The sequence below is a fragment of the Pseudomonas sp. PARCl1 genome (assembly GCF_947311875.1).
In the GTDB taxonomy this organism is placed as follows: domain Bacteria; phylum Pseudomonadota; class Gammaproteobacteria; order Pseudomonadales; family Pseudomonadaceae; genus Aquipseudomonas; species Aquipseudomonas juntendi.
On record NZ_CAMZMX010000014.1, the window covers coordinates 1 to 56773 of the forward strand.

General features: G+C 63.3%; 50 protein-coding genes and 2 tRNA genes (1 of these 52 cut by a window edge). 24 read left to right on the forward strand and 28 right to left on the reverse strand.

From position 1 onward, the window contains the following. Window positions 1-177: 177 nt before the first annotated feature. Window positions 178-438, reverse strand: coding sequence for a DUF2798 domain-containing protein (locus QME24_RS10105; protein ID WP_009686210.1), 261 nt, complete (start codon window positions 436-438; stop codon window positions 178-180). A gap of 114 nt (window positions 439-552) precedes the next feature. Here QME24_RS10105 and QME24_RS10110 point away from each other — a divergent pair, with 114 nt between their 5' ends. Next, window positions 553-1482 carry a LysR family transcriptional regulator gene (locus tag QME24_RS10110; protein ID WP_029888088.1) on the forward strand — a complete coding sequence of 310 codons (930 nt, stop codon included), beginning with the start codon at window positions 553-555 and terminating at the stop codon, window positions 1480-1482. A 220-nt stretch (window positions 1483-1702) separates the two neighbouring features. Here the strand turns inward: QME24_RS10110 and QME24_RS10115 are convergent, their stop codons facing one another. The 3 genes from QME24_RS10115 to QME24_RS10125 all read right to left on the reverse strand — a co-directional run bounded on the left by QME24_RS10115 (window position 1703) and on the right by QME24_RS10125 (window position 4073). Next, entirely contained in the window at window positions 1703-2968 is a 1266-nt protein-coding gene (locus tag QME24_RS10115) for an outer membrane protein transport protein (RefSeq protein ID WP_281690829.1), read from the reverse strand. Between the two features lie 147 nt (window positions 2969-3115). Then, window positions 3116-3598 (reverse strand): hypothetical protein, encoded by a 483-nt coding sequence (locus tag QME24_RS10120; RefSeq protein ID WP_029886692.1) that lies wholly within the window; start codon window positions 3596-3598, stop codon window positions 3116-3118. Between the two features lie 250 nt (window positions 3599-3848). After that, window positions 3849-4073, reverse strand: coding sequence for a hypothetical protein (locus QME24_RS10125; RefSeq protein WP_009686213.1), 225 nt, complete (start codon window positions 4071-4073; stop codon window positions 3849-3851). 946 nt (window positions 4074-5019) lie between these two features. Between QME24_RS10125 and QME24_RS10130 the strand changes: the two genes are divergently transcribed. Beyond that, window positions 5020-5439, forward strand: coding sequence for a sel1 repeat family protein (locus QME24_RS10130; protein WP_029886691.1), 420 nt, complete (start codon window positions 5020-5022; stop codon window positions 5437-5439). A 159-nt stretch (window positions 5440-5598) separates the two neighbouring features. Further along, on the forward strand, window positions 5599-6972 hold the full coding sequence (gene rmuC, locus QME24_RS10135; protein ID WP_161893205.1) for a DNA recombination protein RmuC: 1374 nt from the start codon (window positions 5599-5601) through the stop codon (window positions 6970-6972). Here rmuC and QME24_RS10140 read toward each other — a convergent pair. Then, window positions 6944-10420, reverse strand: coding sequence for a PAS domain-containing hybrid sensor histidine kinase/response regulator (locus tag QME24_RS10140; RefSeq protein WP_281690830.1), 3477 nt, complete (start codon window positions 10418-10420; stop codon window positions 6944-6946). The genes rmuC and QME24_RS10140 overlap by 29 nt on opposite strands. Before the next feature lie 260 nt (window positions 10421-10680). Between QME24_RS10140 and QME24_RS10145 the strand changes: the two genes are divergently transcribed. From QME24_RS10145 to QME24_RS10160, 4 genes are all read left to right on the forward strand, one after another. Next, window positions 10681-11412, forward strand: a complete 732-nt coding sequence (locus QME24_RS10145; protein WP_029886688.1) for a GntR family transcriptional regulator — start codon at window positions 10681-10683, stop codon at window positions 11410-11412. A 99-nt stretch (window positions 11413-11511) separates the two neighbouring features. Then, on the forward strand, window positions 11512-12786 hold the full coding sequence (locus QME24_RS10150; protein WP_029886687.1) for an MFS transporter: 1275 nt from the start codon (window positions 11512-11514) through the stop codon (window positions 12784-12786). Between the two features lie 23 nt (window positions 12787-12809). Further along, a complete protein-coding gene (locus QME24_RS10155) occupies window positions 12810-13643 on the forward strand; it encodes an amidohydrolase family protein (RefSeq protein WP_029886686.1) in 834 nt (277 codons plus the stop codon). Between the two features lie 139 nt (window positions 13644-13782). Further along, window positions 13783-15660 (forward strand): MFS transporter, encoded by a 1878-nt coding sequence (locus tag QME24_RS10160; RefSeq protein ID WP_281690831.1) that lies wholly within the window; start codon window positions 13783-13785, stop codon window positions 15658-15660. 9 nt (window positions 15661-15669) lie between these two features. Here the strand turns inward: QME24_RS10160 and sugE are convergent, their stop codons facing one another. Continuing rightward, on the reverse strand, window positions 15670-15987 hold the full coding sequence (sugE, locus tag QME24_RS10165; RefSeq protein ID WP_009686221.1) for a quaternary ammonium compound efflux SMR transporter SugE: 318 nt from the start codon (window positions 15985-15987) through the stop codon (window positions 15670-15672). A 256-nt stretch (window positions 15988-16243) separates the two neighbouring features. Then, window positions 16244-17164, reverse strand: a complete 921-nt coding sequence (gene rdgC, locus QME24_RS10170; RefSeq protein ID WP_009686222.1) for a recombination-associated protein RdgC — start codon at window positions 17162-17164, stop codon at window positions 16244-16246. 217 nt (window positions 17165-17381) lie between these two features. Here rdgC and QME24_RS10175 point away from each other — a divergent pair. Further along, window positions 17382-17457, forward strand: a tRNA-Val gene (locus QME24_RS10175). 13 nt (window positions 17458-17470) lie between these two features. Then, window positions 17471-17547 (forward strand) — tRNA-Asp (locus QME24_RS10180). 108 nt (window positions 17548-17655) lie between these two features. On the opposite strand, the gene map is transcribed toward QME24_RS10180, so the two are convergent. Then, a complete protein-coding gene (map, locus tag QME24_RS10185) occupies window positions 17656-18453 on the reverse strand; it encodes a type I methionyl aminopeptidase (protein ID WP_281690832.1) in 798 nt (265 codons plus the stop codon). A gap of 268 nt (window positions 18454-18721) precedes the next feature. Here map and QME24_RS10190 point away from each other — a divergent pair, with 268 nt between their 5' ends. From QME24_RS10190 to nirD, 3 genes are all read left to right on the forward strand, one after another. After that, window positions 18722-22747 carry a bifunctional nitrate reductase/sulfite reductase flavoprotein subunit alpha gene (locus tag QME24_RS10190; RefSeq protein ID WP_281690833.1) on the forward strand — a complete coding sequence of 1342 codons (4026 nt, stop codon included), beginning with the start codon at window positions 18722-18724 and terminating at the stop codon, window positions 22745-22747. Between the two features lie 295 nt (window positions 22748-23042). Further along, window positions 23043-25595, forward strand: coding sequence for a nitrite reductase large subunit NirB (nirB, locus tag QME24_RS10195; protein ID WP_281690834.1), 2553 nt, complete (start codon window positions 23043-23045; stop codon window positions 25593-25595). Beyond that, entirely contained in the window at window positions 25595-25957 is a 363-nt protein-coding gene (nirD, locus tag QME24_RS10200; protein WP_009686226.1) for a nitrite reductase small subunit NirD, read from the forward strand. The genes nirB and nirD overlap by 1 nt, the downstream gene beginning before the upstream one ends. Window positions 25958-26084: 127 nt before the next feature. Here nirD and QME24_RS10205 read toward each other — a convergent pair whose 3' ends face one another. The 4 genes from QME24_RS10205 to QME24_RS10220 all read right to left on the reverse strand — a co-directional run bounded on the left by QME24_RS10205 (window position 26085) and on the right by QME24_RS10220 (window position 30107). Continuing rightward, the gene (locus QME24_RS10205) at window positions 26085-27035 is read right to left on the reverse strand and encodes a 2-hydroxyacid dehydrogenase (RefSeq protein WP_154211812.1); all 951 of its coding nucleotides are present in this window, start codon (window positions 27033-27035) and stop codon (window positions 26085-26087) included. Window positions 27036-27075: 40 nt separating this feature from the next. Then, entirely contained in the window at window positions 27076-27834 is a 759-nt protein-coding gene (locus QME24_RS10210; protein ID WP_232892676.1) for an SDR family oxidoreductase, read from the reverse strand. 18 nt (window positions 27835-27852) lie between these two features. Further along, a complete protein-coding gene (locus tag QME24_RS10215; protein ID WP_154211813.1) occupies window positions 27853-28563 on the reverse strand; it encodes a fumarylacetoacetate hydrolase family protein in 711 nt (236 codons plus the stop codon). 203 nt (window positions 28564-28766) lie between these two features. Beyond that, window positions 28767-30107 (reverse strand): MFS transporter, encoded by a 1341-nt coding sequence (locus QME24_RS10220; protein ID WP_009686232.1) that lies wholly within the window; start codon window positions 30105-30107, stop codon window positions 28767-28769. A 414-nt stretch (window positions 30108-30521) separates the two neighbouring features. Here QME24_RS10220 and QME24_RS10225 point away from each other — a divergent pair, with 414 nt between their 5' ends. The 8 genes from QME24_RS10225 (at window position 30522) to QME24_RS10260 (ending at window position 35931) form a co-directional block, all read left to right on the forward strand. After that, window positions 30522-31451 (forward strand): AraC family transcriptional regulator, encoded by a 930-nt coding sequence (locus QME24_RS10225; RefSeq protein ID WP_173887859.1) that lies wholly within the window; start codon window positions 30522-30524, stop codon window positions 31449-31451. A gap of 10 nt (window positions 31452-31461) precedes the next feature. Beyond that, on the forward strand, window positions 31462-32394 hold the full coding sequence (gene pcaQ / locus QME24_RS10230) for a pca operon transcription factor PcaQ (RefSeq protein ID WP_009686234.1): 933 nt from the start codon (window positions 31462-31464) through the stop codon (window positions 32392-32394). Between the two features lie 193 nt (window positions 32395-32587). Next, window positions 32588-33352: an FKBP-type peptidyl-prolyl cis-trans isomerase gene (locus QME24_RS10235; RefSeq protein WP_009686235.1), complete on the forward strand. Its 765-nt coding sequence runs from the start codon at window positions 32588-32590 to the stop codon at window positions 33350-33352. Between the two features lie 289 nt (window positions 33353-33641). Next, window positions 33642-34082, forward strand: a complete 441-nt coding sequence (locus QME24_RS10240) for a YkvA family protein (RefSeq protein ID WP_029885873.1) — start codon at window positions 33642-33644, stop codon at window positions 34080-34082. A gap of 77 nt (window positions 34083-34159) precedes the next feature. Then, entirely contained in the window at window positions 34160-34330 is a 171-nt protein-coding gene (locus tag QME24_RS10245; protein ID WP_009686237.1) for a YhfG family protein, read from the forward strand. Beyond that, a complete protein-coding gene (locus QME24_RS10250; RefSeq protein ID WP_029885874.1) occupies window positions 34327-34944 on the forward strand; it encodes a Fic family protein in 618 nt (205 codons plus the stop codon). The genes QME24_RS10245 and QME24_RS10250 overlap by 4 nt, the downstream gene beginning before the upstream one ends. Window positions 34945-35227: 283 nt before the next feature. After that, window positions 35228-35566 (forward strand): helix-turn-helix transcriptional regulator, encoded by a 339-nt coding sequence (locus QME24_RS10255; protein WP_029885875.1) that lies wholly within the window; start codon window positions 35228-35230, stop codon window positions 35564-35566. Further along, window positions 35563-35931, forward strand: a complete 369-nt coding sequence (locus QME24_RS10260; RefSeq protein ID WP_009686241.1) for a hypothetical protein — start codon at window positions 35563-35565, stop codon at window positions 35929-35931. Before QME24_RS10255 ends, QME24_RS10260 begins: the two co-directional genes overlap by 4 nt. 96 nt (window positions 35932-36027) lie before the next feature. On the opposite strand, the gene QME24_RS10265 is transcribed toward QME24_RS10260, so the two are convergent. Then, window positions 36028-38109: a carboxy terminal-processing peptidase gene (locus QME24_RS10265; RefSeq protein WP_165944151.1), complete on the reverse strand. Its 2082-nt coding sequence runs from the start codon at window positions 38107-38109 to the stop codon at window positions 36028-36030. A gap of 143 nt (window positions 38110-38252) precedes the next feature. On the opposite strand from QME24_RS10265, the gene QME24_RS10270 reads away from it, so the two are divergent. Beyond that, window positions 38253-39215 (forward strand): NAD(P)H-quinone oxidoreductase, encoded by a 963-nt coding sequence (locus tag QME24_RS10270; protein ID WP_009686243.1) that lies wholly within the window; start codon window positions 38253-38255, stop codon window positions 39213-39215. A gap of 106 nt (window positions 39216-39321) precedes the next feature. Here QME24_RS10270 and QME24_RS10275 read toward each other — a convergent pair whose 3' ends face one another. The 6 genes from QME24_RS10275 to QME24_RS10300 all read right to left on the reverse strand — a co-directional run bounded on the left by QME24_RS10275 (window position 39322) and on the right by QME24_RS10300 (window position 44601). Continuing rightward, window positions 39322-39975, reverse strand: coding sequence for an HAD family hydrolase (locus QME24_RS10275; RefSeq protein ID WP_029885876.1), 654 nt, complete (start codon window positions 39973-39975; stop codon window positions 39322-39324). A 14-nt stretch (window positions 39976-39989) separates the two neighbouring features. After that, entirely contained in the window at window positions 39990-40979 is a 990-nt protein-coding gene (locus QME24_RS10280) for an ABC transporter ATP-binding protein (RefSeq protein WP_009686245.1), read from the reverse strand. A gap of 1 nt (window position 40980) precedes the next feature. Then, window positions 40981-41775 (reverse strand): ABC transporter permease, encoded by a 795-nt coding sequence (locus QME24_RS10285; protein ID WP_029885877.1) that lies wholly within the window; start codon window positions 41773-41775, stop codon window positions 40981-40983. After that, window positions 41765-42613, reverse strand: coding sequence for an ABC transporter permease subunit (locus tag QME24_RS10290; RefSeq protein WP_054881375.1), 849 nt, complete (start codon window positions 42611-42613; stop codon window positions 41765-41767). Before QME24_RS10290 ends, QME24_RS10285 begins: the two co-directional genes overlap by 11 nt. Then, window positions 42592-43398: an alkaline phosphatase family protein gene (locus tag QME24_RS10295; protein ID WP_009686249.1), complete on the reverse strand. Its 807-nt coding sequence runs from the start codon at window positions 43396-43398 to the stop codon at window positions 42592-42594. Before QME24_RS10295 ends, QME24_RS10290 begins: the two co-directional genes overlap by 22 nt. A 138-nt stretch (window positions 43399-43536) precedes the next feature. Beyond that, window positions 43537-44601 carry an extracellular solute-binding protein gene (locus QME24_RS10300; RefSeq protein WP_029885879.1) on the reverse strand — a complete coding sequence of 355 codons (1065 nt, stop codon included), beginning with the start codon at window positions 44599-44601 and terminating at the stop codon, window positions 43537-43539. Between the two features lie 318 nt (window positions 44602-44919). Between QME24_RS10300 and QME24_RS10305 the strand changes: the two genes are divergently transcribed. Further along, window positions 44920-45633, forward strand: a complete 714-nt coding sequence (locus QME24_RS10305) for a UTRA domain-containing protein (RefSeq protein WP_029885880.1) — start codon at window positions 44920-44922, stop codon at window positions 45631-45633. 100 nt (window positions 45634-45733) lie between these two features. Here QME24_RS10305 and QME24_RS10310 read toward each other — a convergent pair whose 3' ends face one another. From QME24_RS10310 to minC, 7 genes are all read right to left on the reverse strand, one after another. Next, complete coding sequence (locus QME24_RS10310; protein WP_029885881.1) at window positions 45734-47887, reverse strand: mechanosensitive ion channel domain-containing protein; 2154 nt, start codon at window positions 47885-47887, stop codon at window positions 45734-45736. Between the two features lie 44 nt (window positions 47888-47931). Next, complete coding sequence (locus QME24_RS10315; RefSeq protein WP_009686254.1) at window positions 47932-48099, reverse strand: hypothetical protein; 168 nt, start codon at window positions 48097-48099, stop codon at window positions 47932-47934. 183 nt (window positions 48100-48282) lie between these two features. Next, complete coding sequence (locus QME24_RS10320) at window positions 48283-49572, reverse strand: M18 family aminopeptidase (RefSeq protein ID WP_281690835.1); 1290 nt, start codon at window positions 49570-49572, stop codon at window positions 48283-48285. A 180-nt stretch (window positions 49573-49752) separates the two neighbouring features. Next, the gene (locus tag QME24_RS10325; protein ID WP_009682848.1) at window positions 49753-50388 is read right to left on the reverse strand and encodes an RluA family pseudouridine synthase; all 636 of its coding nucleotides are present in this window, start codon (window positions 50386-50388) and stop codon (window positions 49753-49755) included. A gap of 153 nt (window positions 50389-50541) precedes the next feature. Further along, on the reverse strand, window positions 50542-50796 hold the full coding sequence (gene minE / locus QME24_RS10330; protein ID WP_009682849.1) for a cell division topological specificity factor MinE: 255 nt from the start codon (window positions 50794-50796) through the stop codon (window positions 50542-50544). A gap of 3 nt (window positions 50797-50799) precedes the next feature. After that, entirely contained in the window at window positions 50800-51612 is an 813-nt protein-coding gene (gene minD / locus QME24_RS10335) for a septum site-determining protein MinD (RefSeq protein WP_003252574.1), read from the reverse strand. A 120-nt stretch (window positions 51613-51732) separates the two neighbouring features. Further along, window positions 51733-52494, reverse strand: coding sequence for a septum site-determining protein MinC (gene minC, locus QME24_RS10340; protein WP_009682850.1), 762 nt, complete (start codon window positions 52492-52494; stop codon window positions 51733-51735). A gap of 111 nt (window positions 52495-52605) precedes the next feature. Here minC and QME24_RS10345 point away from each other — a divergent pair, with 111 nt between their 5' ends. Continuing rightward, the gene (locus QME24_RS10345; RefSeq protein ID WP_054905605.1) at window positions 52606-53541 is read left to right on the forward strand and encodes a lipid A biosynthesis lauroyl acyltransferase; all 936 of its coding nucleotides are present in this window, start codon (window positions 52606-52608) and stop codon (window positions 53539-53541) included. A 25-nt stretch (window positions 53542-53566) separates the two neighbouring features. After that, a complete protein-coding gene (locus QME24_RS10350) occupies window positions 53567-54718 on the forward strand; it encodes a patatin-like phospholipase family protein (RefSeq protein ID WP_281690836.1) in 1152 nt (383 codons plus the stop codon). 54 nt (window positions 54719-54772) lie between these two features. On the opposite strand, the gene QME24_RS10355 is transcribed toward QME24_RS10350, so the two are convergent. Both QME24_RS10355 and QME24_RS10360 read right to left on the reverse strand, forming a co-directional pair. Beyond that, on the reverse strand, window positions 54773-55600 hold the full coding sequence (locus QME24_RS10355; protein WP_029885885.1) for a VacJ family lipoprotein: 828 nt from the start codon (window positions 55598-55600) through the stop codon (window positions 54773-54775). Continuing rightward, window positions 55593-56773, reverse strand: the 3' portion of a protein-coding gene (locus tag QME24_RS10360) for a serine/threonine protein kinase (protein WP_029885886.1). It continues 118 nt past the right edge of the window; only the last 1181 of its 1299 coding nucleotides appear in the window; the start codon falls outside the window, past its right edge — the gene reads right to left on this strand; the stop codon is at window positions 55593-55595. The genes QME24_RS10355 and QME24_RS10360 overlap by 8 nt, the downstream gene beginning before the upstream one ends.

Here is a 56773-nt window from a genome sequence, read left to right on the forward strand (position 1 = left end):
GTCACCTCCCTCCGCATGCCCTCCGCTCGGCCTCCTGAAGTCGCGAAGATCAAGATCAAGATCAAGATCAAGATCAAGATCAAGATCAAGATCAACAGCCAGATCAAAAGCCAGATCAAAAGCTGTGCGGGGGTTGAAGAGGTGGGCCAGCGCCACCTGTGCCAGCGGTAGGCGACCTCACTTGGCATGCACCGTGATCGCCACCAGCCGTACAACCACCGGCCTCACCATCAATACACAGACAAACGCCACCGGCATCGCCAACTGATAGGCCTTCAATACATTGCTCAGGTAGTCCGGGGTAACCCCAGCGTTCGCTGCTGTAATAACAAAGCTCATCAATAACGCCATGATCGAAGACATGTAGAACGCGAAAACATAGGGCGTGGCAACGGGGTGCAATTTGCGGCGGCGGCGGGTGGGGGACAGATCGTTCATGCGTACTCCTTGAAGTTAAGTGCAGCCGCAGGCTAGCAACCCTCGCAATGGCAGCAGTAGACCAGCAATACTGAGTTCTTTATAAAGAGATGCTTACGAATCAAGGGCCACTACATGGACCTGCTCAACGCCATCCGTTGCTTCATCAAGGTCGTCGAAGCCGGCAGCATTGCCGCTGGCGCCCGTAACCTCGGCCTCACCCCGGCCGCGGTCAGCCAGAACCTCGCCCGCCTGGAAAGCCACCTGCAAGTGCGCCTGCTTACCCGCACAACCCGTAGCATGTCCCTGACACCCGCAGGCAACCAGTACTACCAACGTGTCAGCCATATCGAACGTGACCTTGCCGAAGCCGAGCAGGCCATCACCACCCCAGACAGTGAACCCCAGGGCCGACTGTGCATTGCTTCGACCTCGGCCTTCGGTCGCCATGTACTGGCTCCCCTGATACCCGCATTCAGCGCCCGTTACCCACTGCTTTCGATAGAATTGGTAACGACCGATCGCCGCGTCAACCATGCCCGTGAAGATGTCGATGTGAGCCTGCGCATCACCCCGCAGTTGGAAGAGCAGCTGCTGGCCCGGCACATCGCCCGTATCCCGTTCATTTGCTGCGCCTCCCCCGGCTACTTGCGAAGCGCCGGCCTACCAAGCACGCCTGAGGCTCTGCGCGATCACCGGTGCCTGGTGTTCCGCTACCCGGTGGACGGCCGCCTGCTACGGTGGGGGTTTATGCGCGACGGGCTGCGCTTCGAGCCGGTGTTCGGCAACGTGCTCATCAGCGACGACATCGATGCGCTGACCCACATGGCCGTGCATGATGGTGGTATTACCCGCCTGGCCGAATTCATCGTGCGGCCACATCTGGCTTCAGGTGCGCTGGTGCCGTTGTTTGAATACAGCGACAACGGCCAGGCATACGCCCAGACCGAGCCGATGGACATCTACCTGTGCCTGGCGGACCGCTTTGCCATGACGCCTGCTGTGCGCGTGTTCACGGCGTACCTGCGTGAACACCTGGCTGACACCTGGCAAGTCCAGACGTGAAAAACCGCCACGAGGGTAATGCCAGTCAGTTAAGTAATTTGGGGCCGCTTTGCGACCCTTCGCGGGCACGCCCGCTCCCACAGGGAATCGCGCTTTTCTTGAGTTCAGCGCCAAACCTGTGGGAGCGGGCGTGCCCGCGAAGGGCTGCAAAGCAGCCCCAGTAACGCTTAACTGACAGGCATCAACCGCGAGGGCGGTTTGTTTCAGGCAGCGCGTACCGTCAGAAACGATAGGTAAGCGACGCACCAACACCGTGCGCGCTGTTCTCGTACTTGGCCTGGTAGCTGCCCTTGGTTGCGCTGACCTGGTTGACCTTGGTGTCTTCTTCCCAAAGGTAGGAATACGCCACGTCAATAGTCATGTCGTCATTCGGGCTCCAGCCTGCGCCCAGGCTGAACACCTTGCGATCACCTGTCGGGATGCGCGGCGAACGGTCGTGGTTGTTGGTTGGCGATTGGTCAACGGTAAAGCCGGTACGCAGTACCCACTCCTTGTTGACCTTGTACGATGCACCAATGGCGTGTGCCCAGGTATCGTGCCAGTTCTGCTCCTCGGTAATGGTCTGGAATGCCGAACCTGCCAGTGGCGCAGGCACATCGTTCTGCACGGTGATGTTTTCCAGGCGGCTCCAGCGCGTCCAGGTGCTGCCCGCGTACAGGGTCCACTGGTCATCGAGTTCGTGTGTAACCGAAAGGTCGACCGATTCCGGCGTCTTGATCTTCAGGCTGGCATCGAACTTGTTGCCGTTAAACGGCCCGATCAGCGGGGTGCTGACGCGGGTATTGCCTTCCAGCTTGTAATCGACCATCGAGTGGTAGGTCAGGCCGACGCGGGTGCGGTCGGTGGCCTGCACCATAAGGCCGATGTTGTAACCAACGGCAGTATCGTCACCCTTGATTTTCACTTCACCATCGTTGCGGCCCGGGGTGAATGGGTTGATCAGGCTGGAGCCCAGCTCACCCTTGATGCGGTTGATCGTTGGACCAAAACCGATCGAGACCTTGTCGTTGAAGGCGTAGCTGACGGTGGGCTGGAAGGTGACGACCTCGACGTGGCTCTTTTTGCCCCAATAGCGCGCAGCGTCATCGCTGCCGTAGTCGGTCACCAGGCCGAACGGCACATAGACACCGAAGCCGACGCTCCAGTGGTCGTCGATAGGTTTGACGTAGTAGCCCATGGGCACGCCAACGACCGGCACCATGTCACCATCGGTTTCCCCCCCGAGGTTGCTGCCTGGCCCGGAAATGTCGGTTTTGGCGATGACGGCTGCGCCGCCCACGGTGAACTGTTCACGTTTGAGGCGGGACATGCCGGCCGGGTTGCCAAACACGGTGCTGGCATCTTCGGCAGAAGAAGAACGTCCCGCGAAACCTGTCCCCATGCTGCTGATGCTCTGTTCGTTCAATGCAAAGCCGCTGGCGAGCAGTTGGCTGGATGCAAGAGCAACGGCTACGCCGAGGGAGGTTTTGAGCATTACTTTTTTCATTATTAGAAAACTCCTTGGGATCTCCGGGGCGAAAAGCTACCAACAAATGACGCGCCGCGCTATAGCCTCAATCGCAGGAGTTAGAGCGGTTTTGTAGGACAATCCGACCAAAATTCCCTTTTTTCCGGCTTTGATGTAGGACGCTTCTCAAGATGCCTGGGGCAATCTTTGATCCACGCAGGTGTGCCAAGCATGAGTGAAGTCGCGCAAGCGGCCTTGGGGGTAGAAAATCTGACGCCATATGCGCGCCAGTGCCAGTAAATCGTCAGCGGCGGGCAAGGGCATGGCGTGCTCTTCGACGAGCATCCAGGCAATGGCCGTGGAGTATCGCAGGTTGACCGTAAGCTCGAGGTGCGGGCCGCCCAGGAAGGCATGCTGGCTCGCCAGGCCCCGGACGAGGCTGGCCAGGTCGGGATCACGGGCCAGGTAGTTATCCCACAGCGCTTGGTGGCGGTGTTCGCCAATGCGGTAGAGGCCGTGCCCGCGTCGGTCGTGCAAGGCAGCCCCGAGTGCCGACTGGCTGGCGGCAATGCCCAGTAACAAGGCTTCTGCGCTGGCGCAGTGACGGTTCAGGTAAACCAGGGTGGGCCGTATCACATACTGACACAATTCATTCGCCGCAATACCCATGATGCCCTCGAACAGTAAAGGGCCGGACGGGCGCTGGAGCTTGGCAGCTGGTGAAGGAGTCAGGCCCGCCGGAAGCGGCAAGTACCGCTCGAGTTGAAGTGTAGTGTGATAATCGTGGTGTAAAGAGCTGTTTTTAAATCAATTGCTGCCTGACGTTGCGGGGTATATGCCCTAAGGCAATTACGCCGTGAACGTTCAGGCAGGTAGACGATGGCATGATTCAGCGTATGAATACTGCAGCATTCGCCGCTCACGCGGTGAGCGACTGGCGAGTCCTTGCAATGACTGCCTGCAAGGGTTCATTGCGGCTGTACTGTTCAGGGTACAGGCGCTCGGTGTGGCAGGCGACGCCGTGTTCGTCTACCAGGGTAAAGCTGAAGCTGCCTTTGCGTGGGGCAACGATAAGGCACTTCAACGGCGAGAAGGCCTGGGAAAGGGTGCCAATGGCAGCCTGAATCTGATGATGGGTTTGCATATTGTTGGATGTTCCTGCTTTAAACACGGGGAGTATGATCCGTGCATGATAGAAACGTTCCAGTGACGCCATTATTAAGGGACGAGCGAACCTGACTGGAACAGGGCAGCCAGAGGGGCGCAATCAAATGTGGGCGCTTGGGCTGACTGGTAGGTACTTCAGAAGGCAGGCAGCACGCCGGTGCCAAGGTTCGCGGCCATCGGGGTGGGATCCTGATCAATCTGTCGGGTGATTCGTGCTTGACCAGCCTGTGGCTGGCGAGTGAATCATCGAATGGGCCGGTCCTGGTTTCAGCAGGGCCGCACTTGGGAGGTGGGCGACTGCAAGGACATGGGGCCAGAATTGACTTTCAGCTTGGTACTAACGAGGCGGACTGTACAGTGAATGAGTGCGCTTGGCAAGCACCGTGTCAGTATTGGGTAGCCGAGCAGTATGGCCTGAATTCGCCAGGCTGGGAAGAGGGTGCAAATGGCCCGTATCGCCACGGATGTGCCCATTGCGTGCATTCAAAAGAGGGCTCACGGTGCATTTGTTCACATTCGGTGCAGGGCTTGTAACAGCACCGCAACAACCCCTGGCGACTTCGCCAATGCCTTGACTGCGTGGTTAAGTCAATGAAAAAAAACACTATTTTCAGCTGGTGAAAAAATCGTCAGTTTGACTGAAGCCCACAGTTTACGGGGGTTTGCGGGGTGTGTCATAGGGTTGTCCACCGAGTTATCCACAGGAACTGTGGATTGTCCCCGGCACTTGCTCTAGCACGGGCGTATCAGCTACGCGCCGAGCTGTCCGACAATCGCGAAGCCTGGACGACTAGCCCAACCATTCGCCGGCGAACGTCAAGAAAAGATCATCTAAAATTTTTTTCATTGTTCCGGATTCGACAGGCCATGGCGGAAAAAAAAGCGTACAGTGGCGCGCCTTTCGCATTGCCTGACGTGTTGCCATGAAGTTCCGCAGTAAACACCTCGCCAACTCCGCCGCCCCTACACCACCCCCTGACGCCGAGCGGTTCAGCTTGAAAGTGGCCTTGTGGCTGCTCGATAGCCCGCGCCTCGGTGACAAGCCCCAGGTCAAGCATCTGGCGGGCCGCCTGCTGAAGCAGCCGGCCCGCCAGGGTGTGGTGGTGGCGCAAAGCCGGCTAGGGCAAATGCTGTGCCGGGATTGCGGCAATGCCCGTGACCGGCGCATTGGCCATGAGTTACTGCGCCAGGCAGCGCGGGCCGGGGACCGGCGGGCGCAGCTGGAATACGCGCGGTTGTGCCAGCACAACGCGCCGGCGCAGGCGCGTTACTGGCTGGAGCTTGCGGCGGGGCAAGGTTCGCAGGAAGCGCGGCGGCTGCTGGGGCAGTGGTTTGCGGGTTGAAGGCTGATAAGCTGCACCCATTCGTACAGCGCGTTCGGGGTAAGCATGACAGTGGATCTGGCCAGCATTCTGCTCGGCGTGGTGGCAGGGGCTTTGCCCTGCCTGGGGTGGATCATTCAGCTCCAGCGCCGTCAGGGTGCACGGCAGGGCGAGCAGGCATTGCTGGAGGAGCGCCTCAACGCCGCCCAGTTGGCCCAGGCCGGGCTGCAAGCGCAGCTGGATGCCAGCCGCGACGAAATCAGCGACCTCAGCGAAGCCAATACCCTCAAGCAGAGCCAGCTGGCCGCCCAGGGTCGTGAGCTGGAGTTGCTGCAGATCGACCGCGACAACGCCCGCGACGCCGCCCATGCCTGGCACCTCGAACGCGCCAACCGCGAAGCCGAACTGCGCCGCCTGGAGGCGCAAAGCGCACGCCTGGAGGCTGAACTGCGCGAACAGCAGGAAAGCCACCAGCAACGCCTCGAAGACCTGCAAGAAGCCCGTGACACCCTGCGTGCCCAGTTCGCCGAAATGGCCACCAAGATCTTCGACGAGCGTGAGCAGCGCTTTGCCCAGACCAGCCAGCAGCACCTTGGCCAGTTGCTCGACCCCCTCAAGGAACGCATCCAGTCGTTCGAAAAACGGGTCGAGGAGAGCTACCAACAGGAAGCCCGGGAGCGCTTCTCGCTGGGCAAGGAGCTGGAGCGCCTGCAACAGCTCAACCTGCGCCTGTCCGACGAAGCTACCAACCTGACCCAGGCACTGAAGGGCCAGAAAACCCAGGGCAACTGGGGCGAGTTGATTCTCGAACGGGTACTGGAGCATGCCGGTCTGGAGAAGGGCCGTGAGTACCAGACCCAGGTCAGCCTGAAGAGCGCCGATGGCGAGCGCTTCCAGCCCGATGTGCTGATCATGCTGCCGGGCGACAAGCAGGTGGTGGTGGATGCCAAGGTCAGCCTCACGGCCTACCAGCAGTTCGTTTCCAGCAATGACGAGGCCGCGCTCAAGCAGCATGTGCAATCGCTGCGCAGCCATGTCAAAGGCTTGTCGAGCAAGGATTACAACCGCCTCGAAGGCCTGCACAGCCTCGACTTCGTGTTGCTGTTCGTGCCCATCGAGGCGGCCTTCTCGGCGGCCCTGCAGGCGGAGCCGAACCTGTTCCAGGAAGCTTTCGACCGGCAGATCGTGATCGTCAGCCCCACGACCTTGCTGGCGACGTTGCGGGTGATCGACAGCCTCTGGAAGCAGGAACGCCAAGGCCAGAACGCCCGGGAGATCGCCGAGCGGGCCGGCTGGCTATACGACAAGTTCGTCCTGTTCATCCAGGACCTGGACGAGCTGGGCAGTCGCCTGCAACAGGTGGACAAAGCCTATGCTGCGGCGCGCAACAAGTTGTGCGAGGGGCGCGGTAACCTGGTAAGCCGCAGCGAGCAATTGAAGTTGCTCGGCGCCCGCGCCAGCAAAAGCCTGCCGCCCGACCTGCTGGAACGGGCGCTGGCCGACGCGGCGCTGGCCGATCAAGCGCTTACTGAACCAGGTTCAGATGGCGATTGAGCATAGCGCGCAGGGCCGCAGGCTTGACCGGCTTGGCCAGGTAGTCGAGGCCGGACGCATGCACCAGGGCAATGGTTTCCTTGCTGCCGTCGGCACTGATCACCACACCCGGTACGGGCTCACCCAACCGCGCACGTAGCCAGCCCATCAGCCCGGTGCCGGTCTCGCCGTCGTCCAGGTGGTAGTCCACCAGCGCCAGGTGCGGGCGCAGGCCGTGGTCCAGCAAGGTGGCGCATTCGGCCTGGTTACGCGCAGTAGACACCTGGCAACCCCAACGGCTGAGCAGGCTGTTCATGCCGATCAGAATGCTGTCTTCATTGTCTACGCACAGTACCTGCAAGCCTGCCAGCGGCTGGCTCGCCTGCTCCAGCGGGGCGGGCTGTGCCGGCGCGGCCTGGCGGGCGATGGGCACACTGACCCGAAACACCGTACCTTTGCCTGGCCATGAACGTACTTCCAGTGGGTGGCCGAGCACCCGGCACAGGCCGTCGGCGATCGCCAGGCCCAGGCCCAGGCCCTTTTCGGCACGGGTCTGGTGGCTGTCCAGGCGCTTGAATTCCTGGAAGATCACCTGCAGCTTGTCGTCGGCGATGCCTGGGCCGCGGTCCCAGACTTCCAGCCACAGCCGCCCGCCCTGGCGCCGTGCCCCCAGCAGAATCGGGCTTTTGCCATAGCGCAGGGCGTTGGTAAGAAAGTTCTGCAGCACCCGGCGCAGCAGTTTCATGTCACTGTCCACCCGCAGGCGGCTGCCGCGCAGGCGGAATTCCAGGCCCTTCTCGGCAGCCAGCAGCTTGAACTCGGCGCCGAGGGTGTCGAACAGTTCGGTAAGGGCGAAGGGCTTGGCGTCTGGCGTGATCTTGCCGTTTTCCAGGCGCGAGATGTCCAGCAGGTCGCTGATCAGCTCCTCTGCCGAGCGCAGTGAGCTGTCCATGTGCTGCACCAACTGCCGGGCTTCTTCATTCATGCCTTCGGCCTGCTGCGACAAGGCGGCGGAAAACAGCCGCGCAGCGTTCAACGGTTGCATCAGGTCATGGCTGACTGCAGCCAGGAAGCGGGTCTTGGACTTGCTGACCGCTTCGGCCTGGCTCTTGGCTTCGGACAATGCCTGGTTCAGTTGCGACAGTTCATGGGTGCGCTCGGCCACCCGTTGCTCCAGGCCTTCGTTGGCATCGCGCAGTGCCTGTTCGGCCTCGCGGAACGGCGTGATGTCGGTGAAACTCATGACGAACCCGCCCCCGGGCATCGGGTTGCCGATCAACTCGATCACCCGGCCGTTGGGGAACAACCGCTCGGAGGAGTGCGCACGGCCCTGGCGCATCCAGTGCAGGCGGCGCGCCACGTGCACCTGGGCCTCGCCGGGGCCGCACAACCCGCGCTCGGCGTTGTAACGGATGATGTCGGCAATCGGCCGGCCGACACTGATCAGCCCCTCCGGGTAGTTGAACAGCTCCAGGTAACGGCGGTTCCAGGCCACCAGGTGCAGGTTCTGGTCGACCACGCTGATGCCTTGGTTGATGTTCTCGATGGCGCCCTGCAGCAGGGCGCGGTTGAACTGCAGGACTTCGCTGGCTTCATCGGCGATGCGCACTACGTCTTCCAGCTGCATGTCGCGGCCTTCGATGGCCGCCTTGACAACCGCGCGGGTCGACGAGGTGCCCAGCACGCCGGCCAGCAGCCGTTCGGTGTGTTCGATCCAGTCGCCGTCCGCGTTCTGGTTGGGGTTGAAGCCCTTGCCCTGGCGGTAGGCAAAGCGGATGAAGCTCTGCCGGGCGCGCTCTTCGCCGACAAAGCGCGATGCCAGGGTCAGCAGGTCGTCGATCTGTACCGCCAGCAGCGGCTTGCTGCTGGGCCGGGCGCTGGTCTGCTGGCCAATGAAGCGGCCAGCCTGCCAATGTTCGGACACCCGCGTGCGCGACAGCAGCGACACCCAGGCGAACAGGGTGAAGTTACCCGCCAGCGACAACACCACGCCTTGGGTCAGGGGACTGATCGGCAGGTTCAGCGGGTTGCCGTGCAGCCAAGCCAGCCCTGGGAACACCTGCAGGGGCCAGCCCACACTGTGCGCGGCAATCGGCAACACCAAGGTGTAGAACCACAGGAAGATACCGGCAGCCAGGCCGGCAAACACGCCGCGGCGGTTGGCCTGCTTCCAGTACAGCGCGCCGAGCATGGCCGGGGTCAATTGGGTCACGGCGGCAAACGCGATCTGGCCGATGGTTGCCAGGCTGGCGGTCGAGCCCAGCAGGCGATAGCTGACATAGGCCAGCAGCAGGATCACCACGATGGTCACCCGGCGCACCGAGAGCATCCAGTGACGGAACGCTTCGAACGGCCGTTCGGCATTGTTGCGGCGTAGCAGCCAGGGCAGCAGCATGTCGTTGGAGACCATGGTCGACAGTGCCACGGCCTCGACGATGACCATGCCGGTGGCTGCCGAGGCGCCGCCGATGAACGCCAGCAGCGCCAGGCTCGGGTGGGCCTCGGCCAGCGGCAGGCTGATCACGAACGAGTCGGAAATCACGGCCCCTGGCAGCAGCATTTGCCCGGCCAGGGCAATCGGCACCACGAACAGGGCAGCCAGCCCCAGGTACAGGGGGAACACCCAGCGGGCCAGGCGCAGGTCTTGTGGTTCGATGTTCTCCACCACAGTAACGTGGAACTGCCGCGGCAGGCAGATGATCGCCATCATCGCCACGGCGGTCTGCACCACCATGGAGGGCCAATTGATGGTCTCCTGCCAGTAATCCTGCAACTGAATCGACTGGCGTGCCTGGCTGAACAGGTCGCCGAAGCCGTCATACAGGTTGAACACCACGAAGATGCCCACAGCCAGGAAGGCCAGCAGCTTGATCAGCGATTCGAAGGCAATGGCCAGGACCATGCCACGGTGGTGTTCGGTCACGTCCAGGCTGCGCGTGCCAAACACGATGGCGAACAGCGCCAATACCAGCGACACCACCAGCGCGGTGTCCTGGACGCGTGTGCCGGTGGCGTCGGCACTGGCGCCGATCAGCAAGTTCACGCCCAGCACGATGCCCTTGAGCTGCAGGGCGATGTAGGGCAGCACGCCAACCAGGCAGATCAGCGCCACCACCACCGCCAGGGTCTGCGACTTGCCATAGCGTGCGGCGATGAAGTCGGCGATCGAGGTGATGTTCTGCTGCTTGCTGATCAGCACCATCTTCTGCAACACCCAAGGCGCAAAAATCAGCAGCAGTACCGGGCCCAGGTAGATCGGCAAGAACGCCCACAGTTGTTCGGCGGCCTGGCCAACGGCGCCGAAGAAGGTCCAGCTGGTGCAGTACACGGCCAGCGACAGGCTGTACACCCAGGCACGCAGCTTGGGCGGCAACGGCGTGCTGCGGCGGTCGCCATAGAAGGCGATGGCGAACATGATGGCCATATAGGCCAGGGCGACCACGGCGATCAGCCCGCTGGACAACGACATGAAAACTCCGAAGCAATAAGATAACGCGGTCCCGATCTACCAGTCTGGCACGCTGGTGGCGCTTCGTCAGCGCCGACGATGGTCGCAGTGGCGCGTGGTCGCAGGGCCCGGCTTCGCTGACCGGTACCGGCCCTGTCGCCAGCAAGGCAGCTGACGCCTCAGAACCGCGACAAGCGGAGGATTGACAGCCCGGCATACGCGGGGAATACTGCCTCCAGAATTCATATATATGTTTATATAACAACAAGAGAGCGAGACCCATGCACCCACTGTCCGGTGATGCTCGACTGCCCCGTTACCAACAACTGCGCGACCACTTGCTCGAGCAGATTGCCAACAACCGCTGGCGCCCAGGCGAAGCGATCCCGACTGAGGCTGCCTTGGCCACCGAGTTCGACATGTCAGTCGGCACCGTGCGCAAAGCCGTGGACGTACTGGTGGCTGAAGGCGTGCTGGAGCGTCAGCAGGGGCGCGGTACCTTCGTGCGCCGCCCGCAATTCCAGTCTTCGCTGTTCCGGTTCTTCCGCTTCGAAGCCGCCAATGGCCAGCGCGCGGTGCCTGAAAGCCGCATTCTTGCCATCGAGCCGATGACTGCGCCTTCGGCGGTCGCCGAAGCACTGGGCCTGGCGGTTCACAGCGAGGTGATCCGAATTGTCCGTACGCGCCTGCTCGGCGCCCAGCCGGTACTGGCCGAAGAAATCTGGTTGCCGCGCCAGACGTTCCAACCGTTGCTGGAGGTCGACCTGAACAGCGAGGGGCCGCTGCTGTACCCCCTCTACGAAGCACTGTGCGGCCAGGTGGTCGCCTACGCCGAAGAAACCCTCACCGCCGAAGCGGTTGACGCGGCGCATGGCCGCTTGCTGCAACTGCCGGCCGGCAGCCCGGTGGTGGTGATCGAGCGCCTGGCCCGTGACTACGCCGGCAAGCCGCTGGAATGGCGCCGCTCACGCGGCCATGCGCAGCACTTCCGCTACCGCATCGACATTCGCTAAGCCGGCGGCTGCACCCCGTTTCCCTCTGCGCCGTGCACACGCGGCGCGGTGGTTCCGCTTGCCTGGCGGTCACAGGCACACACTAGAAGGATAACAGTCATGTTCAGTTGGTATCGCCAGATCACCTCGCGGGAACGCAAGACATTCTGGGCCTGTTTCGGCGGCTGGTCGCTCGATGCGCTGGAAGTGCAGATGTTCGGCCTGGCCATCCCGGCGCTGATCGCCGCGTTCTCCCTGAGCAAAGGCGATGCCGGCCTGATCAGTGGCCTGACCCTGGTGACTTCGGCCATCGGCGGCTGGCTGGGTGGCACCTTGTCCGACCGCTACGGCCGCGTGCGGACCCTGCAGTGGATGATCCTCTGGTTCTCGTGCTTCACCTTCCTCTCGGCGTTCGTCACCGGTTTTTACCCCTTGCTGTTGGTCAAGGCCATGCAAGGCTTCGGTATCGGCGGCGAGTGGGCTGCCGGCGCCGTGCTGATGGCCGAAACCATCAACCCGAAATACCGCGGCAAGGTCATGGGCACGGTGCAGAGCGCCTGGGCCGTGGGCTGGGGCCTGGCCGTGGCACTGTTCATGCTGATCTACTCGCTGGTGCCGCAGGAATTTGCCTGGCGGGTGATGTTCTTCGTCGGCCTGTTGCCGTCGTTGCTGATCCTTTGGGTACGCCGCAACGTGCCCGAGCCGGACAGCTTCCAGCGCCTGCACAACGCCAATGCCATCCCTGCCAGCTTCCTGCACTCCATGGCCGGCATCTTCCGCCCGCAGCTGTTGCGCGTGACCTTGCTGGGCGGCCTGCTTGGCCTGGGCGCCCATGGTGGGTACCACGCGGTGATGACCTGGCTGCCGACCTTCCTCAAAACCGAGCGCAACTTGTCGGTGCTGAACTCCGGTGGTTACCTGGCGGTGATCATCCTGGCCTTCTGGTGCGGTTGCGTGGTCAGCGGCCTGCTGATCGACCGCATCGGCCGGCGCAAGAATATTCTGCTGTTCGCCCTGTGCTGCGTGCTGACCGTACAAGCCTATGTGTTCTTCCCGCTGACCAACACGCAGATGCTGTTCCTCGGCTTCCCGCTGGGCTTTTTCGCCGCCGGTATCCCGGCCAGTCTGGGGGCGTTTTTCAATGAGCTGTACCCGGCCGAGGTGCGCGGTGCCGGGGTGGGCTTCTGCTACAACTTCGGCCGCGTACTGTCGGCAGTGTTCCCGTTCCTGGTCGGCCACATGAGCGAGTCGATGTCCTTGGGCAGCGCCATTGGTATCGACGCTGGCATCGCCTATGGCGTGGCGGTGATCGCCGCCTTGTGCTTGCCGGAGACCCGCGGGCGCACCCTCGAAAATGCCACGGCGCCGCACACCGCCGGGGCAGTTGCCAAATAACCTGACTTTTCTGTATGAGAGCCATGCCCGACGTACCTCCTTTACACCTGAGCGCGATCGACAGCCACGCCCACGTTTTCAGCCGTGGGCTGGCGCTGGCCAGTGAGCGGCGCTATGCCCCTGATTACGATGCGCCGCTGGGCGACTACCTGGGCCAGCTGCTGGCCCATGGTTTCAGCCATGGCGTGCTGGTGCAGCCGAGTTTCCTCGGCACCGACAACCGCTACCTGCTCAGCGCCCTGCAGGCTGTGCCGCAGCAACTGCGCGGGGTGGTGATGCTGGCGCCCGATGTCGAGCCACACACCCTTGCCGACATGGCCCGGTCAGGCGTGCGTGGTGTGCGCCTGAACCTGATGGGTCAGACCCTGCCGGACCTGGCCAGTGGCCGCTGGCGACCGCTGCTCGAACGCATTGGCGAACAAGGCTGGCACCTGGAACTGCACCGGCAGGTGGCGGACATACCGGCACTGGTCCGCGCGCTACAACCCTATGGCCTGAACATCGTGATCGACCATTTCGGCCGCCCCGATGCCCGCCGTGGGCTGGGCCAGCCCGGGTTCGCCGAACTGTTGACCCTGGGCGGGCAGGGCAAGGTTTGGGTGAAGGTGTCGGGGATCTACCGGCTGGCGGGGGCGCCGGACGAGAATCTGGCCTTCGCGCGCTCGGCACTGTGCGCGCTGGAAGCGCACTACGGCGCCGAGCGCTTGATGTGGGGCAGTGATTGGCCGCATACCCAGCATGAGTCGACGACCAGCTTTGCCACTGCAGTGCAGCAGTTCGAGGCCTTGGGTTGCTCGGCCCAGCTGCGCCAGGCCCTGCTGGTGGATACCGCGCGGGCTTTGTTCGGTTTCGAATGAGCGCCTGCCGGGCGCGATCGACCCGCTGAGCGTGGCGGGTTCTGCCCCTGCGCTTGCCAGCCGCTGCCTTTCCCATGCAGATTTGTGGCCTGGTGCGCCCGGCGCGCCTCCAATTGAAAAGCCATCAGGACCAAGGACGATGAGTCATTCCTCGCAATTCACCTTGCTCGGCAAGCGGCGCTTCCTGCCGTTTTTCATCACTCAGTCGCTGGGTGCCTTCAACGACAACCTGTTCAAGCAGTCGCTGATCCTGGCGATCCTGTTCAAGCTCAGCCTGGGCGAGGGTGACCGGTCGATCTGGGTCAACCTGTGTGCCTTGCTGTTCATTCTGCCGTTTTTCCTGTTTTCGGCGTTAGGTGGGCAGTTTGGCGAAAAGTTTGCCAAGGACGCGCTGATCCGCGCCATCAAGCTGGCCGAGATCGCCATCATGGCGGTCGGCGCCCTGGGCTTCATCACCAACCACCTGGCGCTGATGCTGGTGGCGCTGTTCGGCATGGGCACGCATTCGGCGCTGTTCGGCCCGGTGAAGTATTCCATCCTGCCCCAGGCCCTGCGTGAAGAAGAGCTGGTCGGTGGCAACGGGCTGGTCGAAACCGGCACCTTCCTTGCCATCCTGGCAGGCACCATCGGCGCCGGGGTGATGATGTCGGCCGACAGCTACGCCACCGTGGTGGCCGGGGGGGTGGTCGGCACTGCGGTGCTGGGCTACCTGGCCAGCCGCTGGATCCCGCGGGCAGCCGCGGCCTCGCCGAACATGCCGCTGGACTGGAATATCTTCAAGCAATCCTGGGTGATCCTGCGCATGGGCCTGGGCCAGCCGCCGGCAGTGTCGCGCTCGATCGTCGGCAACTCGTGGTTCTGGTTTGTCGGTGCCATCTACCTTACGCAGAGTCCGGCCTACGCCAAGGACTGGCTGCACGGTGACGGCACCGTGGTAACGCTGGTGCTGACGCTGTTCTCGGTGGGCATCGCGCTGGGCTCTCTGCTGTGCGAACGGCTCAGCGGGCGCAAGGTGGAAATCGGCCTGGTGCCATTCGGCTCGTTCGGCCTGACCCTGTTCGGGTTGCTGTGGTGGTGGCACTCTGGCGATGTGCCAGCGGCTGCTGCGCCGCATGACTGGCTGGCGCTGCTGGGCATGAGCCAGGCCTGGTGGATCCTGCTGTCGATCATGGGCCTGGGGGTGTTCGGCGGCTTCTATATCGTGCCGCTGTATGCCTTGATCCAGGCCCGCACCGGCGAAGACCAGCGCGCCCGGGTAATCGCGGCCAACAACATCCTCAATGCCCTGTTCATGGTGGTGTCGGCACTGCTCACCATCCTCCTGCTGGGCCTGGCCAAGCTGAGCATCCCCCAGCTGTTCCTGGTGGTGTCGCTGCTCAATATCGCGGTCAACGCCTACATTTTCAGGATCGTGCCCGAGTTCACCATGCGCTTCTTGATCTGGCTGCTCAGCCATTCGATGTACCGCGTGCAGCACCGTGACCTCCAGCGCATTCCCGACCAGGGTGCGGCGTTGCTGGTGTGCAACCATGTCTCGTTCGTCGACGCGCTGCTGTTGGGTGGGGCGATCCGCCGGCCGATCCGCTTTGTCATGTACTACAAGATCTACAACCTGCCGGTGCTCAACTTTGTTTTCCGTACCGCAGGGGCCATCCCGATTGCCGGGCGCAATGAAGACCAGGCCACGTACGAGCGGGCCTTCGCACGCATTGCCGCGTACCTGGCCGACGGCGAACTGGTGTGCATCTTCCCGGAGGGCAAACTGACCGGTGATGGTGAAATCGATGTGTTCAAGGGGGGCGTCAAGCGCATCCTCGAAGAAACCCCGGTGCCGGTGATTCCGCTGGCCTTGCAGGGCTTGTGGGGCAGTTTCTTCAGCCGCGACCCACGCAAAGGCTTCTTCAAGCGGTTGTGGTCGCGGGTGACCATCGTGGCCGGTGCCGCCATCCCGGTGGAGGCGGCGCAGCCAGAGGCCCTGCGTGAGCAGGTCAGCCGCTTGCGCGGCAACCTGCGCTAGGGGAGGGGATCAGCTGGCGCTGACCTTCAGGCCGACCAGGCCGGTGATGATCAGCGCCACGCTAACCAGGCGTACCAGGGCCATGGATTCGCCGAACAGGATAATGCCGGCGATCACCGTGCCCACGGCCCCCACCCCGGTCCAGATGGCGTAGGCAGTGCCCAGCGGCAACTCCTTCATGGCCAGGCCCAGAAGGCCGAGGCTGATAGCCATGGCGGCGACGGTGAGTACGGTGGGCAGTGGCTTGCTGAAGCCGTCGGTGTATTTGAGGCCTACGGCCCAGCCGACCTCGAACAGGCCGGCGAAGAACAGGATGATCCAGGACATGGTGCTTCTCCATCGTGGTGAATGATGGGGCCGTCCCCGTAATGATCACGCGGTGCGTCGTGAGGTCGTCCTCACAGTGAGCACTATAGTGCACACCTGCAGGTTTCAGGGCAAGACGCGAGACGCAAGCTGCAAGCTGCAAGAAAAACCCAAAGCAGGGGTGCCGTGTTCGATGCGGCACCGTAGTACTTTCACTTGCCACTTGCCACTTGCCACTTGCCACTTGCCACTTGCCACTTGCCTTTCGCTACTGCTTTCAGACCCCCTGCGGAATCTCCTCGCCACCCAGGGCCTCGAACAGCACCGGCAAGAATTCGGCAAAGGTCATCATCATCAGCTGGAAGCTGGCGTCGAACTGCTGGGCCGCCTCATCGCCACCGTCCTGTTCGGCCTGTTCCTGCAGCAGCTCTTCGAACTTCAGGCGCTTGATGACCATCTTGTCGTCGAGGATGAACGACAGCTTGTCCTGCCAGGCCAGGGCCAGTTGGGTAACCACCTTGCCGGTGCTCAGGTGCAGCTGGATTTCTTCGCCGGTCAGGTCCTGGCGTTTGCAGCGCACGATGCCACCGTCTTCGGCGGTGTCGCGCAGTTCGCACTCGTCCAGCACGTAGAAGCCTTCAGCAGCCTGTTGCGACTTGACCCAGTCGGTCATGGTAGCAACCGGTGCGATTTTTACCGTGGCTGGGCGCACTGGCAGCGAGCCCATCACTTCACGCAGGGTCGACAGCAGGTCTTCGGCACGCTTGGCGCTGGCCGAGTTGACCAGGATCACACCCTGACGCGGGGCAATGGCAGCGAAAATCATCGAGCGGCGGATGAACGCGCGCGGCAGGAAGGCCTGGATGATCTCATCCTTGATCTGGTCGCGTTCCTTCTTGTAGACCTTGCGCATCTGCTCGGTCTCGATCTCTTCGACCTTTTCCTTCACGGCGTCATTGACCACGCTGCTTGGCAGGATGCGTTCTTCCTTGCGTGCGGCAATCAGCAGGTACTCGCCGCTGACATGCACCAAGGGCGCGTCTTCGCCTTTGCCGAACGGTGCGATGAAACCATAGGTGGACAGCTCCTGGCTGGCACAGGCGCGGGCCGGCTTGCTGGCCAGGGCGGCCTCCAGCGCTTCAGGCTCGAACGGTACTTCCTGGGTCAGGCGGTAGGTCAGCAGGTTCTTGAACCACATGCGGGGCAATCTCTCATTAATGCATAAGGCGGGCATTATTCTCCGAGCAGTGCTCCCAGGCCAACCCTGTCAGAGGGCCAGCAGTGGTTAATGGCGCAAGAAAACGCCTGGCAACGCTAGGTCTTTGAAAGGCCTGAGGTTTTTTTTGAAAAAAGTTTAAAAAGTGCTTGCCAGGGTGCAGGGGCGTACGTAGAATGCGCGCCACACCGAGAGACATGGGTGATTAGCTCAGCCGGGAGAGCATCTGCCTTACAAGCAGAGGGTCGGCGGTTCGATCCCGTCATCACCCACCACTCGATGTATAGCGCAGCGGTAGTTCAGTCGGTTAGAATACCGGCCTGTCACGCCGGGGGTCGCGGGTTCGAGTCCCGTCCGCTGCGCCATATTCAACTTCCTGGGCCCACTGAACACCCGGAAGTTACAAAGAAAGCGACCTTAGGGTCGCTTTTTTTTTGCCTGTATGCTTCAAGAGCCCGCAGAGCGCTTCAGTTTCAGCCCCGGCGTTCTTCTTCACGCAACGTCAGCATTTCGAAACCGTCGTCCGTCACCGCCACCGTGTGCTCCCACTGCGCCGACAGGCTGTGGTCGCGGGTAACCACCGTCCAGCCATCTTTCAGTTCGCGCGTGCCGCGCCCACCCTGGTTGATCATCGGTTCGATGGTGAACACCATGCCTGGCTTGAGCTTCATGCCCATGCCGCGCTGGCCCACATGCAAGACCTCCGGTGCTTCATGCATCTGCTGGCCGATACCATGCCCACAGTATTCGCGCACCACGCTGTAGCCCGCGGCCTCGGCATGGGCCTGCACGGCGTGGCCGATGTCACCCAGCGTGGCCCCTGGGCGCACCTGCTCGATGCCTTTCCACAGCGCTGCATAGGTGGTGTCGACCAGGCGGCGGGCCTCGTCGCTGATCGTGCCAATGCAGTACATCTTCGAGGCGTCGGCGATGTAGCCGCCCTGTTCCAGGGTAATGTCGACGTTGACGATCGAGCCTTCCTCAAGCACCTCGTCGGCTTTGGGCATGCCATGGCACACCACATGGTCCACCGAGGTATTGAGCGAGTAGGGGAACCCGTACTGGCCCTTGCTCGCAGGCCGGGCCTTGAGCGTTTCGACAATGTAGGCTTCGGCGCGGTCGTTGATTTGCAGGGTGGTCACGCCGGGGCGGATGAAGTTGTCGAGGTCAGCGAATACCTGGGCCAGCAACTGGCCGGCCCGGCGCATCAGCTCGAGTTGGGCGGGGGTCTTGAGGATCACCTGGGGCATGGGGAAAGGGCGGTTGCTCATGCTGGAATTTGCCCCAGCATAGCGCCAGCGGGTGTTAAGTTGCCACCGCATGGTGCGCAGGGTGCGCAGGGTGCGCAGGGTACGCCAGAGCGCGGGCGTGGTAGAAGCGTCTGCTCCAGCTGGCCCACTAATTGCTGGCTACCTCCCATCCCGGGCCATCAACGTCGACAGCCCGCACATTCTCACGACAAAGGCGCCGTGTTGCCCCCGCTTGCTGCTGCAGGCCGGGGCAGCCGGCGCCTTTTTGCGTTTCCACAGGAGCCCGCCCATGGTCAATAACGAAGTGCGCAGCGTATGCCCGTATTGCGGGGTTGGTTGCGGCATCGTCATGAGCGTTGCCGATGGCAAGGTCGGCAAGATCAGCGGCGACAAGCAGCACCCCAGCAACTACGGCCGGCTGTGCACCAAGGGCCTTACCGCCCACTTGCCGCTGACGGCGGCCGGGCGCATGGAAGACGCCTACCTGCGCCAGCAACGCAACCAGCCGCCAGTGCGCGCCAACATGGACCAGGCAATTGCCGAGAGTGCTAAGCGCCTGCGTGGCATCATCGACCAGCATGGGCCAGACGCCGTAGCGCTCTACGTGTCCGGGCAGATGTCGCTGGAGGCCCAGTACCTGGCCAACAAGCTGGCCAAGGGTTTCATTCGCACCCGCCACATCGAGTCCAATTCGCGCTTGTGCATGGCCAGTGCCGGCAGCGGCTACAAGCTGTCGCTAGGCGCCGACGGCCCGCCTGGCAGCTACGAGGATTTCGAGCACGCCGATGTGTTTCTGGTGATCGGTTCGAACATGGCTGACTGCCACCCGATCCTGTTCCTGCGTCTGCTCGACCGGGTCAAGGCAGGGGCCAAACTGATCGTTGTAGATCCCCGGCGCAGCGCCACGGCGGACAAGGCCGACCTGTTCCTGCAGCTGCGCCCCGGCAGCGACATGGCCTTGCTCAATGGCCTGCTGCACCTGCTGCATCGCAATGGCCACACCCAACCGGACTTCATCGCCCGCCATACCGAAGGCTGGGACGACATGCCCGCCTTGCTCGATGACTACAGCCCCGAACGGGTGGCCGCCATCACCGGGCTGACCGAGGCCGACATCGTCAAGGCCGCGCAATGGATCGGCAGCGCCGGCAACTGGATGAGCTGCTGGACCATGGGGCTGAACCAGAGCATTCATGGCACCTGGCACAGCAATGCCATCTGCAACCTGCACCTGGCCACCGGTGCCATTTGCCGCCCTGGCAGCGGGCCGTTCTCGCTGACCGGCCAGCCCAATGCCATGGGCGGCCGCGAAATGGGCTACATGGGGCCCGGCTTGCCCGGCCAGCGCTCGGCGCTGGTGGCGGCTGACCGTGCCTTCGTCGAACAGCAGTGGCAACTGCCACCCGGTAGCCTGCGCAGCGAAGCCGGCGAGGGAACGGTGGCCCTGTTCGAGCAACTCAAGGCCGGTAAGGTGAAAGCCTGCTGGATCATCTGCAGCAACCCGGTTGCCAGTGTCGCCAACCGCCAGCAGGTGCTCGACGGCTTGCGCCAGGCCGACCTGGTGATCGCCCAGGACGCTTTCCTCGACACCGAAACCAACCGTTACGCCGATATCCTGCTGCCTGCCGCGCTGTGGGCCGAAGGCGAGGGCGTGATGATCAACAGCGAACGCAACCTGACCCTGATGCCCCGCGCTGTCGAGCCGCCCGGGCAAAGCCTGCCGGACTGGCAGATCATCGCCCGCGTGGCCTGCGCGATGGGCTATGGCGAGGCCTTCGATTACCCGAACGCCGAGGCGGTGTATGAGGAAATTCGCCGCTTTCACAACCCGGCCACCGGCTATGACCTGCGTGGCATCAGCTATGCCGACCTGCGTCAGCAACCCCGGCAGTGGCCCAGCGCCCCGGGGCGCGAGCAGCACCGCAGCCCGCTGCGTTACCTGAACGATGGCAGCAGCCAGACGCTGCTGCTCGATGACCAAGGGCAGCGGCCGGCTATCGCCTTCCCCACGGCCAGTGGCAAGGCACGCTTCTTCGCCCGGCCCTGGTTGCCCGCCGCTGAGTTGCCGGATGACGCCTACCCCCTGGTGCTCAACACCGGCCGCGTGCAGCACCACTGGCATACCCTGACCAAGACCGGCAAGGTACCGGCGCTGAACAAGCTGGAGCCCGGCCCGTTCGTTGAAATCCACCCGGAAGATGCCGCCCGTTTGGGCATTGCCGAGAAAGACCAGGTGGCCGTTCGCTCGCGGCGTGGCCAGGCCGTGCTCCCGGCGCGTATCAGCGACCGGGTAATGCCGGGCAACTGCTTTGCGCCGTTTCACTGGAACGACCTGGTCGGTGAGCAGCTGGCCATCAATGCCGTGACCTGCGATGCGCTCGACCCTCTGTCGTTGCAGCCCGCATTCAAGCACTGCGCCGTGGCCCTGCAGCGGGTTGCCGGCGAGCGTATCGATGCCCTTGAACTGCACACCTCCGTTGCCGAGCCTGCCAGCATGCCGACCGCCACCTTGTCCCGCCTGTTAGGCCTGGACACCTTGCCGGCCCCGGTGCTGGCCGACGACGAGCGCCACTATCTGCAAGGTTTTCTGCTGGGGCTGGCCCAGGCGCGCGCCGACGCTGTGCCCAGCCTGCCGGCCAGTGCGCCGCTGCCGGCCAGCCGGCGTATGTTCGTTGACGGCTTGCTGGCCGGGCTGTTCGCGACCCCTGCCCAGGCACCGGCCGCGGCGCCAGCCCAGCCGCTGCACCAGGTGGTATGGGCTTCGCAGACCGGCAACTGCGAACTGCTGGCCGAGCGCTGCGCCGAACGCCTGCGCGGCGCAGGCCTGCAGGTGCAGCTCAGTTGCATGCAGGCGACCCGCCCCAGCCAGCTGCGCGGCGCTGCCAGCGTGGTGTTCATTACCAGCACGTTCGGTGATGGCGAGGCCCCCGACAGTGCCGCGAACTTCTGGCAGGCGTTGCAAGGTGAGGAGGGCGGCCACTGCGCCGAGCTGCCGTATGCCGTGCTGGCCTTGGGCGACTCCAGTTATGAGCAGTTCTGTGGTTTTGGCCGCAAGCTGGACCAGCGGCTGGCCGAGCTGGGCGGCCGGCGCCTGCTGCAACGGGTGGACTGCGAGCCCGACTTCGACGAAGTGTTTGCCGGCTGGCTGGAGGCACTGCTGCCAAGCCTGGGGAGCACCGCCGCGGCACAGCCGGCCGGCGCAGCGGCACCCGTGGCGGTTTACACCAAGCAGCGGCCCTGGGCGGCCACCCTGCTGGAAAACCGGCTGCTCAACGGCCCCGGTGCCAGCAAGGAAACCCGCCAGCTGGTCTTCGACCTCAGTGGCAGCGGTTTCACCTACGCCGCCGGCGACGCCCTGGGGGTATGGCCACGCAATTGTCCGGCGCTGGTCGCAGAACTGCTGGCGCTGATGCAACTCGACGGCCAGGCGCTGGTGGAATTGAAGGGCCAGCCCGCCATGCCGCTGGCCGAAGCCCTGCAGGCACACCTGGAAATCGCCAAGGTCACCCCACAGCAACTGCAGGTGTTCGCCGCTAATGCCCCCGACCTGCAGCGCCTCCTGCAGCCCGAGTGCAAGGCCGAACTGCAGGCGTGGTTGTGGGGCCGGCAACTGGTCGATGTGTTGCGCGCCTTCCCGCAGCAACTGCCACTGGCCAGTTGGCTCGCGTTGCTCAAGCCGTTGCAGCCACGGCTGTACTCGATCAGTTCCAGCCCACTGGCGCACCCGCAACAGGTGCACCTGACCGTTTCCACGGTGCGCTACGGTGATCGCAACGGTGTGTGCTCCAGCTTCCTGGCCGACCGGGCACAGTCGTTGAAGGTGGCGATCTTTCCGCAGGTGTCGAAGCACTTCCGCCTGCCTGAGGACGATGGTGTGCCGTTGATCATGGTCGGCCCTGGCACTGGCATTGCGCCGTTTCGGGCGTTCCTTGAAGAGCGTGAAGCGCGCGGCGCCAGCGGGCCGAACTGGCTGTTCTTCGGCGAGCAGCACGCTGCGAGCGACTTTTATTACCAGGCGCAATTGCAGGCCTGGCAAGCCACGGGGCACCTGCGGCTGGACACGGCGTTCTCGCGTGACCAGGCGCAAAAGATCTACGTGCAGACGCGCATGCTCGAGCACGGGGCGCAGCTGTGGCAATGGTTGCAGGCCGGGGCGTACTTCTATGTCTGCGGTGATGCCCAGCGCATGGCCAGGGATGTGGATGCGGCCTTGCGGGCGATTGTCGCCGAGCATGGCGGCATGGATGCGGCGGCGGCTGATGCCTACGTCGACGGCCTGAACCAGGCCCGGCGCTACCGGCGTGACGTGTACTGATGTGCACCGCGATGGGCTGCAGTGCACTGTGAATGTGCGCAGCCGGTGCCGGGTGGCGGGCGAGCGAGCCCGCTGCTGTAAAGGCCTGGAACGCTGTGCAGGCCCGTGCAGGTGCGGGTTTGCGCGTAACGCGTCCACCCCCGGCACCAGGCTTGGCACACTCCCTGCTTAGCCCATGTAACAACAAAGCCCACTGATCAACGGCGATCAACCGGGCCCCCTACCGTGATGAATACAGGCAAAGGCGCCTGGAGCTTCGGCTCCAGGCGCTTTTTTTTTGATCGAGGATCGGCTTATGAAGGCAACAGCGAGCAGCGGGCAACGAGAGCGACTGGTCATCGTCGGCAACGGCATGGTCGGCCACCACTGTGTCGAACAACTGGTCAGCCGCGGCGCCCTGCAGCAGTTCGAGGTACGGGTGTTCGGCGAGGAGCGCCAGCGCGCCTACGACCGAGTGCACCTGTCCGAGTACTTTGGCGGTAGCTGTGCCGAAACCCTGGCCCTGTGCGAGCACGACTTCTACACCGCCAGCGGCGTGCACCTGCACCTTGGCGAAGCGGTCCTGCAGATCGATCGCGAGCGCGGCGAGGTGGTTACCGCCCAAGGCCGCTACGGCTACGACCAACTGGTCCTGGCGACCGGTTCCTACCCCTTTGTGCCGCCAATCGAGGGCTCCAGCGGTGATGCCCGCCTGGTCTACCGTACCCTCGACGACCTCGATGGCATTCGCGCTGCCGCCGCCAGCGCCCGCCGTGGCGTGGTGGTGGGGGGTGGCCTGCTGGGGCTGGAAGCGGCCAACGCCCTCAAGTCGCTCGGCCTGGAAGCCCACGTGGTGGAGTTCGCGCCACGGCTGATGCCGGTGCAGCTGGATGGCGAGGGCGGCGCAGCGCTCAAGGCACAGATCGAAGCACTGGGCGTGGGGGTGCACCTGTCGCGTGCCACCCAGTCGATCAGCCAGGGCGACGCCTACCGTTACCGCATGAACTTCGACGGTGGCCAATACCTGGAAACCGACCTGATCGTGTTCTCCGCTGGCATTCGCCCACAAGATGCCCTTGGCCGTGCCTGCGGCCTGGACATCGCCCCACGCGGCGGGGTGGTGATCGACGAGCACTGCCGCAGCAGTGACCCGCGCATCTTTGCCATCGGTGAATGCGCATCGTGGAACGGCAGCGTGTTCGGCCTGGTCGCGCCCGGCTACAGCATGGCGCGCAACCTGGCGGCATTGCTCTGCGGCGAGGCGCCGGTGCCGTTCAGCGGTGCCGACATGTCGACCAAGCTCAAGCTGCTGGGGGTGGACGTCGGTTCGATCGGTGATGCCCACGGTGCTACGCCCGGTGCACGCAGCTACCGCTTCATCGACGAAGCCAACAGCGCCTACCGGCGGCTGGTGGTGGATGCCAGCGGCAAGCATGTGCTGGGTGCGGTGCTGGTTGGCGACATCAGCTATTACGACACCTTGCTGCAGTATGCCCAGAACGGTATTGCCCTGCCGGCCGACCCCGCCGCGCTGATCCTGCCGCAAGGCGGCGCAGCACCAGCGCTGGGGGCCGACGCCTTGCCCGACAGCGCCACCATCTGCTCCTGCCATAACGTCAGCAAGGGTGCAGTCTGTGCCGCCATCGACAGCGGCTGCAGCGACCTGGCTGCGGTCAAGGGCTGCACCAAGGCGGCAACCGGCTGTGGCGGCTGCGCGGCCTTGCTCAAGCAAGTCTTCGAACATGAACTGACGGCCCGCGGTGTAGCAGTGGACAAGAGCCTGTGCGAGCACTTCGCCTACACCCGGCAAGAGCTGTACGGCATGGTGCGGGTGGAGGGCATCCGCACCTTCAGCGAATTGCTCGCACGTCACGGCAAGGGCCACACCGGCTGTGACATCTGCAAGCCGGCGGTGGGCAACATCCTTGCCTCCTGCTGGAACCAGCCGATCATGGACCCGGCGCTGGTGCCGCTGCAGGACACCAACGACACCTTCATGGCCAATATGCAGAAAAACGGCACCTACTCGGTGGTGCCGCGTATTCCGGGGGGTGAAATCACCCCGGACAAACTCATCGTGATTGGCCAGGTGGCCAAGAAGTACGACCTGTACACCAAGATCACCGGCGGCCAGCGCATCGACCTGTTCGGCGCCCAGCTGCACGAATTGCCTCTCATCTGGGGGGAGTTGATCGAGGCCGGTTTCGAAACAGGCCATGCCTACGGCAAATCGACCCGTACGGTGAAGTCGTGCGTGGGCAGTACCTGGTGCCGCTACGGCGTGCAGGACAGCGTGGCCATGGCCCTGCGCCTGGAAGACCGCTACAAGGGCCTGCGCAGCCCGCACAAGCTCAAGTTCGCCGTGTCTGGCTGCACCCGCGAATGTGCCGAGGCCCAGAGCAAGGACATTGGTGTGATCGCCACCGACAAGGGCTGGAACCTGTACGTGTGCGGTAACGGCGGCATGCGCCCGCGGCATGCCGAACTGTTTGCCACCGACCTGGACGACGAAACCCTGGTACGCCTGATCGACCGCGTGCTGATGTTCTACATCCGCACCGCCGACAAGCTGCAGCGTACTTCGGTGTGGCGTGAAAACCTCGAGGGCGGGCTGGACTACCTGAAACAGGTGGTCATCGACGACAGCCTGGGCCTTGCCAGCGAACTGGAAGCGCAGATGCAGCATGTGGTCGACCAGTATCAGTGCGAATGGGCCAACGCCCTGAACGACCCCGAGAAGCTCAAGCGCTTCCGGACCTTTGTCAACGACCAGCGCGCCGACCCGGACGTGCACTTCGTGCGTGAACGCGAACAACGCCGGCCTGCCGCGCCGCTGCACCTGATCCCCACTGTCGAGGAGGCTGTCTGATGATGCTGTCCAATGCTGCTGTGAACAAACGCGAGAACTGGCAGGCCGTGTGCCGGGCGCAAGACCTGGTGGCCGACTCCGGTGTGGTGGTGTGGCTCGACGGTGCCCAGGTGGCGCTGTTCTATCTACCTGGCCAAGCCCAGGCGCTGTACGCGGTGGACAACCGCGACCCACGCTCCGGGGCCAACATCATCGGCCGCGGCTTGGTGGGTAGCGTGCAGGGTGAGCTGGTGGTGGCGGCGCCTTTGTACAAGCAGCATTTCAGCCTGCACACCGGGGAATGCCTGGAGGACAGCGGGCAGCGCTTGCGGGTGTGGCCGGTGCGGTTGAAGGGCGACGCGGTGGAACTGGGTGTGGCCTGATTCTTGTGCATTGCCAGTGCCGGCCCTTTCGCGGGCTTGCCCGCTCCTACAGGTACAGCGCAGCCCTCAAGCCCTGCGATGACTCTGTGGGAGCGGGCGAGCCCGCGAAGAGGCCGGCACTAGTGCCTCAGAACACCAGCCCCTGCGGCGTGCGCCCGGCAAACACATCTACCAGGCTGGCCACCACCATCTCGCCCATGCGCGTGCGGGTCTGCACGGTGGCACTGGCCCGGTGCGGCTGCAGTACCACGTCCTCACGCTCGAACAACGCCTCGGGCGCTCGCGGCTCATCGGCAAACACATCCAGCGCCGCGCCGGCGATCTCGCCAGCCTGTAATGCCGCGATCAAGGCCGGTTCGTCCACCAGCTTGCCGCGCGCGATGTTGATCAGGTAACCCTCGCTGCCCAAGGCCCGCAGCACGTCGCGATCGATCAGCGCCTCACCCTTGTCGGCCGCCGCTGCAAGGATCAGTGCGTCGCTGTGCTTGGCCAACTGCAGCAGGTCGGCCTCGAAGCCGTATGGCACATCCAGCGCCTGCAAGTCGGTGTAGCGAATCGGGCAACCGAACGCGGCTGCCCGCTGCGCCACCGCGCGGCCGACCCGGCCCATGCCGACAATGCCCACGCGCATGCCCGACACCTGACGGGCCAGTGGCAACGGTGCCAGCGGCGTGGCACTGGTGGCCCAATGGCCGGCGCGCACGAAACGGTCACCGGTGCAGATGCCCCGGCACACACCGATCAGCAGGCCGATGGCGAGGTCGGCAACGTCCTCGGTGAGGGCGCCGATGGTCGCTGTCACCTGGATGCCGCGGTCGCGGGCGTAGGCCAGGTCGACCGCGTCGGTGCCGACACCATTGACCGCGATCACTTCCAGGTTGGGCAGGCGCGCCATCAGTGCCTGGCTGATACCCGTGTGGCCACCGGTGATCACGCCGCGGATATTGTCGGCATGCTGGCTGACGTAGGCGTGCTTGTCGGCCTGTTCGTAGTAGCGGTGTAGGGTGAACAACTGTTCAAGGCGCTCACGGATCTGCGGGATGAGGATCGGGCTAAGTTGCAGGACTTCGGGTTTCATCGGTCACTCCATCAGGAACAGGGTTCATCGAAAGCAAGGTTCAGCCACGGCCAACGAATGGCATGTTGCTGGCCATCACGGTCATGTTCAGCACGTTGGCGTTCAGCGGCAGCGCAGCGATGTAGCGCACCGCGTCGGCCACATGGCGCACGTTTAGCATTGGCTCGGCGGCGATCTCGCCATTGGCCTGGCGCACACCCCGGGTCATGCGCTCGGACAGCTCGGTCAGGGCGTTGCCGATGTCTACCTGGCTGCAGACGATGTTGTAAGGCCGGCCGTCCAGCGCCAGTGCCTTGGTCAGGCCCAGCACCGCATGCTTACTGGCGGTGTAGGGCGCGGTGAACGGGCGCGGGGTATGCGCCGATATCGAGCCGTTGTTGATGATCCGCCCGCCTTGCGGCTGCTGGCGGCGCATCAGGCCGAAGGCCGCGCGGGCACAGAGGAACACCCCATCGACGTTGGTAGCGATGACGTTGCGCCAGTTTTCCAGCGGCAGCTCGTCGACCGGTACGGCCGGGGCATTGATGCCGGCATTGTTGAAGATCACGTCGAGGCGCCCATGTACCTCCTCGACGGTGGCAAACAGCTGCGCGACGCTCTGTTCATCTCGCACGTCAGTGGCTACCGCCATGGCTTCACCGCCCGCAGCCTGCGCCTGTTCGACGACCGCTTGCAGCGGTTCGAGACGGCGCCCGGCGAGGACCAGGCTGAAGCCATCCTCCAGCAGGGCGAGGGCGACGGCGCGGCCGATGCCGCTGCCGGCGCCGGTGACCAGAGCGATTTTCCTGTTCTGCTTCATTTCGTCACTCCAGGGGAATCAGGCAGCGTTGGCGGCTTGCCCGGCAGGGCGGGGGCCGACGTGCAAGTGCAGTTCGCCGATACCGTCGATGCCGGCGTGGAGGGTGTCGCCTGGGTTCAGCGCCGCCACCCCGGGCGGGCTGCCGGTCATGATCAGGTCGCCCGGGCGGAGCGGCAGCTGGCGGGACAGCCGGCTGATGACTTCGGCCAACGTCCAGGTCTGCTGGCTGAGGTGGGCACGCTGGCGCTCCTGGCCATTGACCTGCAGCCACAGCGTCGCATTCAGCGGCCAGGCGCACTCGCTGGCGGGGACGATGGCAGTCATGGGGGCCGAGGCCTCGAACACTTTGGCCGCCTCCCAGGGGAGGCCCTCGGCCTTGGCCTTGCGCTGGTGATCGCGCCGGGTCATGTCCAGGCCGGCGGCAAAGCCGAACACGTGTTCCAAGGCATGCTCCGGGGCGATGTCGGCACCGCCCTTGGCGATGGCTGCGACCAGCTCGATTTCGTGGCAGAACTCGTCGGTCTGCGGCGGGAAGGGCAGCTCGCCCGCTGCCTCGACCACATTGCTCGCTGGTTTCATGAAGAACACCGGCTCCTGTGGCGCCGGCCCGTAGGTTTCCGGCCATGGGTAGTTGCGGCCCAGGCAGAACACCCGGCCGACCGGAAAGCGCACATCGCTGCCGCGGATCGGCAGGCTGACGATGGCCGGGGGGGTGAACAGGTAAGTCATGGGTCAATCCTCCTTGCTGGGGTGGCCAGCGTATGTCACGGGCTGGCCGGTAAAGTTGGACGAAAGCGGGGTTGGGTTGGACTATCCAGGCAACCTGTACCGGTCCTATCGCCGGCAAGCCTGCGCCCACAGGTCCAGGCAACTGCGCAGGCCTTGTGGGAGCTGGCTTGCCAGCGATGAGGCCAGCACAGGCCGTGGGAATCTCAAGCTGCAGTCTTGAGCTCGATGCGGTACAGCTTCCCCAGCAGCAGCGAATACGAAAGCGTCCCCATCAACGCCACCGCGCCAATGAACCAGAACGCCATGGCGAATGAACCGCTGGCCTGCACGATCGCGCCAATCACGATGGGCGTAACGATGCCGCCAATGTTCGCGGCCAGGCTGGTAATCCCGCCGGTCAGGCCGATCAGCTCCTTGGGCGCCACTTCCGACACCGCCGCCCATGACGACGAAGCGATACCCTGGGCAAAGAACGCCAGGGTCAGGACGGCGATGCACAGCACGTTGGAGTCGGTGAAGTTCACCAGCACGATCGACATGCCCAGCATCGAGCCCACCACCAGCGGCAGCTTGCGGGCGAACGACAGCGAGTACCCCTTGCGGATCAGCAGGTCGGAGACGATGCCCGCCAGCAGGATGCCCACCGTAGCGCCAATGAACGGCATGACCGCGAAAATGCCGACCTTGATCAAGGTCAGCTGGCGCTCTTCGATCAGGTAGGTCGGGAACCAGGTCAGGAAGAAATAGAGTGCCGAGGTGCTGGCGAACTTGCCCAGGCAGATCGCCCACACCTGGCGGTAGCGGAACAGCTCGGCGACCTGGCGCCAGTCGAAACGGGTGCGTTGCTGGCTGCTTTTGACCAAGCCGCCGCCGTTCTCTATGTAGGCCAGTTCTTCCTTGCTGACCTTCTTGCAGTTCAACGGGTCGCGGTACAGGAACAGCCACACCACGCCGAACACGATGCCGACCAGGCCCGTGCTGTAGAACACATGGCGCCAGTCGTAGGTGGTCGCCAGCCACAGCAGGGCGCCAGTGAACAGCGCCGTGCCCAGGTACTGGCCGCATACGTAGATGCTGCTGGCCATGCCGCGCTCGCGGGCGGGGAACCACACGGTGACGGCGCGGCTGTTGGCCGGGAAGGCCGGGGCCTCCATGGCACCGACCGCCAGGCGCAGGCCGAACAGCGAGGCAAAGCCACTGGCCAGGCCCTGGGCCACGGTCACTGCCGACCAGCTGATCAGCGACACGCCGTAGGTCAGGCGCGAGCCGAAGCGGTCGGCGATGAAGCCTGCCGGCACCAAGGCCAGGGCGTAGGTCCAGGCGAAGGCGGAGAAGATCAGGCCCATCTCCACCTTGTCCAGGCCAAGGTCCTTGGCCATGAACGGCGCGGCGATGGAAATGTTCACCCGGTCGACGTAGTTGATGATGGTCGCCACCAGCAGCAGCGACAGCATGAACCAGCGGCGGCGGGTGGGCAGGCGCTGGGCAGGGGCCGCGTCCAGCGCGTACGACGACGCGGCGCGGGGGGTAGGCGTGCTCGACATGAGTCGACCTCGTTTGTTGTTGTTGGTAGAGGTTGGGCTGCAGTCCCTCTACTAAGGTGGTCGTACAACGTCTTGAATGCAACGGCAGTTTTAGATCGTTTTTTTCACGGGAGGCGAGGGAAGACTGCACTGTCCAAAAAATCGAGAGGTAGGGTTTTGACCGGTTTTTCTGCTGGGTGTCGCATTTCTAGCGGGCTGTGGACGTTCAGGGTTGCGCAGGTTTTTGCAGACAGGTTTAATTTGATGAGTTTGGACATCGTACAACTTGTGTTGCCTGCTCCCGCCTCTTCGCGGGCTTGCCCGCTCCCACAGGTGCAGCGCAGCCCTCAAGCCCTGTGATGATGCTGTGGGAGCGGGCGTGCCCGCGAAGCGGCCGGAACAGGCAGCGCCCTTCTGGAACCTGGAGTAAGCCCAATGCCCCCAAAGCGCGAGGTCCCGACCTACGTCATGCAGCAGCGCAGCGAGCTGATGGACTTCTACATCCGCGACCAGCGCGGCCGCCCCGCCGAGACAGCGCCACATCGCCACGAGTACTTCCAGATCCAGGTCAACCTGGGCGGCGACACGGTGCAACACATCGGTAGCGTGCAGCGCCCCTTCAGGCGCAACACCCTGGCTTTCATCCTCCCGCACCGGGTGCATGTGATCCCGCACCCGGCCAACAGTGACTTCGTGGTGATCAACTTCTCCCAGACCTTCCTGCTGCCGCACTTGGCCTGTGACCCGATGGACCTGGAAGAGGTGTCGATCCTGCAGGCGCCAGAGCTGTCCCCCTTCCGCTTTCAGGAGCACCTCGACTTTTGCCTGGGCGAGGCCGACTTTGCCGAGTTACGCCAAGTCCTCGACCGCATGCGTGTACTGGATGCCAACCGCCGCTTCGGCACCCGCGAAATCCTCAAGGGCCTGTTGCTGCAACTGATCGGCCAGGTCTGTGGCCTGTATGCCGAGCCGCTGCGCGAACTGGCCGAGAGCAATGCCGCACAGCTCAGCCGCCGCGCTGCGCTGGGCCGCATGAGCGAATACCTGCGCAGGCATATCGACGACCCCGACCTCAACCTGCAGAAGGTCGCCGCCGCCACCTACCTGTCGCCTACCTACTTGACCCACTGGCTGCGCAAGGAAATCGGCAAGACCTTCAGTGAGCTGGTGCTGGAGCGGCGCATGCACGCCGCACGCAACTACCTGCTCAACGGCAGCCGCCCGGTGGGCGAGGTGGCACGGCTGTGCGGCTTTGCCGACGAAGCCTACTTTTCCCGACGTTTCCGCCAGATCCACGGCCTGCCACCCGGGCAGTTCCGCCGCCAGCAGCGCGACCCGGATACGCCGCAGGTGGCGATGCGGTAAGCTTGCCGGCATGAACCTCGACACCCGCATCAAGTACCGCCACCTGCTGTGCTTTCTGGAGATTGCCCGGCAGGGCAGCCTGGCCAGGGCTGCCAACGTGCTCGCCATCAGTCAGCCGGCGATCTCCAAGACCCTCAAGGAGCTCGAAGACCTGCTGGAAACGCGGCTGTTCGCACGCAGCCGCCAAGGGGTCGAGCTGACGCCGGCCGGTACGCGCTTCATGCGCTATGCCGGGCCCAGCGTGCAAGCCCTGCGCGATGGCGTCAGCAGCCTGCGCGGCGAGGCACGGGCGCCGTCGCAGGTCCGCATCGGCGTGCTGTCCACGGTCGAGGGCCTGCTCATGCCCGAAGTGCTGTGCCGCCTGCATCAGCGTCATGAGGCGCTGGTGATCAGGGTGGTGACCGGGGTCAGCGCACAACTGCTTGGCCAACTGCACCTGGGGGAACTGGAGCTGGTGGTCGGGCGCATGACCGACAGCCCGCAAATCCAGGGTTTGTCGTTCGAGCACCTGTACAGCGAGTCGATGAGCCTGGTGGTACGCCCAGGTCACCCACTGCTGGCCCGCACCCCCGTGGAGCGCGGCCAGGTAGGGCGTTACCCCTTGGTCTTGCCGCCTGCGGGTACCACCATCCGCCAGCATGCCGACAGCCTGTTCGTGCAATGCGGCATCCAGATGCCGGCGCAGCGCCTGGAAACGCTGTCCCTGGCGTTGAGCCGGCGCTACCTGTTGAGCAGTGACGGCGTGTGGGTGGCGCCGCGCGATGCCGTGCTGCTCGACCTGCGCCGTGGCGAGCTGGTCGAACTTGACCTGGGGGTGCGTGAACCCGGTGGCTCGGTGGGCATCTGTCGCAATGCGGCCCTGCCGCAAAGCCTGCCGGGGCAGTGGGTGTGTGAAGTGCTGCGCGAAGTGGCCGGGCAGTACCGCGAGGGCGTTTACCCCTGAGCCGGCGCTGTCAGCAGGGCGCTCAGCGCCTTGAGGTGGAACCGGCAGCCGCAAGGCCTTCCTGCCGTGCGCGAGGCTGTGGAACTATTCCCTCTTTGTTGGCTCTTATGCCGGTAGCCATGGGTTGGGGACGCCTGATAAGCTCGCGGCTTCTACCCTGATTGCCCTTATGGCGCATGAACAAGGAAATGACATGAAACAGCATCGTTTGGCGGCTGCGGTTGCCCTGGTTGGCCTGGTACTGGCTGGCTGTGATCAACAGGCCAGCAGCCCCGAGCTGAAGACCCCGGCGCAGAAAGCCTCCTACGGAATTGGCCTGAACATGGGCAAGAGCCTGGCTCAGGAAGGCATGGAAGACCTTGATTCCAAAGCAGTCGCCCTCGGTATCGAAGACGCCGTTGGCAAGAAAGAACAGCGTATCAAGGACGAAGAGCTGGTAGAGGCCTTCACCTCGCTGCAGAAACGTGCCGAAGAGCGCCTGGCCAAGGCCAGCGAAGAAGCCGCCTCTGCTGGCAAGAAGTTCCTTGAGGAAAACGCCAAGAAGCCGGGTGTCGTAACCACCGCTTCGGGCCTGCAGTACGAAGTGATCAAGAAGGCCGACGGCCCGCAGCCCAAGCCGACCGACGTGGTGACTGTTCACTACGAAGGCAAGCTGATCGATGGCAAGGTCTTCGACAGCTCCGTCGAGCGCGGCAGCCCCATCGACCTGCCGGTGAGCGGCGTCATCCCAGGTTGGGTCGAAGGCCTGCAACTGATGCACGTTGGCGAGAAGTACAAGCTGTTCATCCCGGCTGAACTGGCCTACGGTGCACAAAGCCCAAGCCCGCTGATCCCGGCCAACTCGGTACTGGTGTTCGATCTTGAACTGATCGCCATCAAGGACCCGGCCCAGCTGCAAGGCGCTGAGCCGGACGCTGAAGCCCCCGCTGAAGCGCCTGCCGAAGCCCCTGCCAAGTAATACTGGCTGTTTGCCGAAAACGCCCCGTCTTTACGGGGCGTTTTCGTTTCAGCTGCTTGGACGAACCTGCCACTGCTGATACTGTCCGAGGAAATGCAGCGTGAAGAAGTAGGACGCTTCTGACGCAAGTCGCTCGCGGCGCTGGTAGCAACAGCCTGTAACGACTGTGTAAAAAACGCCCGATCTGACCGGGGCCCTTGCCTGGCAGGCACCCAGGGTCAGAAACTGTGGCCTGTTCACAAGGTTATCCACAATAAATGTGGATAACCTTTTCCCTCTCGGAGGTTCCATGAGCGCACCCTGGAATTTCGCCCGTTTCCTGCCCTTGGCCGAGCGCCTGCTTAGCCGCGGCCGGTTGCCGGCCTTGCTGTTCGCCGTGGCGCGCAAAGGCCCACGCCTTGGCCAGTTGCGTGACGACGTGAAATTGCTGCAGTCGCTGTGCCTGGCATGGTGGCGCGGCGAATACCGCGCCATCAGCCCCAAGGCGCTGGTGACCATCGTCGCTGGCCTGCTGTATTTCGTCAGCCCCATCGACGCTATCCCCGACTGGTTGCTGGGCGTCGGGTTCCTCGACGACATCGCAGTGCTGGGCTGGGTACTGAAAACCGTGGCCGACGAACTGGCCCGCTTCAGGGCCTGGCGCGACAGCCAGGCACCCGAGCGGCTACGCGTGGTCGAGCGGCTGCCCGCGACACCGGAAGCACTGCGCCTGGAGCGCAATACCCGGTAAAACCGAACTTTTGGGTAGCTGGCCTGGCTTGGAGTCTGTCGGCTACAATGACACCTACAGACATTAGAGACTCGTCCATGGACAAGCTAAGCCTGCACGCCAAAAAAGCGTGGTTCGCCAAGCATCGCACTGCGAATTTCGAAAACAGCCTGCGCCTTGAAGGCTTTATCGTGCCGCCAGACGACGGCAAAGCGAAGTTGCCTGCCCGTGCTGCTGCACGCGAAGCCGTGCGGCAACTCAAGGCTTGAGTGTCGACAAGTATGGGGTCTATCAAGACCCTGATTGCTACCCTGACACGGACGTCCTGAAGAACCTTCTCAATCTGCGCAATGCAGAGGATCTGACGGAAGCTGAGCGTTACCTCACCCAGGTAGCGGCATCGCAGCTGGAGTTCGAAGAGCCTCCATACGATCTAGGTACATTAAAACGAATTCACCGCTGTCTGTTTTCCAGTATCTACAGTTGGGCTGGAGAAACTCGATCCGTAAAGATCAGCAAGGGCCATAGCCACTTCTGTGTACCGGACCGTATCGAGCCAGAGGTAGCGAAAGAGTTTTCCAGAATGGCGCGGGCGGGCTGGTTTGAAGGCTACTCTCGTGATTCGCTCGTGGTTTCCGTTGCTCAATCGTATGGAACATTGAATGTCGCTCATCCCTTCCGTGAAGGTAATGGTCGGGCTCAGCGTGTTCTGTTTGAATGGCTAGTCGTGAACGCTGGTTTCGAGATTACCTGGGGACGGGTTGGCCAGGAGCAGTGGGTAGCGGCGAATATCGAGTCTTTTCAAGGCAATGACCAGGCTTTGGAGCTCGTCTTCAATCAATGTATCGGCGCTCCGATCAGGGAAGCCAACGATCCATCTTGATACTTGTTCTCTGATTCTGTGGGTGCTTCAGCGATTGCAAACTGGCGGTGACATTCATTGGGGGCCGACCTCGTCTGACGATGTCCGCTCTCGAGCACGCCTGCTGGAAATCTCTTACAATGAGATATAACAGAAGGGGAGCAGCCCGATTGCCGTTCGCTATTGGCTGTCATCCGGATGGATGAGAGGGCAGGGTTGCCGCGCTGTACTGCAACGCCTATGCCGGCTCCCCCAGATAGGCCGTATGGATTGCATGCTGTAATCCTTGTTGAAGGGGTTTGTAATGGGTATTCAGGTCATCAGCCGCGACGGTCAGCCCGAGTACGCCGTGGTTCCCTGGGAGCAGTACCAGGCGCTGCTGCAGGCTGCAGGGCAGGCACCTGCCGAGGCCGGTGCCAGCGAGCCGGCTCCCGCCGCAGCCGTTGCAGCGCTGCCGGCGTTCAGTGAAGTTGCACAGATCCGCCAGGCCAAGGGCATCGCGCCTGAGCAACTGGCGCGCAATGTTGGGGTCAGCCCGGCCTACCTGGCCATGATCGAATCAGGCGAACGCCACCCGGATGCCGCCATCCGCCGTGCTCTGGCCTGGCACCTGGGGGTCGCAGGCTGGAGCGAGCCATCATGAGCCAGGTCAGGATCAGCCGTCAGCATTGGGACAACCTGCTGGGCGAGCTTGACCTGGCCCGCCGTCAACGTCACTTGCTGACTTACAGAGCGCTGATCGAGCGCTTGCAATTGCCCAGCCCGGCCATGCAGACACTCACCGCTGCGCTGGAATACCTGGCGGTGCTGGACGCGCGTGCCGAGCAACCGCTACGCAGTTCGTTGGTCATCAGCCAGGGCGCCAGCCGCTTGCCGCGTACCGGCTTTTTCGAATGCGTAGAGCGCCTGGGGCGCTTTTCCGGCCCGATCGACGGTATGGAGGCCGCGTCGTGGCATGCTTCCGAAGTGGTGCGGGTGTTCGAATACAGCTACCCCGAAAGCGCCTGATCGCCAGCTGCACCGGGTTTTATCCAGGCAGGCATGAAATGAAAGGGCCGGGCATTTGCATGCCCGGCCCTTGTTGTGTCGCGACAGCCAGCGGCCTTACTTCTTGGCCACTTTGCTGCTGGCGCTGAGGTAGTCGATCAGGATGCGACCGGTTTCTGCCAGGTAGGCGTCGTCTTCCGGCTTGGTGTTTTCATCCTCGGCCGGCAGCGCGTCTTCGTCCTCTTTCTTCAGCTCTTTGAGCGGTTCTTCACCTTTGGCCTTGCGGCGGGTGTTTTCCAGCGCCAGTTGTTTCGCCTCGATCTCGTCGTGGCGGGCACGGCGGTCCTGCTCGTTGAGGCTGACGGTTTTCTCGTTCATCAGCTTCTGGGTCAGGGCCAGGCGGTCGCGGATGTAGGTGAACTCGGCATCCTTGTCGCTACGTGCCTCATGCTGGGCCTTGAGCTGCGCCAGGAACGGTTTGAACGGGTCGGCAGCGGGCTTGACCACCGGGCGAATGGTGTCCCAAGGCATGGCCTCGGGCAGGGCGCTTTCGCCGATTTCCTTGGTGTCGATGATCGATGGGTAGTCGATGTCCGGCAGTACGCCCTGATGCTGGGTGCTCTGCCCGGATACCCGGTAGAACTTCGCCAGTGTCAGCTTCAGCTCGCCATGGTTGAGCGGCTGGATGGTCTGCACGGTGCCCTTGCCGAAGGTCTGGCCGCCAATGATCAACGCGCGGTGGTAGTCCTGCATGGCACCGGCGAAAATCTCCGAGGCCGAAGCCGAGAGGCGGTTGACCAGCAGCGCCAGCGGCCCTTTGTAGAAGGCACCGGGATTTTCGTCTTCCAGCACGTCGACCCGGCCATCGCTGTTGCGCACCAGCACCGTCGGCCCTTTCTCGATGAACAGGCTGGTCAGTTCGGTGGCTTCCTGCAACGAGCCGCCGCCGTTGTTGCGCAGGTCGATGACCACGCCGTCGACTTTCTCTTTCTGCAGCTCGGTGAGCAGTTTCTTCACGTCACGCGTGGTGCTCTTGTACTCCGGGTCGCCGGCGCGATAGGCCTTGAAGTCCAGGTAGAAGGCCGGGATCTCGATGATGCCCAGCTTGTAGTCACGCCCGTCCTGCTTGAGCTTGAGCACAGACTTCTTCGCCGCCTGCTCTTCCAGCTTCACCGCCTCGCGGGTGATCGACACGATCTTGCTGGTCTGGTCGCTCGGCGCGTTGCTGGCCGGGATGACTTCCAGGCGCACCACCGAGCCTTTCGGGCCGCGGATCAGCTTGACCACTTCATCCAGGCGCCAGCCGACCACGTCGACCATTTCCTTGTTGCCCTGGGCGACACCGATGATCTTGTCTGCCGGTGCCACCTGCTTGGTCTTGGCTGCCGGGCCGGCCGGCACCAGGCGCACGATCTTGACCTGGTCGTTGTCGCTTTGCAGCACTGCGCCGATACCTTCCAGCGACAGGCTCATGTTGATGTCGAAGTTTTCCGCGTTGTCTGGCGACAGGTAGTTGGTATGCGGGTCGTAGGACTGGGCGAAGGTGTTGATGTAGGCCTGGAAGATATCCTCGGCACGGGTCTGGTCCAGGCGCGCCAGCTGGTTCTTGTAGCGCTTGGTCAGGGTTTCCTGGATCTGCTTGGGCTCTTTGCCGGCGATCTTCTGGCGCAGCACTTCGTCTTTCACGCGTTTGCGCCACAGGTCGTCAAGCGCAGCCTGGTCCTTCAGCCATGGCGCGTCCTTGCGGTCGATCAGCAAGGTTTCCTTGGTGGTGAAGTCCATTTTGTCCACGCCCTTGTTCAGCTCGGCCAGGGCGAAGTCCAGGCGTTGCTTGACGCGGTCGAGGTAGCGCTTGTAGATGGTGAAGCCCGGGTCGAGGTTGCCGCTTTTGAGGAAATCGTCGAATTGCGTTTTCCACTTGTCGAATTCGGCGATATCGGCCGCGGTGAAGTAGCTGCGCGCCGGATCCAGCAGCTTGATGTAGCTGTCATAGATGATGACCGAACGGGCGTCATCCAGTGGCGGCTTGCTGTAATGGTGGCGCTTGAGCAACTCCACCACATTGAGGCTGGCGACAATCTCGTCGCGGTCGGGTTGCAGGCTGTCCCATTTGTTGGCGGCCGCTGCATTGCCGCCGAGCGCGAGGCTGCCCAGGCCGATCATCATGGCCAGGGCGGTGCTTGGGAGGAAATGCTTCATGCTGATTCGACGTGGGGGCAATTGATCACGCATAGTAGGCCGTCTTTTCCGTTCGCCGGTTCCAAAAGAGCCGGGCGCATACTGCAAAAAGCCTGGGCACAACGATCCCAGGCTCGGTCATATGATTCAACTATGGAGGCACTGTGAAGGCATTGCAAGGCGTTGACGGACATGTGACCTGGGTCGAGGCCGAACGCCCGACCTGTGACGCGGGCCAAGTGCGCATCCGCGTGGCTGCGGCGGGGTTGAACCGCGCCGATTTGCTGCAGATGAAAGGTTTGTACCCACCGCCGCCAGGTGCCAGCCCGTACATGGGGCTGGAGTGCTCCGGGGTGGTCGAAGAAGTGGGCGCTGGCGCAGCCTGGCGCGTGGGTGATCGGGTCTGCGCGCTGCTGGCCAGCGGTGCCATGGCCGAGGAAGTGGTGGTCGACGCCCGCCACGTACTGCCGGTGCCCGAAGGCCTTGGCCTGCATGAAGCCGCTGCACTGCCGGAGGTGTACGCCACTGCCTGGCTGAACATCTTCCAGCTTGGTGCGCTGAAGGCGGGCGAGAAGGTCCTGGTGCACGCCGGTGCCAGCGGCGTCGGCTCGGCAGCCATTCAGCTGTGCAAGGCCTTTGGCAGCCCGGTCTGGGTCAGCGTCGGCTCGGCGGACCGCCTGGCCTATTGCCAGGCCTTGGGCGCAGCAGGTGGCGTGGTGCGTAACCAGAACCTCGACGCGCTGGAAGGTCTGGGCCCGTTCGACGTGATTCTCGACCCGGTGGGGGCCAGCTATGGTGAACTCAACCTCAAACTGCTGGCCCGTGACGGGCGCTGGGTGATCATCGGCCTGATGGGCGGCCGCACGTTCGAGCTGGACCTGGCTCAGGTACTGGGCAAGCGCCTGGGGATCACCGGTTCTACCCTGCGCAACCGTGATGACAGCTTCAAGGCCGAGCTGCTGCGCGAGTTGCAGCAGCAGGTGTGGCCGCTGTTCAGCGAAGGGCGCCTGTCGCCGCAACTGGTCGATACCTACCCTGTGGAGTTCGCCCAGGCGGCGTATGCCGAGCTGGAGACCAACCAGGTGTCGGGCAAGTTGGTGATGGTGATCGACCCGAGCCTGGCTTGAGGTTGCCGGGGCTGCTGAGCAGCCCATCGCGACACAAGGCCGCTCCTACAGGAGGTTGCATTTGCCTGTAGGCGCGGCCTTGTGTCGCGAAGCGCCCCCATGTCCCTCAAGTCCAACTCAAGACAGGCCAGCCATTCTTCTCGGCGTGCTCGCGCAACACCCCATCCGGGTTCACCGCATACGGGTGATCCACCTTCAACAACAACGGCAGGTCATTCCTCGAATCGGAATAGAAGCTCGCCCCCTCCAGGTTCTCCTGCTCCTGGTCCAGCCATTCCAACAGCCGGGTAATCTTGCCCTCGCGGTAGGTCAGTACCCCATGGGTGTTGCCGGTATACACCCCGTTCACCGCCTCCAGCTCGATCGCCAGGTATTCGTCCACGCCCAGGCGCGCCGCAATCGGCCCCACCAGGTGCGTGCCCGAAGCGGAAATGATCAGAATGCGATCGCCGCGCTTGCGGTGCTCGGCAATGCAGCGGCAGGCGTCGCCGTAGATGATCGGTTCGATCACCTCTTCAACCCACGGCTCCACCAAATGCTCGACTTCCTCCAGGGTGCGCCCGGCTATCGGCTCCAGGCTGAAGGCCATGTAGTCCTCCATCTGCAGGTGGCCTTTGCCGTACGCTTCCATCAGCTCATGGTCGCGGCGCAGGAATTCCTTGCCATCGACCCAGCCCAACCGGGCCATCTGTTCACTCCACAGCGACGCGCAGTCGCCGTGGATCAGGGTTTCGTCCAGATCGAAAATTGCCAATGCCATCGTGTTGCATCTCCTTAGGCCACTTCGCGTAGCGCCGTGGGGTCGATCGACAGGCTCACCCGTTGCCCGTCTGCATGCAGGTCGGCCGGTGAGCGGTTGAGTACGTCGACCACCAGTTCCACGCCACGCACTTGAACGCGGTAGCGGATCACGTTGCCCAGCAGGCTATGGCTGCGTACCTCGGCGTCGCGCTCACCCGCCAGGCCCAAGGTGATGGATTCCGGGCGGATCGCCAGGCGGCAGGCTATCGGGCGTTGCAGCAGGCGGCTGGCGCTGTCGGCGTCAAGCAGGTTGTAGTTGCCGATAAAGCCTGCGGCAAACAGGTCCACCGGCGCAGTGTAAAGGGTTTCGGCATCGCCGCTTTGCACAATGCGCCCCTGGTTCATCAGGAAGATACGGTCAGACATGGTCAGCGCCTCTTCCTGGTCGTGGGTGACGAAGATGGTCGTCAGCCCCAGTTCGCGCTGGATCGCGCGAATTTGCTCGCGCAGGTGCTTGCGGATACGTGCATCCAGTGCCGACAGCGGCTCGTCGAGCAGCAACAGGCGTGGCCGGGTGACCAGCGAGCGGGCCAAGGCCACGCGCTGGCACTGGCCGCCCGACAGCTGGTGCGGGTAGCGCCCGGCAAAGGTGCCCAGCTCGACCAGGTCCAGTGCCTCGCGCACGCGCCGCTGGCATTCCTCGGCCTTGACCTTCTGCATGCGCAGGCCAAAGGCAACGTTCTGCTCCACGGTCATGTTGGGGAACAGCGCGTAGCTCTGGAACACCATGCCGATGCCGCGTTGCTGCGGGCTCAGCGGCACGATGTCGTGGCCGTCCAGCAGGATCTGCCCGCGGTCCACCGGGGTGAGCCCGGCGATGCAACGCAGCAGCGTGGACTTGCCGCACCCGGAGGGGCCGAGCAGGGTGACGAATTCGCCGCGCTCGATGTGGCAGTCGATGTTCTCGAAAACCGGGTTGCCGGCATAGCGCTTGTGTAATTGCTGTACGCTGACGAAGCTCATGTCAGGTCTTGTCCTTGTTCAGGCAGTTGGCAACCCAGGTCAGTACCAGCACGAAGGCGAAGTAGGAAATCACCAGCGCGCTGTTGAAGTGGCCGCTGCTGTTGCGCATGTTGTTCAGGTACACCTGCAGGGTCTCGTAGCGGGTGCCGACCAGCAGGTTGGCGAACACGAACTCCCCGAACAGGAACGAGAACGACAGCAGCAGCGCCACCATCAGGCCCTTGCGCAGGTTTGGCAGCACCACCAGCAGTGCGGCTTGCCAGGTGCTGGCGCCCAGCAGCTGGGCTGCGTCCATCAGGTCGTGCAGGTGAATGGCCTGCAGGTTGTTGGTGATCGCCCGGTACATGAACGGCAGGGCGATGGTGAAGTAGCAGCCGATCAGGATCCACGGCGTGCCGACCATGGCCATCGGCCCGCTGCCGTACAGCTGCAGCAGCCCTACCGACGACACCACCGGCGGTACCGCGAAGGGCAGCAGGATCAGGATGTTCATCAGCCCGTCGAGCCTGGGGAAGTGGTAGTGGACCACGAACAACAAGGGCAGGATCAGTACCACCGACAGCAGCAGCGCCCCCACGCAGACCAGCAGCGACTGGCCGAACGCCGCCAGGAAGCGGGGTTCGCTCCACAGCGCGATGTACCACTTGAACGTCAGGCCGCTGGGCAGCAGGCTGGCCGACCAACTGGTAGCCAGCGAGTAGAGCAGGGTGCCGGCCAGGGGCAACAGCAGAATCAGGAACAGCAGGTACACCACGGCGCGGTGGTACCAGCCGCCGGCACGGGTTTCAGCGCGCATGGTAGCTCCGTTTCAGTAGCCATTGATGCACCACCGTGACCAGCGTCATCAGCCCTACCAGAACCATTGCCAGCGCGCTGGCCAGGTTGGGGTCGAGGCTGATGTCACCGGCCACCAGGCCAGCGATGCGGATCGGCAGTACGTTGAAGTTGCCAGTGGTCAGCGCGTACACGGTGGCGTACGCGCCAAGGGCATTGGCCAGCAGGATGACGAAGGTGCCCAGCAGGGCCGGGGTCAGCACCGGCAGGCCGATGTGCCGCCAGAACTGCCAGTGGCTGGCGCCCAGCAGTGCCGCCGATTCACGCCAGTCTTCGCGCAGTGCGTCGAATGCCGGGTACAGCAGCAGCACGCCCAGCGGGATCTGGAAGTAGGTGTACACCAGGATCAGGCCGTTTCTGGAATAGATGCTGAAGTCTTCCAGCAGGCCGATCTGCTTCAGCAGCAGGGTCAGTGCGCCGTTGAAACCGAGCAGGATGATGAAGGCAAAGGCCAGCGGCACCCCGGCGAAGTTGCTGGTCATGTTGGCGAAAGCGCTGACGAAGTCGCGCAGCCTCGAGTCTACCTGGCGCAGCGAATAGGCACCGAGGGTAGCGATGACGATACCGAACAGGCTCGACCAGAAGCTGATCTCCAGGCTGCGTTGCAACGCCTGCAGGTAGAACTTCGAGGTGAACACCTTGCTGAAGTTGGCCAGGCCCCAGCCAGCCTCCGATTGCAAGCTGTTGATCGCCACCCAGGCCAGCGGGGCGATCTGGAAGATGACGAAGAACACCGCGAACGGCAGTAGGCACAGCAAGGCCAGGTAGCGGCTGCGGTTCACTTGAGCAACTCCCTGCATACCGTTTTGTCGTGCGCCACGCCCAGCAGCTCGCAGATGGTGCCGCATAGCTCGGTCTGCTGTGGCTTGGCGGCCGGGTCAAGGCTGAAGGCTTCGCCAAAGACGAACAGCGGCACTTCGCGTTCCTCGGTGAGCAAGCCATTGTGCGAGCGGTCGTTGTTCATGCCGTGGTCGGCAGTGACCAGTACCTGGTAGCCCTCTTCGAGCCAGCCTGGCAGGTAGTCGGCCAGCAGGATGTCCACGCTGCGCGCGGCATTGCGGTACTGGCTGCTGTCCAGGCCATGGTGGTGGCCGACATCATCAATGCTCATGGGGTGCAACAGCAGAAAGTTCGGGGCGTGCCGCCGGCGCAGGTACTCGCCGTCGGCCAGCAGGTGTGAGTCGGGGTAACGGTCGTCCCAATAGAACAGCCCGTGCTGGATCGGCAGCTTCGGGGCGTGGGTATGGCGGTCGCGCTGCGGGTCGAAAGGCGAGCGGTTATACAGCTCGCTCATCCAGTGATAGGCCGCTGCCGCCGTACCCAGGTTGGCCTCGCGCGCGTAGTGGAACACGCTGCGTTGGTTGGACAGGCGGTTGACGCCGTTGTGCACGATACCGCTGTCGATGGGCGCTACGCCGGTGAGGATGCATTCGTACAACGGCCGTGACAGCGATGGCAATTCGCATTCCACGCGGTACAGCGCGGCGCGGTCGGCCTCGACATAAGCGTGCAGGTGGCCCATGGCATGGTGGGCAACCTGGTAGTTGAGGCCGTCGAGCAGGACCAGGATGACGTTGTGTTGCATGGTGGCTCCCAATGAGCTGCAGGCGGTTCTAGCTGAAAGCTGAAAGCTGAAAGTTGCAAGCTACAAGCTGCAAGAAGAAGCCGGCATGGCGCTCACCGGCTTCCACTTGTAGCTTGCAGCTTGCTACTTGAAGCTTCTTCATTCCATCTCGATGATCACCTGCTCCTGCCACAATTGCGGCAGCTTCTTCGAGGTCGTTTCCCAGGCTTCGGCATTCTTGATCGGCTGCGCCGCACTGTACTGCTCATTGGGCAGCAGTTTGGCCTGCACGTCTTCCGGCAGCTTCATGTGCTCGGCCCGGATCGGCCGTGCATGCCCCTTGGCCAGGTTGATCTGCCCGGCGTCGCTGAAGATGTATTCACGGGTCAGCTTGGCAGCGTTGGGGTGCTTGGCGTATTTGTTGATGACGGTGGTATAGCCGGAAATCACCGAGCCGTCGGCCGGGATCAGCACTTCAAAACGCTTGGGGTCGATCTGCTCGCGGTAGCTCAGGCCGTTGAAGTCCCATACCACGCCCACTTCAACTTCACCCTTTTCAAGGGTCTGGATGGTCGGGTTCGCCAGGGACAGGCGCTTCTGCTGGGCCAGCTTGGTGAACAGTTGCAGGCCGGGTTCGATGTTGCTTTCACTGCCTTTGTAGGCGATGGCCGCGGCCAACACGCCGTTGGCCGCCTGGGCAGCGGTGCCGACGTCACCGATAGCGACCTTGTACTTGCCTTTCTCCAGGTCGTGCCAGGTTTTCGGGCGTTCGCCTTCCTTGACCAGATCCTTGTTGATGATGAAGGCGATGGTGCCGGTATAGGCCAGTGCCCAGTGGCCATCTTCATCCTTGGCCCATGCCGGCACCTGATCCCAGGTGCTGGGCTTGTACGGTTGGCTGACACCCTTGGCCACTGCAATCGGGCCGAAGGCGGCGCCCACGTCACCGATATCGGCGCTGGCGTTGTCTTTCTCGGCCTCGAACTTGGCCAGCTCCTGCGCCGAGCTCATGTCGGTGTCGCTGTGCTTGAGGCCATATTTGCTGGCCAGGTCTTCCCAGGTGCCTTTCCAGTTGGCCCAGGCATCGGGCATGCCCACGCTGTTGATGGTGCCTTCCTTGCGGGCGGCGTCTTCCAGCGCCTTGAGGTCAGGGCCGGCGGCCAGCGCCGAGGTGCACAGGGTAATGGCCGAACCGAGCAGTGACGCCATGAACAACTTTTTCATCCGAAGCTCCTTGGTATGGGTGCCTGTAGCGATCGTTGTTAGGAGTGAAGGGGTTGTCTGGTGACCGTTGGTCTAGGTCAGCAAACCTTGAGCCAAGGTAGGCCGCTTGCGTGACAATTTGATGTAGGGGTACACCGGCAACGGCCCTGCGACTAAAGCGTAGACCACGGAATTCAACCGGTCGGGCGGCCTTGGCGCGTTTCTGGCAAGGGTCGCGGCAGGCGCTTGTCACAGGATATTCATCAGCCCTGCCTAGGCTGCACTAATCTTCACAGGCCCCTTTGTGGGGCTGGACTAGTCCAGATAGGTAACCTTTTGATGCAGTCGACGCCCCCGCGTGCGGTAACAGCCATCTGCCATGCCCTGCAGGAGCAGATCGAGCACGGCTTGCTGGAGCCGGGCGGCAAGTTGCCGGCCGAGCGCCGGCTGAGCGAGCTGTTCGGCACCACGCGCATTACCCTGCGTGAAGCGCTGGTGCAGCTTGAAGCCCAGGGCCTGATCTACCGCGAAGAGCGGCGCGGCTGGTTTGTGGCGCCGCAGCGCCTGACCTACGACCTGATCGAACGCAGCCACTTCCATGCCATGGTGCGCGCCCAAGGGCGCGTGGCCAGCACCGAGCTGCTGTCGGCGCGGCTGCAGCCAGCCCCGGCAGCCATCTGCGCGCGCCTGCAGATGCCGGCGTTGTCCAGTGTGGTGCGCATCTGCCGATTGCGGCGCATTGATGGGCGGGCAGTGTTGTATGCCGAGCACTACCTCGCCCCCCGGTATTTTCCGGACATCCTCGAGCACGACCTGGCGCAGTCGCTGACCGAGATCTATGGGCGGGTGTATGGCATCGAGTATGGGCAGGTGTGTTTCGAGATCCTGCCAACGGCATTGCCAGTTGAAGCGGCGGGGGCGTTGAAAGTATCGGCGGGGAGCCCGGGGCTGCACATCACCCGGGTCAACAGTGACCAGTATGGGCACCTGATCGACTGTGACCTGGAGTATTGGCGGCATGATGCCATTCGTATTCGTGCCCAGGCGGGCTAGGGTGTTGGCTGCTTCGCGGGCTTGCCCGCTCCTACAGGTACTGCACAGGCCTTGAACACTGTGATTACCCTGTGGGAGCGGGCAAGCCCGCGAAGAGGCGCTAACTGGAGGAACCGGTTTCCGCCATCCCACCACCCCCAGCGGTCACCACCTGTACCGACAACCGTGGCGTCGCCAGATCCAGCCCGGCCTCGTCCAGCTGCCGCTTCAGCGCCAGGTTGAACGCCCGCGACACTTCCCATTGCTTGATCGGCGCGGTCTTGAACCGTGCCCGCAACACCGCCGAACCCGACTCGAAGCTTTCCACCCCCTGCAGCTCCAGCGGCGACCAGATATTGCGGCGCATCAGTGGGTCGTTGCGCAGTTTTTGCCCGACTTCGCGAATCAGCGTGATGGCCTGGTCGATGTTCATGCTGTGCGGGATCGCCACCCGGAAGATCGCGTAGCCGAACTCCCGCGAGTAGTTCTTGATGCTCTTGATTTCGCTGAACGGAATGGTGTGCACGATGCCGTCGATATCGCGCAGGCGCACGGTGCGGATGGTCAGCCCCTCGACGGTGCCCAGGTGGCCGCCGACATCCACGTAGTCGTCGATGGCCAGCGAGTCTTCGATGATGATGAACAGCCCGGTGATCAGGTCGGCCACCAGCGACTGCGCGCCAAAGCCGATGGCCAGGCCGATCACGCCGGCACCGGCCAGCAGCGGGGTGACGTTCATGCCCATGTTGGCCAGGGCCACGATCACGGCAATGATGAAGATGACCACGAACATCACGTTGCGGATCAACGGCATCATGGTTTGCGCGCGGGCATTGGCCAGCCCCCGGCGCGAACGTACCAAGGCATGGTGCACGGCGGTGTCGGCCAGGATCCACACCAGCCAGGCGACGATCAGCGTGCCGGCCAGCCCCAGCAGGCGCACGCTGATGTCGTGACCGTCGCCCTCGGCGAAGGTGATCATCGACAGGCCCCACACGCGCAAGCCCAGCTCGATGAACAGCAGCCAGATGAGGATGTGCACCAGCAGGTAGCCAAAGTTGCGCAGGCGCTCGGCATACACCGCCTGGCGCTTGGCCGCCCGCTTGGGGTTGGCTGCATGCCGCCGCACCAGGCCATTGAGCACCATGCACACCACCACCAGCACCGTGCACATCAGTGACTGGCGCAGCGCGGTGCTGGTGTCACCGGCAGAAACGAAGGTGGCGAACAGTGAAATCGCCACCAGGATCAGTGCGGGAATGAACCAGAAGCTGCCAAGGATCTCGATGGTGTCGCTGAGCGTGCGCCGCGTCAGGCGCCGGGACAGCGGCTGGTTGCGGATCAGGTGGGCGATCGGCCGGCGGAAGCGCAGGATGAACAGCCCGGTACACAGGGCGGCAATCACATTGGCCAGGGTTGCCAGCGCATGTGCCAGGTGGGTACCCAATGCCACCAGCAGGCGCGGGTCGCTCATGGCCTCGCCAAAGGCGGCGAAGCTGCCGATCAGCCACAGTGGCCGGAACGCCTGGTGCCGCAGGATATGTAAGGCGCGGTGGCGGTGCGGGCCGTCGAGCAGCGAAAAGGCGATGACGCACACCGCCGAGAAGCAGGTGCCCACCACCAACGCGTAGGCCAGCACCATGGCCAGCGATTTGCCCAGTGACGGCGGCAGCACGAAGCTAAGGTACACGGTGAACACCAGCGCCACCAGCCAGGGGCCCAGCTTGCGCAAGGCAAAGCGCACCAGGTCCCAGGTACGTGGGTGTTGCGGCAGTTCTTCACTCAGCCCAAACCGCAGGCGTATGCGGTGGCCGACCCAGTTGAAGAAGTAGGCCAGCAGGCTCCACACGGCAATCACCGCGGCAAAGCCGAACAGGATGGCCGGCCACTGGTGCACCGGCACCATCAGCTCGGTCAGCTCGACCTGGGCCTGTTCGATTTCCGCCGCCCAGCGGTGGAACGGGCTGGCATCGCCGCTGAACTGTTTTTCGAAGTCACTCAGCGCACCGCCGATCAGGCCGAGCACACCTTGCTCGACACTGGGCTGAGTTTGCCGGGTGGCATCGCGCAGTTTTTTCAGGTCGGCCAGCAGCTTGGCCCGTTGCTGGTCGTTCTCGAGGTTCTTGATCACCTCGTCCAGCGACTCGCCCAGTGGCTCGGTGGCTTCCGGCTGCGCGGGCGCGCTGCTGCCCAGCAGGCTGGGCAGGCCCGCTGCCTGCACCGGGGTGATGAACAGCAAGAACAGTAGGAACAGGAAACGCAGAAGGGCAGGCACTGGCAAATCTACCTCAGGTCAAACGATTGGCCGAGTGTAGAGGTTTATGTCGGCAGTTTCTCGAGGATCTTCCAGCAGGTAAGGCCAAAGATGCCCAAGGTGCCGATCCACATCATCAGCACACCGATACTGCGTTCGCGCATGCTGAAGCCAACGGTCAGCAACAGCAGGAACAGGAAAACCGGCACGAACAGGGACAAAAACGGGGACATGGACAGCAATCCTTTTGCAGTGGGGCCATGTAACAAGCATAGCGGGTGGCAAGCGAAGCGGGATTGACCTTGAGCAGGCCAGGCCCTATCGCCGGCAAGCCGGCTCCCACAGGGAAAGCGCCAGCCCTGAAGGTTGTGCAGTACCTGTGTGGCTTGCCGGCGATAGGGCCAGACCTGCCTAGCTCAAGGCAGCTCGCGGCACCGGTAGAACGCTGTCAGCACCTTCACCAGGTGCGCCAGGTCATGGCTACCACACAGCTCGCGAATCGAGTGCATGGCAAAGGTCGGCAAACCGATATCCACGGTGCGCACACCCAGGTGGCTGGCCGTGATCGGCCCGATGGTCGAGCCACAGCCCATGTCGCTGCGTACCACGAAGCTCTGCACGGGCACTTCTTCGGCCATGCACAGGTGGCGGAAGAACCCAGCGGTTTCGCTGTTGGTGGCGTAACGCTGGTTGTTGTTCACCTTGATCACTGGCCCGGCGTTGAGTTTGGGCCCATGGTTGCCGTCGTGCTTGTCGGCATAGTTGGGGTGTACGCCGTGGGCGTTGTCGGCCGATACCATCAGCGAACGCTGGAGGGTGCGCACGTAGGTGTCGCCGTCGGGCAGCAGGCGTTGCAGGGTCTGCTCCAGCATCGGGCCATCGGCGCCGCAGGCCGAGCAGCTACCGACCTCTTCATGGTCGGTGCACACCAGCACGCAGGTTTCGTCGCTGTCGGCGGCCAGCAGTGCCTGCAGGCCGGCGTAGCACGACAGCAGGTTATCCAGGCGGGCCGCGGCGATGAAGTCGCCGTTCAGGCCGACCAGGGCGGCCTGCTGGGTGTCGTAGAAGCTCAGTTCGTAGTCCAGCACCACGTCGGCGATCAGCTCGTGTTCACGGGCCAGTTGCTCGGTGAGCAGGGCGCGGAAGTCGATGCGTTCGTCACCGGCCACCTGGGCCAGAATCGGCGGCAGTTCGTTCTGCGGGTTGATCGCCCAGCCCTCATTGGCGGTGCGGTTCAGGTGGATGGCCAGGTTGGGGATGATGGCAATGGGCAGTTTGAAGTCGATCAGTTGGCTTTCGACCTTGCCATCACGGCGGTAGGTGACCCGCCCGGCCAGCGACAGGTCGCGGTCGAACCACGGCGCCAGCAGGGCGCCGCCATACACTTCTACGCCCAGTTGCAAAAAGCCCTGGCGCTGCAGCTCGGGCTGCGGCTTGACCCGCAGGCAAGGGCTGTCGGTATGCGCGCCGACCATGCGGATACCGTGGTGTAGCGGGGCTTGCTTGCCCAACTTGATGGCGATGATCGACGAGTCGTTGCGGGTAACGTAGTAGCGCCCGCCCGGCACCGTGGCCCAGCTATCACGCTCGTCCAGGCGCTGGTAACCGGCTGCCTCCAGGCGTTGGGCCAGGTTGGCGGTGGTATGGAAGGGCGTGGGGGAGGCCTTGAGAAAGTCGATAAGGCCAGAATTCAGTGCATCGCGCATAACTCACTCCAATTCGAGCTTCAAGCTATAAGCTTCAAGCCATAAGCTACAAGCCATAAGCTACAAGCCATAAGCTACAAGTCGTAAGCTACAAGCTTCAAGCAAAGGCAGTCCGCGGAGCAAGCTTCCACGCGATCTGTCTTTGCTTTTTCTTGCAGCTTGCAGCTTGATGCTTGCAGCTTAAAAAGGTGCAGGGCACTCGAACTTCAGCCGTTGCCCGGAAACCGGGTGGGTGAAGCTCAGCATCGAGGCGTGCAGGCACAACCGCTCATGCGCCGCCAATGCCTGCGGGTTGGCATACAGGCGATCGCCCAGCAACGGGTGCCCGATCGACAGCATGTGCACGCGCAACTGGTGTGAACGCCCGGTGATCGGGGTCAGCTCCACCCGGCAGTGGTCGCCACAGCGCTCGACGATGCGCCAGAAGGTGAGGGCATGCTTGCCTTGCTCATGATCCACCACGTGGCGGGGCTTGGTCGGTGGGTCGTAGCGCAGCGGCAGGTCGATGCTACCGCTGTCCAGCGCCGGCTGCCCCCAGCACAACGCGGTGTAGGCTTTTTCGGTTTCACGGTCGTGGAACTGGCGCGACAGCTCGCGGTGGCTGTCGGCATCGCGGGCCAGCAGGATGATGCCCGACGTTTCCCAGTCCAGGCGGTGCACGATCAGGGCGTCGGGGTAGCCGTTTTGCTGCAGGCGGGTGATCAGGCAGTCCTTGTTGTCGTCGGCGCGGCCAGGCACCGACAGCAGCAGCGTCGGCTTGTTGATCACCAGGATGGCGGCGTCTTCGTGCAGGATCTGGATGTTCGACAGCGGCATTGCTCGGTCTCGGTTATATCAGGGGAAAACAGCGGGGCCGCTTTGCGGCCCTTTCGCGACACAAGGCCGCTCCCACAGGGGAGTGCATAACCCTTGTGGGAGCGGCCTTGTGTCGCGAAAGGGCTGCAACGCAGCCCCGGCTTTTTTGCCGAATCAACGATCCGGCAAGGTAATGTTCAGCTCCAGAATGGAGCAGCTGCCCTGGTTCTCCAGCTCGATATGCACGTCGTCATTGCCGATGTTCACATACTTGCGGATCACTTCCAGCAGTTCTTTCTGCAGCTCCGGCAGGTAGTCCGGCTCGCTGCGCTGGCCGCGCTCGTGCGCCACGATGATCTGTAGACGCTCTTTCGCCACCGACGCGCTGGTCTGTTTCTGTCTGCCACGAAAGAAGTCAAAAAGGTTCATGGTTTATTTGCTCCCGAAAATGCGCTCGAAGAATCCTTTCTTCTGTACATCGATGAAGCGCATTGGCTTCTCTTTGCCCAACAGGCGGTCGACTGCATCGCTGTAGGCCTGGCCAGCGTCGCTCTGGTCATCGAGGATGACCGGGATACCCTGGTTGGAAGCCTTGAGCACAGCCTGAGACTCCGGGATGACGCCTTTGAGTTTGATCGACAGGATTTCTTCGACGTCGGCCACGCTGAGCATTTCGCCCTTCACCACGCGCTCGGGATGGTAGCGGGTGATCAGCAGGTGCTCCTTGATCGGCTCTTCGCCGTTCTCGGAACGGCGCGATTTGCTCGACAGGATACCCAGCATGCGGTCCGAGTCACGTACCGACGACACTTCAGGGTTGGTCACGACAATCGCTTCGTCGGCGAAATACATCGCCAGGTGCGCGCCTTTCTCGATACCGGCCGGCGAGTCGCAGATCACGTACTCGAAGTCCTTTTTCAGGTCCATCAGTACCTTTTCCACGCCTTCCTGGGTCAGCGCGTCCTTGTCACGGGTCTGGCTGGCGGCCAGCACGTACAGGTTCTCGAGGCGCTTGTCCTTGATCAGGGCCTGCTGCAGGTTGGCTTCGCCGTTGACCACGTTGACGAAGTCGTACACCACGCGGCGTTCGCAGCCCATGATCAGGTCGAGGTTACGCAGGCCCACGTCGAAGTCGACGATGACGGTCTTGTGGCCGCGCAGTGCGAGGCCGGTACCAATGGCGGCGCTGGTGGTGGTCTTGCCCACACCCCCCTTGCCGGAAGTAACCACGAGAATCTTGGCCAAGGTGTTTCACCCCTAAAATAGTCGGGACACTTGTCCCTGCAAAAAACTGAAATAGCTTTAATAGCTCAAATAAAAGGCAACTGTAAAAAAAGTTGCACTAAAAATGCTGGCAAGTATCCGTTAAAGACGGGTGATGTTCAACACGTCACCAGACAGGCTGACTTGCACGCCGGTGCCCCACAGCGGGTCGCGGCGCAGGTCTTCGCAGACCTTGTACTGGCCAGCGATGGAGACCATTTCGGCGGTCATCTGCTGGCAGAAGATACGTGCCTTGGTATTGCCTTTGATGCCGGCCAGGGCGCGGCCGCGCATGGCGCCGTACACATGGATGTTGCCATCGGCCAGAAGTTCCGCACCCGGGCTGACCGAAGCCGTGACTATCAGATCGCCACCTTGGGCGTAGATCTGCTGGCCGCCGCGTACCGGCGAAGTGATGATGCGGGTCGGGCGTACCTCCGGCTCCGGGGCGGGGGGCGGTACCGGGGCGGGTTCGGGTTTTTTCACCGCTTCGGGTTCGGGCTCCAGCGGCCGCTCACGGGCGCCGGACGGCGGCAGCACGGGCAGGTCGATGGCGATGGCGGCGGCGATGTCCTCGATGCGGCTGGCACGAATGGCCAGCGTACGCAGGCCATGGTGGCGGCAGATCCGCATCAAGCCGGGCAGGTCGATTGCCCCTTCATCGGCAGGCAGCTTGTCCAGCGCCAGTACCAGCGGCGTGTTACTGAAGAAGTTCGGCGCCTGGGCGACTTTGGCCGCCAGCTGGCGGTCCAGGGCTTCAAGGTCATTGCGCGCCAGTTCCAGTACGGTGATGGCAAGCATGCTGCCCTTGAGCTGGAACACGGAAGCGGTGTCGGGTGTGTGGTTTGGGCTCATGGTCTGCATAGACGGCTTGTTGCGGAAAAAGTGCCCTGACTTATAACGAGAACACCGGTTGCCCGCAACATGCGCTGATCCGTTGTAGAATGCGCAGCCTTTGTCTTTCCGGATGCTTCAATGGAACGCCCGCGTTTTCGTCGCTATTACCTTCACCCAAAGTTCTGGGGCCTGTGGCTGGGCCTGGGCCTGCTGTGGCTGGTAGTCCAGTTGCCGTACCGGGTGCTGTTGAAAATCGGTGCCGCGCTGGGCGCGGTGATGTACCACTTTGCCGGCGAGCGCCGGCGCATTGCTGCGCGCAACCTGGAGCTGTGCTTTCCGGAGCTGTCAGTCGACGAACGGCAGCGGTTGCTGAAGGCCAACTTCGCTTCTACCGGCATCGCCTTTTTCGAAATGGCCATGAGCTGGTGGTGGCCCAAGGCGCGGCTGGCACGCCTGGCCCATGTCGAGGGCCTGGAGCACCTGCAAGCCGCGCAGCAGGCGGGGCAGGGGGCCATCCTGATGGCGGTGCACTTCACCACCCTGGAAATCGGCGCGGCGCTGCTGGGCCAGCAGCACACCATCGACGGCATGTACCGCGAGCATGGTAACGCGCTGTTCGATTTCATCCAGCGCAGCGGCCGCGAGCGCCACAACCTCGATTCGCTGGCGGTGGAACGCGAGGATGTGCGTGGCATGCTCAAGCTGCTGCGTTCGGGCCGGGCGATCTGGTACGCGCCGGACCAGGACTACGGCACCAAGCAGAGCCTGTTCGTGCCGCTGTTCGGCATACCCGCCGCAACGGTCACGGCCACCACCAAGTTTGCCCGGCTGGGCAAGGCGCAGGTCATTCCGTTCACCCAGAAACGCCTGGCCGATGGCAGCGGCTACCGGCTGGTGATCCACCCACCGCTGGCGGACTTCCCCGGGGAAAGCGAAGAGGCCGATTGCCTGCGCATCAACCAGTGGGTCGAAAGCGTGCTGCGCGAATGCCCCGAGCAGTACCTGTGGGCGCACCGCCGGTTCAAGTCGCGGCCCGAAGGGGCTGAGCGGCTGTATGACAAGAAAAAGCGTTGAACCCTGTGTCGTCGGGAAGCACGCCATGGCCCCACCTGCGGTAACCGGCCTTATCCTGTCTGGCGGTGGCGCCCGCGCCGCCTATCAGGTCGGCGTACTGGCCGGCATCGCCGAGCTGTTGCCGGCCAGCGCAGCCAACCCGTTCCCGGTGATCGTCGGCACTTCGGCAGGGGCCATCAACGCCGTGACCCTGGCCAGCGGTGCCGGCCAGTTCAACAGCGCCGTGCAACGGCTGACGCACTTCTGGCAGAACATTTCCAGCCACCTGGTGATCCGCAGTGACTGGCCTGGGGTGGTGCGCCAGGCCAGCCGGTTTGTCGGCCACAACCTGCTTGGGCTGGGCGGCCAGGCGCCCGTGGCGTTGCTCGACAGCCGCCCGCTGCGCACCTTGCTGGAGGCGCAGCTGAACCTGGATGGCATTGGCCAGGCCTTGGCCGCCGAGCAACTGCGCGCGGTAGCGGTAACCGCCTTCGGTTACGAGTCCGGCCAGGCGGTGACCTTCTACCAGGGCCGAGGCTCGATCGAGGCCTGGTTGCGCCACCGCCGCATCGGCGTGCCCACGCCGCTGGGCATCGACCACCTGCTGGCCAGTGCGGCGATCCCGCTGCTGTTCGCGCCGGTGCAGCTGGGTGACGAGTATTACGGTGACGGTGCGGTGCGGCAGTCGGCGCCGATAAGCCCGGCCCTGCACCTGGGTGCCAGCCGGGTGCTGGTGGTCGGCGTCAGCGGCAACCCGCAGCGGCCTGCGCCACCCTTGCCAACCCAGCGGGTGTTCAGCGGGCAGCAGCCAAGCCTGGCGCAGATCGGCGGGCACCTGCTCAACAGCACCTTCATCGACAGCCTGGAAGATGACATCGAACTGCTGCAGCGGCTCAACCACCTGGGCCGGCTGTTGCCAGCGCACCTGGACGCACGTCGCCTGGGCCTGGCACCGATCGATGTGCTGGTGGTTGCGCCCAGCCAGCCGCTGGACGAGATTGCCGCGCGCCACCGCCGCGACCTGCCGGCGGCACTGCGCCTGTTCCTGCGCGGGCCGGGGGCAACCCGTACCAGTGGGGCGGGGGTGTTGAGCTATCTGCTGTTCGAAGCCGGTTATTGCAGTGAGCTGATCGAGTTGGGGCGCCGCGACGCCTTGGCCAAACAGCGCGAGCTGCGCCAGTTCCTGGGTATCGGATAGCGCCTGCGCCGGCCCTTTTGCGGCATTGCACCGCCGCCAAAGGGCCCGGCCGGCTTACTCCGCTATTTGCAGCTTGCGCGACTGGGTATAGACGTAGCGCACCTTTTCATACTCGAACGGCGAGTTGAGCTGGCCATAGCGGAATTTGGTGTTGTAGCGTTTGTCCACTACGCGCAAGGCGAAGATCTCGGGGTGGTCCTTGCTGGCGTCGGCCACGTTGAGATAGTTGATGCTCTGCTCGCCGGCATAGTCCACTGCCAGGCCGGTGGTATCGCGCAGGTTCGACGGGCCCAGCAGCGGCAGCATCAGGTACGGACCTTCGGGTACCCCGTAGAAGCCCAGCGTCTGGCCAAAGTCTTCGCTCTGCCGTGGCAGACCCATGCTGGTCGCCGGGTCCCACAGCCCCCCCACGCCAATGATGGTGTTGAACATCAACCGCGCGGTGATCTCGGCCGAGCGTTTGGCCTTGAGCTGCAGCACGCTGTTGAACAGGTTCGGCACATCGCCCAGGTTATTGAAGAAGTTGCTGACCCCGGTGCGGACGAAGCTTGGCGTAACGTACTGGTAGCCGTTCACCAACGGCAGCAGCACCCACTGGTCGAGGCGGTAGTTGAAGTGGTAGATGCGCCGGTTGACCGACTCCAGCGGGTCGTACACGTTCAGCGCCTCCAACGTGGAGCGCTCGAACTCGCGCTGGTCCAGGCCGGGGTTGAATTTCAGCTCGCGCAGCGGGTCGAGAAAACCGTCGGACTCGGGCACCAGTGGCGCTGTGCCAACCACCTGCGGGTCGGCCTCGACCACGCTGGCCCGCGGTGCGGTTTCGGCGGCCAGGGTATAACCGGCGGCTAGCAGGGCAGTGGCGAAGAGGAGTTTGTTAACCACGGAAGAACTCCAGCATGGCGTCGCTGTTGACGCGGTAGTTGAGGTTGCCGCAATGGCCGCCATGGGGGTAGAGGGTCAGCCGGTCACCAAAGACCTTGCGCAGGAAGCCGATGTCGCCCGGGCCGAGGATGACGTCGTCGGCGTTGTGCATCACCGCGATCTTGTCGCTGCTGTGCAGGTAGTCTGCCAGCGCGTACAAGCTGACCTGGTTGATCAGTTGCAGGATGCTGTTGCCGTCGGTGCGTGCACGCCACATGGGGATTACCTGCTCGGTCATGTAGCAGTCGAAGTCACACTGCAGTGCACGTTTGAAGAACGGCGTGAGGCTGCTGCCTTCGGTGATCGGGTACTTCGGCGGAATGATCAGGCCGCGACGGTTGATCAGGTCGGAGGTAAAGGCAATGTCGGCCGCCGAGAAGCGGAACGAGGTGCCGATCAACATGGCCATCTGTTCGTTGGACAAATGTTGTTTCGACTGCTGGAAGTCGTACAACAGGGCATCGTTGAGGTCGATGTAACCCTTGTCCTGGAAGTAGCGGGTGAGCTTTTGCAGCATCAACTCGTAGAAGGTGGTGCTGCGGTCGATGCCCTTCACCTGGGTTTGCACCAGCTTGTCGAGGTTGTTGATCGAGGTGTACAGGTTGACCGGTGGGTTGAGCAGCAACACGCGCTTGAAGTTGAAGCTGCGGCGGGTTTCGTCCAGGTGGCTGACGAACGCCGCGTCGAGGGCCCCCAGGCTGTAGCCGGTCAGGTAGAACTCGCTGACCGGCAGGCGCGGGTGCTGGGCCCGCACGGCCTGCATGACCCGGTACAGGTCTTCGGCGTCTTCCTGGGTGATGCCGGGGGTGGCAAAGCGCGAGGCGGCGCTTATGAAGTCGTAGCTGGTAGGCGAAGACAACTGCACCACGTGGAAACCGGCCTGATAGAACAGCTTCTTCAGGTATTCGTTGATGGTGCTGTTGTAGGCGGCCCCGGTGCCGGCGATGATGAAGATCAGCGGCGCCGCGTGGTCCTGGCGGGCCAGGCGGTACTTGAGCTTTTTCACCGCCCAGAAGTTGTCGGGCAGGATGAACTCGCGCTCCGGGCGCAGGTTCAGGCTGTAGTCGGACTGGTCGATGTCTTCATCGCTGGGCAGGGTCGGGCGCTGCTCCGGCGGTGTGGTGGCGATGGTGG

What these genes read in the sequence shown, in the direction of transcription:
- QME24_RS10115 (WP_281690829.1), bottom strand. Translation starts at nt 2,968, where the DNA reads ATGAAAAAAGTAATGCTCAAAACCTCCCTCGGCGTAGCCGTTGCTCTT.
- QME24_RS10145 (WP_029886688.1), top strand. Translation starts at nt 10,681, where the DNA reads ATGCACCCACTGTCCGGTGATGCTCGACTGCCCCGTTACCAACAACTG.
- QME24_RS10275 (WP_029885876.1), bottom strand. Translation starts at nt 39,975, where the DNA reads ATGGCATTGGCAATTTTCGATCTGGACGAAACCCTGATCCACGGCGAC.
- sugE (WP_009686221.1), bottom strand. Translation starts at nt 15,987, where the DNA reads ATGTCCTGGATCATCCTGTTCTTCGCCGGCCTGTTCGAGGTCGGCTGG.
- QME24_RS10140 (WP_281690830.1), bottom strand. Translation starts at nt 10,420, where the DNA reads ATGTCGTTGTCCAGCGGGCTGATCGCCGTGGTCGCCCTGGCCTATATG.
- QME24_RS10130 (WP_029886691.1), top strand. Translation starts at nt 5,020, where the DNA reads ATGAAGTTCCGCAGTAAACACCTCGCCAACTCCGCCGCCCCTACACCA.
- QME24_RS10325 (WP_009682848.1), bottom strand. Translation starts at nt 50,388, where the DNA reads ATGCCGCTGTCGAACATCCAGATCCTGCACGAAGACGCCGCCATCCTG.
- QME24_RS10205 (WP_154211812.1), bottom strand. Translation starts at nt 27,035, where the DNA reads ATGAAACCCGAAGTCCTGCAACTTAGCCCGATCCTCATCCCGCAGATC.
- QME24_RS10210 (WP_232892676.1), bottom strand. Translation starts at nt 27,834, where the DNA reads ATGAAGCAGAACAGGAAAATCGCTCTGGTCACCGGCGCCGGCAGCGGC.
- QME24_RS10150 (WP_029886687.1), top strand. Translation starts at nt 11,512, where the DNA reads ATGTTCAGTTGGTATCGCCAGATCACCTCGCGGGAACGCAAGACATTC.
- QME24_RS10320 (WP_281690835.1), bottom strand. Translation starts at nt 49,572, where the DNA reads ATGCGCGATGCACTGAATTCTGGCCTTATCGACTTTCTCAAGGCCTCC.
- QME24_RS10235 (WP_009686235.1), top strand. Translation starts at nt 32,588, where the DNA reads ATGAAACAGCATCGTTTGGCGGCTGCGGTTGCCCTGGTTGGCCTGGTA.
- QME24_RS10315 (WP_009686254.1), bottom strand. Translation starts at nt 48,099, where the DNA reads ATGTCCCCGTTTTTGTCCCTGTTCGTGCCGGTTTTCCTGTTCCTGCTG.
- QME24_RS10300 (WP_029885879.1), bottom strand. Translation starts at nt 44,601, where the DNA reads ATGAAAAAGTTGTTCATGGCGTCACTGCTCGGTTCGGCCATTACCCTG.
- QME24_RS10125 (WP_009686213.1), bottom strand. Translation starts at nt 4,073, where the DNA reads ATGCAAACCCATCATCAGATTCAGGCTGCCATTGGCACCCTTTCCCAG.
- QME24_RS10190 (WP_281690833.1), top strand. Translation starts at nt 18,722, where the DNA reads ATGGTCAATAACGAAGTGCGCAGCGTATGCCCGTATTGCGGGGTTGGT.
- QME24_RS10220 (WP_009686232.1), bottom strand. Translation starts at nt 30,107, where the DNA reads ATGTCGAGCACGCCTACCCCCCGCGCCGCGTCGTCGTACGCGCTGGAC.
- nirD (WP_009686226.1), top strand. Translation starts at nt 25,595, where the DNA reads ATGATGCTGTCCAATGCTGCTGTGAACAAACGCGAGAACTGGCAGGCC.
- rdgC (WP_009686222.1), bottom strand. Translation starts at nt 17,164, where the DNA reads ATGTGGTTCAAGAACCTGCTGACCTACCGCCTGACCCAGGAAGTACCG.
- QME24_RS10245 (WP_009686237.1), top strand. Translation starts at nt 34,160, where the DNA reads ATGGACAAGCTAAGCCTGCACGCCAAAAAAGCGTGGTTCGCCAAGCAT.
- QME24_RS10280 (WP_009686245.1), bottom strand. Translation starts at nt 40,979, where the DNA reads ATGAGCTTCGTCAGCGTACAGCAATTACACAAGCGCTATGCCGGCAAC.
- QME24_RS10265 (WP_165944151.1), bottom strand. Translation starts at nt 38,109, where the DNA reads ATGAAGCATTTCCTCCCAAGCACCGCCCTGGCCATGATGATCGGCCTG.
- QME24_RS10350 (WP_281690836.1), top strand. Translation starts at nt 53,567, where the DNA reads ATGGCCCCACCTGCGGTAACCGGCCTTATCCTGTCTGGCGGTGGCGCC.
- QME24_RS10120 (WP_029886692.1), bottom strand. Translation starts at nt 3,598, where the DNA reads ATGGGTATTGCGGCGAATGAATTGTGTCAGTATGTGATACGGCCCACC.
- QME24_RS10290 (WP_054881375.1), bottom strand. Translation starts at nt 42,613, where the DNA reads ATGCAGGGAGTTGCTCAAGTGAACCGCAGCCGCTACCTGGCCTTGCTG.
- QME24_RS10160 (WP_281690831.1), top strand. Translation starts at nt 13,783, where the DNA reads ATGAGTCATTCCTCGCAATTCACCTTGCTCGGCAAGCGGCGCTTCCTG.
- QME24_RS10345 (WP_054905605.1), top strand. Translation starts at nt 52,606, where the DNA reads ATGGAACGCCCGCGTTTTCGTCGCTATTACCTTCACCCAAAGTTCTGG.
- QME24_RS10240 (WP_029885873.1), top strand. Translation starts at nt 33,642, where the DNA reads ATGAGCGCACCCTGGAATTTCGCCCGTTTCCTGCCCTTGGCCGAGCGC.
- QME24_RS10285 (WP_029885877.1), bottom strand. Translation starts at nt 41,775, where the DNA reads ATGCGCGCTGAAACCCGTGCCGGCGGCTGGTACCACCGCGCCGTGGTG.
- QME24_RS10305 (WP_029885880.1), top strand. Translation starts at nt 44,920, where the DNA reads ATGCAGTCGACGCCCCCGCGTGCGGTAACAGCCATCTGCCATGCCCTG.
- QME24_RS10110 (WP_029888088.1), top strand. Translation starts at nt 553, where the DNA reads ATGGACCTGCTCAACGCCATCCGTTGCTTCATCAAGGTCGTCGAAGCC.
- minC (WP_009682850.1), bottom strand. Translation starts at nt 52,494, where the DNA reads ATGCAGACCATGAGCCCAAACCACACACCCGACACCGCTTCCGTGTTC.
- QME24_RS10295 (WP_009686249.1), bottom strand. Translation starts at nt 43,398, where the DNA reads ATGCAACACAACGTCATCCTGGTCCTGCTCGACGGCCTCAACTACCAG.
- QME24_RS10260 (WP_009686241.1), top strand. Translation starts at nt 35,563, where the DNA reads ATGAGCCAGGTCAGGATCAGCCGTCAGCATTGGGACAACCTGCTGGGC.
- QME24_RS10215 (WP_154211813.1), bottom strand. Translation starts at nt 28,563, where the DNA reads ATGACTTACCTGTTCACCCCCCCGGCCATCGTCAGCCTGCCGATCCGC.
- nirB (WP_281690834.1), top strand. Translation starts at nt 23,043, where the DNA reads ATGAAGGCAACAGCGAGCAGCGGGCAACGAGAGCGACTGGTCATCGTC.
- map (WP_281690832.1), bottom strand. Translation starts at nt 18,453, where the DNA reads ATGAGCAACCGCCCTTTCCCCATGCCCCAGGTGATCCTCAAGACCCCC.
- minE (WP_009682849.1), bottom strand. Translation starts at nt 50,796, where the DNA reads ATGAACCTTTTTGACTTCTTTCGTGGCAGACAGAAACAGACCAGCGCG.
- QME24_RS10105 (WP_009686210.1), bottom strand. Translation starts at nt 438, where the DNA reads ATGAACGATCTGTCCCCCACCCGCCGCCGCCGCAAATTGCACCCCGTT.
- QME24_RS10225 (WP_173887859.1), top strand. Translation starts at nt 30,522, where the DNA reads ATGCCCCCAAAGCGCGAGGTCCCGACCTACGTCATGCAGCAGCGCAGC.
- pcaQ (WP_009686234.1), top strand. Translation starts at nt 31,462, where the DNA reads ATGAACCTCGACACCCGCATCAAGTACCGCCACCTGCTGTGCTTTCTG.
- QME24_RS10255 (WP_029885875.1), top strand. Translation starts at nt 35,228, where the DNA reads ATGGGTATTCAGGTCATCAGCCGCGACGGTCAGCCCGAGTACGCCGTG.
- QME24_RS10155 (WP_029886686.1), top strand. Translation starts at nt 12,810, where the DNA reads ATGCCCGACGTACCTCCTTTACACCTGAGCGCGATCGACAGCCACGCC.